The organism is Sphingobacterium sp. B16(2022) (assembly GCF_012030425.1).
Lineage (GTDB): Bacteria > Bacteroidota > Bacteroidia > Sphingobacteriales > Sphingobacteriaceae > Sphingobacterium > Sphingobacterium anhuiense.
This window is the reverse complement of the sequence record NZ_JAAUVN010000001.1, coordinates 1,038,090-1,095,760: the sequence shown is the minus strand read 5'-3', so window position 1 is coordinate 1,095,760 and position 57,671 is coordinate 1,038,090. Positions and strand designations below refer to the sequence as shown.

The 57,671-nt window shown below is 38.6% G+C and carries 43 protein-coding genes (2 of these 43 cut by a window edge); 9 read left to right on the top strand and 34 right to left on the bottom strand.

From position 1 onward, the window contains the following. From HCX49_RS04850 to HCX49_RS04745, 22 genes are all read right to left on the bottom strand, one after another. Window positions 1-267, bottom strand: the beginning of a protein-coding gene (locus tag HCX49_RS04850; RefSeq protein WP_168126353.1) for a CDP-alcohol phosphatidyltransferase family protein. The gene continues 669 nt to the left of window position 1, outside the view; 267 of the gene's 936 nt are visible here — the first part of the coding sequence; its start codon is at window positions 265-267; its stop codon lies beyond the left edge, outside the window. Continuing rightward, a complete protein-coding gene (locus HCX49_RS04845; RefSeq protein WP_132840352.1) occupies window positions 260-1,168 on the bottom strand; it encodes a hypothetical protein in 909 nt (302 codons plus the stop codon). The genes HCX49_RS04850 and HCX49_RS04845 overlap by 8 nt, the downstream gene beginning before the upstream one ends. Beyond that, window positions 1,165-1,878: an NDP-sugar synthase gene (locus HCX49_RS04840; protein ID WP_132840354.1), complete on the bottom strand. Its 714-nt coding sequence runs from the start codon at window positions 1,876-1,878 to the stop codon at window positions 1,165-1,167. The genes HCX49_RS04845 and HCX49_RS04840 overlap by 4 nt, the downstream gene beginning before the upstream one ends. 65 nt (window positions 1,879-1,943) lie before the next feature. Then, window positions 1,944-3,269, bottom strand: coding sequence for an inositol-3-phosphate synthase (locus HCX49_RS04835; RefSeq protein ID WP_168126352.1), 1,326 nt, complete (start codon window positions 3,267-3,269; stop codon window positions 1,944-1,946). 221 nt (window positions 3,270-3,490) lie between these two features. Then, window positions 3,491-4,909, bottom strand: coding sequence for an efflux transporter outer membrane subunit (locus HCX49_RS04830; protein WP_168126351.1), 1,419 nt, complete (start codon window positions 4,907-4,909; stop codon window positions 3,491-3,493). Window positions 4,910-4,941: 32 nt separating this feature from the next. Next, entirely contained in the window at window positions 4,942-8,106 is a 3,165-nt protein-coding gene (locus HCX49_RS04825) for an efflux RND transporter permease subunit (protein WP_168126350.1), read from the bottom strand. 22 nt (window positions 8,107-8,128) lie between these two features. Further along, the gene (locus HCX49_RS04820) at window positions 8,129-9,286 is read right to left on the bottom strand and encodes an efflux RND transporter periplasmic adaptor subunit (protein WP_168126349.1); all 1,158 of its coding nucleotides are present in this window, start codon (window positions 9,284-9,286) and stop codon (window positions 8,129-8,131) included. A gap of 192 nt (window positions 9,287-9,478) precedes the next feature. Next, window positions 9,479-10,378, bottom strand: coding sequence for a helix-turn-helix domain-containing protein (locus HCX49_RS04815; protein ID WP_168126348.1), 900 nt, complete (start codon window positions 10,376-10,378; stop codon window positions 9,479-9,481). Window positions 10,379-10,577: 199 nt separating this feature from the next. Continuing rightward, the gene (locus tag HCX49_RS04810) at window positions 10,578-11,348 is read right to left on the bottom strand and encodes a hypothetical protein (protein ID WP_168126347.1); all 771 of its coding nucleotides are present in this window, start codon (window positions 11,346-11,348) and stop codon (window positions 10,578-10,580) included. A 169-nt stretch (window positions 11,349-11,517) separates the two neighbouring features. Further along, window positions 11,518-11,979, bottom strand: a complete 462-nt coding sequence (locus HCX49_RS04805) for a hypothetical protein (protein WP_168126346.1) — start codon at window positions 11,977-11,979, stop codon at window positions 11,518-11,520. A gap of 130 nt (window positions 11,980-12,109) precedes the next feature. Further along, window positions 12,110-14,362 carry a glycosyl hydrolase family 95 catalytic domain-containing protein gene (locus HCX49_RS04800; RefSeq protein ID WP_168126345.1) on the bottom strand — a complete coding sequence of 751 codons (2,253 nt, stop codon included), beginning with the start codon at window positions 14,360-14,362 and terminating at the stop codon, window positions 12,110-12,112. Window positions 14,363-14,373: 11 nt separating this feature from the next. Beyond that, window positions 14,374-15,969 carry a solute:sodium symporter family transporter gene (locus HCX49_RS04795; protein ID WP_168126344.1) on the bottom strand — a complete coding sequence of 532 codons (1,596 nt, stop codon included), beginning with the start codon at window positions 15,967-15,969 and terminating at the stop codon, window positions 14,374-14,376. A gap of 22 nt (window positions 15,970-15,991) precedes the next feature. Continuing rightward, window positions 15,992-17,032, bottom strand: a complete 1,041-nt coding sequence (locus HCX49_RS04790) for a GntR family transcriptional regulator (RefSeq protein ID WP_132840368.1) — start codon at window positions 17,030-17,032, stop codon at window positions 15,992-15,994. Between the two features lie 20 nt (window positions 17,033-17,052). Next, a complete protein-coding gene (locus HCX49_RS04785) occupies window positions 17,053-19,074 on the bottom strand; it encodes an alpha-galactosidase (RefSeq protein ID WP_168126343.1) in 2,022 nt (673 codons plus the stop codon). Window positions 19,075-19,089: 15 nt separating this feature from the next. Further along, complete coding sequence (locus tag HCX49_RS04780; protein ID WP_168126342.1) at window positions 19,090-20,265, bottom strand: DUF4998 domain-containing protein; 1,176 nt, start codon at window positions 20,263-20,265, stop codon at window positions 19,090-19,092. A gap of 21 nt (window positions 20,266-20,286) precedes the next feature. Next, entirely contained in the window at window positions 20,287-21,474 is a 1,188-nt protein-coding gene (locus HCX49_RS04775) for a DUF5000 domain-containing lipoprotein (RefSeq protein WP_168126341.1), read from the bottom strand. A 24-nt stretch (window positions 21,475-21,498) separates the two neighbouring features. Beyond that, the gene (locus tag HCX49_RS04770) at window positions 21,499-23,397 is read right to left on the bottom strand and encodes a RagB/SusD family nutrient uptake outer membrane protein (protein ID WP_168126340.1); all 1,899 of its coding nucleotides are present in this window, start codon (window positions 23,395-23,397) and stop codon (window positions 21,499-21,501) included. Window positions 23,398-23,411: 14 nt separating this feature from the next. Continuing rightward, entirely contained in the window at window positions 23,412-26,603 is a 3,192-nt protein-coding gene (locus HCX49_RS04765) for a SusC/RagA family TonB-linked outer membrane protein (protein ID WP_132840375.1), read from the bottom strand. 350 nt (window positions 26,604-26,953) lie between these two features. Next, on the bottom strand, window positions 26,954-27,616 hold the full coding sequence (gene pdeM / locus HCX49_RS04760; RefSeq protein ID WP_021191144.1) for a ligase-associated DNA damage response endonuclease PdeM: 663 nt from the start codon (window positions 27,614-27,616) through the stop codon (window positions 26,954-26,956). 1 nt (window position 27,617) lies between these two features. Then, entirely contained in the window at window positions 27,618-30,098 is a 2,481-nt protein-coding gene (locus HCX49_RS04755) for a ligase-associated DNA damage response DEXH box helicase (RefSeq protein WP_168126339.1), read from the bottom strand. Next, a complete protein-coding gene (locus tag HCX49_RS04750; protein ID WP_132767634.1) occupies window positions 30,095-31,693 on the bottom strand; it encodes an ATP-dependent DNA ligase in 1,599 nt (532 codons plus the stop codon). Before HCX49_RS04750 ends, HCX49_RS04755 begins: the two co-directional genes overlap by 4 nt. Further along, window positions 31,690-32,706, bottom strand: coding sequence for a ligase-associated DNA damage response exonuclease (locus HCX49_RS04745; RefSeq protein WP_021191142.1), 1,017 nt, complete (start codon window positions 32,704-32,706; stop codon window positions 31,690-31,692). Before HCX49_RS04745 ends, HCX49_RS04750 begins: the two co-directional genes overlap by 4 nt. 126 nt (window positions 32,707-32,832) lie before the next feature. On the opposite strand from HCX49_RS04745, the gene HCX49_RS04740 reads away from it, so the two are divergent. The 4 genes from HCX49_RS04740 to HCX49_RS25705 all read left to right on the top strand — a co-directional run bounded on the left by HCX49_RS04740 (window position 32,833) and on the right by HCX49_RS25705 (window position 37,581). Beyond that, the gene (locus HCX49_RS04740) at window positions 32,833-33,618 is read left to right on the top strand and encodes an N-formylglutamate amidohydrolase (RefSeq protein WP_021191141.1); all 786 of its coding nucleotides are present in this window, start codon (window positions 32,833-32,835) and stop codon (window positions 33,616-33,618) included. Then, entirely contained in the window at window positions 33,605-35,443 is a 1,839-nt protein-coding gene (locus HCX49_RS04735) for a flavohemoglobin expression-modulating QEGLA motif protein (RefSeq protein WP_168126338.1), read from the top strand. The genes HCX49_RS04740 and HCX49_RS04735 overlap by 14 nt, the downstream gene beginning before the upstream one ends. 14 nt (window positions 35,444-35,457) lie before the next feature. Next, window positions 35,458-36,456 carry an ATP-grasp domain-containing protein gene (locus HCX49_RS04730; protein WP_132840382.1) on the top strand — a complete coding sequence of 333 codons (999 nt, stop codon included), beginning with the start codon at window positions 35,458-35,460 and terminating at the stop codon, window positions 36,454-36,456. Between the two features lie 165 nt (window positions 36,457-36,621). Continuing rightward, complete coding sequence (locus HCX49_RS25705; protein ID WP_206368235.1) at window positions 36,622-37,581, top strand: helix-turn-helix transcriptional regulator; 960 nt, start codon at window positions 36,622-36,624, stop codon at window positions 37,579-37,581. A gap of 53 nt (window positions 37,582-37,634) precedes the next feature. Here the strand turns inward: HCX49_RS25705 and HCX49_RS04720 are convergent, their stop codons facing one another. The 8 genes from HCX49_RS04720 to HCX49_RS04685 form a co-directional block, all read right to left on the bottom strand. Then, window positions 37,635-38,105, bottom strand: coding sequence for a DinB family protein (locus tag HCX49_RS04720; protein ID WP_168126337.1), 471 nt, complete (start codon window positions 38,103-38,105; stop codon window positions 37,635-37,637). Between the two features lie 70 nt (window positions 38,106-38,175). After that, complete coding sequence (locus tag HCX49_RS04715; protein WP_168126336.1) at window positions 38,176-39,714, bottom strand: SulP family inorganic anion transporter; 1,539 nt, start codon at window positions 39,712-39,714, stop codon at window positions 38,176-38,178. Window positions 39,715-39,874: 160 nt separating this feature from the next. Then, window positions 39,875-40,735, bottom strand: coding sequence for a glycerophosphodiester phosphodiesterase family protein (locus tag HCX49_RS04710; RefSeq protein ID WP_168126335.1), 861 nt, complete (start codon window positions 40,733-40,735; stop codon window positions 39,875-39,877). A 1-nt stretch (window position 40,736) separates the two neighbouring features. Next, on the bottom strand, window positions 40,737-41,933 hold the full coding sequence (locus HCX49_RS04705) for a purple acid phosphatase family protein (RefSeq protein WP_237682717.1): 1,197 nt from the start codon (window positions 41,931-41,933) through the stop codon (window positions 40,737-40,739). 31 nt (window positions 41,934-41,964) lie between these two features. Continuing rightward, window positions 41,965-43,617 carry a SusD/RagB family nutrient-binding outer membrane lipoprotein gene (locus tag HCX49_RS04700; protein WP_168126333.1) on the bottom strand — a complete coding sequence of 551 codons (1,653 nt, stop codon included), beginning with the start codon at window positions 43,615-43,617 and terminating at the stop codon, window positions 41,965-41,967. A gap of 13 nt (window positions 43,618-43,630) precedes the next feature. Further along, window positions 43,631-47,278, bottom strand: coding sequence for a SusC/RagA family TonB-linked outer membrane protein (locus HCX49_RS04695; protein ID WP_237682716.1), 3,648 nt, complete (start codon window positions 47,276-47,278; stop codon window positions 43,631-43,633). Between the two features lie 127 nt (window positions 47,279-47,405). Then, window positions 47,406-48,380, bottom strand: a complete 975-nt coding sequence (locus HCX49_RS25505; protein ID WP_021191128.1) for a FecR family protein — start codon at window positions 48,378-48,380, stop codon at window positions 47,406-47,408. Window positions 48,381-48,445: 65 nt separating this feature from the next. Next, complete coding sequence (locus HCX49_RS04685; protein ID WP_021191127.1) at window positions 48,446-49,063, bottom strand: RNA polymerase sigma factor; 618 nt, start codon at window positions 49,061-49,063, stop codon at window positions 48,446-48,448. 537 nt (window positions 49,064-49,600) lie between these two features. On the opposite strand from HCX49_RS04685, the gene HCX49_RS04680 reads away from it, so the two are divergent. Beyond that, complete coding sequence (locus HCX49_RS04680) at window positions 49,601-50,146, top strand: hypothetical protein (protein ID WP_168126332.1); 546 nt, start codon at window positions 49,601-49,603, stop codon at window positions 50,144-50,146. 105 nt (window positions 50,147-50,251) lie between these two features. Beyond that, window positions 50,252-50,524 carry a hypothetical protein gene (locus HCX49_RS04675; RefSeq protein WP_021191125.1) on the top strand — a complete coding sequence of 91 codons (273 nt, stop codon included), beginning with the start codon at window positions 50,252-50,254 and terminating at the stop codon, window positions 50,522-50,524. A 126-nt stretch (window positions 50,525-50,650) separates the two neighbouring features. Here HCX49_RS04675 and HCX49_RS04670 read toward each other — a convergent pair whose 3' ends face one another. Both HCX49_RS04670 and HCX49_RS04665 read right to left on the bottom strand, forming a co-directional pair. Further along, window positions 50,651-51,346, bottom strand: a complete 696-nt coding sequence (locus tag HCX49_RS04670; protein WP_168126331.1) for a hypothetical protein — start codon at window positions 51,344-51,346, stop codon at window positions 50,651-50,653. Between the two features lie 274 nt (window positions 51,347-51,620). Further along, window positions 51,621-52,097 (bottom strand): hypothetical protein, encoded by a 477-nt coding sequence (locus HCX49_RS04665; protein WP_021191123.1) that lies wholly within the window; start codon window positions 52,095-52,097, stop codon window positions 51,621-51,623. Between the two features lie 209 nt (window positions 52,098-52,306). Here HCX49_RS04665 and HCX49_RS04660 point away from each other — a divergent pair, with 209 nt between their 5' ends. From HCX49_RS04660 to HCX49_RS04650, 3 genes are all read left to right on the top strand, one after another. Further along, complete coding sequence (locus tag HCX49_RS04660) at window positions 52,307-52,918, top strand: hypothetical protein (RefSeq protein ID WP_021191122.1); 612 nt, start codon at window positions 52,307-52,309, stop codon at window positions 52,916-52,918. A 141-nt stretch (window positions 52,919-53,059) separates the two neighbouring features. Next, a complete protein-coding gene (locus tag HCX49_RS04655; protein WP_021191120.1) occupies window positions 53,060-53,731 on the top strand; it encodes a DUF6624 domain-containing protein in 672 nt (223 codons plus the stop codon). A gap of 148 nt (window positions 53,732-53,879) precedes the next feature. Continuing rightward, window positions 53,880-55,096 (top strand): IS3 family transposase gene (locus tag HCX49_RS04650; RefSeq protein ID WP_168126330.1). Its coding sequence is split into 2 segments (ribosomal slippage): window positions 53,880-54,213 and window positions 54,213-55,096, totalling 1,218 coding nucleotides; the frame shifts between segments, so codons are not numbered across the junction. Between the two features lie 103 nt (window positions 55,097-55,199). On the opposite strand, the gene HCX49_RS04645 is transcribed toward HCX49_RS04650, so the two are convergent. Then, on the bottom strand, window positions 55,200-55,766 hold the full coding sequence (locus HCX49_RS04645) for an RbsD/FucU domain-containing protein (protein ID WP_168126329.1): 567 nt from the start codon (window positions 55,764-55,766) through the stop codon (window positions 55,200-55,202). Then, window positions 55,763-57,671: the 3' portion of a GH116 family glycosyl hydrolase gene (locus HCX49_RS04640; RefSeq protein WP_206368233.1), read on the bottom strand. It continues 803 nt past the right edge of the window; 1,909 of the gene's 2,712 nt are visible here — the last part of the coding sequence; the start codon falls outside the window, past its right edge — the gene reads right to left on this strand; its stop codon occupies window positions 55,763-55,765. Before HCX49_RS04640 ends, HCX49_RS04645 begins: the two co-directional genes overlap by 4 nt.

The following is a 57,671-nucleotide window of genomic DNA, read 5'->3' as shown; positions in this document are numbered from 1 at the left end:
TCCATCTGCACTGTCTAAAGAATTGGCAAATACCAATAATAGCATGCCGATGATATTGATCCATAAATCACCGTAATAAAACAGAATCCCGGCTCCTACACCAAAAAATATACTGGTGATCGTCACGGCATTGGGTGTCACTCCTATTCGGGCACAAAACTTAGCGATACGGTAACCTATCGGCCTGTAGAACCAAATATCGATTCGCTCTTCTGTGTCATTCGATTTGAGTGACTGTTCAAATAATGTATGTTCTGATTTAGACATAATTCCGATCATCTTTATCTTCTTCATTAAAGATCATCCGATCTATAAATTCAGAAAATTTTCCAAAAATATGAGTGGCTATTGCTTCTGCGGCCTGTTCTCTGCAGGGCGCAAAGCTTGGCCAATCGTTTAAATCTATAATATGAAAACTTCCATCAGCTTGTACGATAGCATCTCCACCATAGATAGTGACTCCCAAAACTTCAGCTGCTCGTTCCGCTGCCTGTTTTAAAGCCTCATTATCAAAAGGGTAATGTGCTGTTGCACCGTTTATTTGCTCATAAGCGGCATATTTATGATGATTTAGATCATAAGGATGAAACCAATAGAAAAAATCGGTCCCAGAGACTGCATAAAACTTTACCAAATCGCCAAATAAATGTTGCGATACGACAGCGTCATCAATACCACGCAAAGCATATTCTGCCAATATATTATTTGCTTCGTCCTTAGTGCTTACAAAACTGACATCTTCCTTATGAACGGCATGAAAATCGCCTCTTTTTATCCATATACCCGGTAAGCCATAATGATCAAACAGATCTCCTATATCATCGTGGGTATTAACAACTACACTCGCTGGATAAGGCACATCATTTTCTAACAGTTTTTCTGTCATAATAGTCCGATAGCAGCTCTGGATTCCAAATGATGAGTTGATAATCAAAACGCCATTACGCTCCAGCTCTTGCAAATAACGCACTAATGCTTTGGATCTTCCCATTGTGATAATGGGTTCTTTTTGATAACCTTTCAGAGAAAGAAAATCATCTTCTGTTACCTGGGTGATATTAACACCTTCTTTTTCCAGTAATCCGATTACTGCTTGAAAAATTGCTGTATCATTATTAACATGATTTGGCGAGAAATCATTTTTCCTTAGTATTGCGTATACTCTCATGATTGGCTCTTTTGCTCCATTAAAAAATATTCAGCCGTCTCCCTGTCATGTAGATGATCCACATCAATAATTTTGGCAAAAGGATACGCTTTGATCATAAATCCTTTATCGATAAGGAATCGCTGATAATTTCGCATGCGCTGATTGCCTGCGGCTAAGGATTCAACAGCAGCCTGCATGGCCTTCTTTCGTAAACAATAAATACCACCCGATACGAATGCTGCCTGCGGATATTTGTTATCTGAAAAACAAACAATTCTATTATCGCTATTTACGGTCACATATAAAGGGCTTTCGTCATCAACAAAAGGAGTAACAGCAAATAATCCGTCCATATCTCCCTGCTGAAATGCCTCTACATATTGGCCAAAGGTATCCGGTTCAAACACCGTGTCTGTCGTTGTAAGACAGCAGGAATCCCAATGGGGAAATGCTTCTTGCAGAGCAACAAAACTATGTAAGGAACTCACGGTATCTTTGATCAACAAATGAATAGGAATTTTAAATTCATGTTTGACCAAAAATTTATGTAATTCTTTATTCTTTCCGTTGATAATAATGAAAACAGATCTGGCCCCCTGCGCTGCAAAAATATTGATCAGTCTCTCGATCATCGGAACACCTAACAAAGGCAACAAAGGCTTTGCTTTCTTAAATCCTTCCTTCTTTAATCGCTGCCCTTCACCGGCAGCTATAATTGCGTACTCCATCTTAATTGATAAAACCCTTAAAGTATTTAAAAATACTTTAAGGGTGTTGTAAATTGTATAATGCGTTACATGCTATCCACTAGCTCTTGATAGTAATCCAGACCTAAGTGTGTAATCAGATCTTCCCCCATCATATGGCGCAACGTGTTTTGCAACTTGATGAGCTGTTTAAAAATATCGTGTTCTGGAGGTAATCCAGGAGCAGTCTGTGGAGATTTTAAATAGAACGATAACCACTCTTGGATACCGAACATACCTGCACGCTGTGCCAGATCTATAAATAACGCTAGATCTAATGCGACAGGCGCGGCCAGAATAGAATCACGGCATAAAAAGTTAATTTTTATCTGCATTTTGTATCCCATCCAGCCAAAAATGTCAATATTATCCCAGCTTTCTTTATTATCGCCATGTGGCGGGTAATAGTTGATACGTACTTTATGATATAGATTACCGTACAACTCTGGGTTTTTCTTAGCATCCAAAATCTCTTCAAGCACACTTAGCTTGGAAACTTCTTTTGTTTTGAAATTTTCCGGATCGTCTAATACAAGTCCATCTCTATTTCCTAAAATATTGGTTGAGAACCAGCCTTCAACTCCTAATGCGCGAGCCTGTAAACCGGGAGCAACAATTGTTTTCATCAAAGTCTGACCTGTTTTAAAATCTTTTCCCGCTATTGCTACTTGCATCAACTGTGCTAACTCCACAATGGCAGGAACGTCACAACTTAAATTTGGTGCGCCATTAACATAAGGTGCGCCCTGCTTTAAAGCTGCATATGCATAAATCATACTAGGTGGAATACGCAGATCATTTTGATCCAAAGCATCTTCAAAATTTTTCAGACTATCAAAAATAGCATTTCCTTCAATATATTTTTCAGTTGAGCCACACCAAAGTACTACGATACGGTCACAGTTATTTTCTTTTTTAAAGTTCTGGATATCAGCTTGTACAGCATCGGCCAAAGCTCTTCGTGTAAGTCCCTCTTTAATATGCTTTCCATCGAGATTCTTAACAAAATTACGATCAAAAACAGCCTTCATAGGTTTAATTTGCTCCAACTCCGCCCGTACTTGCTCCAATTGATAAGGTTCTAAAACACGTGCTTTTGAAGCTGCTTCAAAGACATTATCGGCATATACATCCCATCCTCCAAACACAATATCTTCTAATTTTGCCAAGGGTACGAAGTCCTTAATCAAAGGATTTCTATCTTCTGTACGTTTTCCTAAACGAATGCGGCTCAATTGTGATACTGAACCTATGGGTTTTGAATACCCCTTATTGATACCTGCGACACCTGCGATCAATGTGGTGGCTACTGCACCCAAACCCGGAATTAATATTCCCAGCTTACCTTTTGCTTCATTCACTTGTTGTTTCATTTTGTTGTATTTAAGTGATATTTAAAATTAATGGATTAGAATTCTCGTTATTATTGATTTTCTGGTCTTAAGCTACCAGAGTACATCGTTAAACACTTATTACTTGATTTTGTTGTGTTTAAATAAAATTTAATTATCTTTTCACGGTTAAAAATGTCCTAAGCGCTAGGGCTCAGGACACTCGTTAAACAGATATAATAGACTTACCACGTACTATTCTTTTAATGTCTACCCCCTCCTAAGGCACGGTATAAATTGACTTCGGTGTAGAGCCTTTGACTCTTAATAGCTGCATTATCGAGTTCGGCCTGCAACTTACTCTGCTGCGCTGCTATCACCTCTAAATACGTTGCCATATCATTCTTAAAGAGAATATCTGCATTTTTAATCATCTCCTGATTGCGGGCAACCAGGCCGCGTGATATTTCTTCCTGCTCTTTTAAAGATGCCATACTGGCTAGAATATTGGATACTTCTCCTACTGCCTGTAATACACTTTCTTTAAACTGGATTTCCGCTTGTGCACTTGCTATTTTGGCTTGATTGAAAGCTGTCTTTAGCTGTCGACCTTGTACTATTGGTTGCGTCAGTGAACCCGTTAAGGCTCCAAATAACGAACCTGGGATATTGAACCAATCACTTGCTTTAAAAGCATTTAATCCTCCTTGTGCTGTAATATTTAAACTCGGGTACATGCTTACTTTAGAAACATGCACCTGTGCGAATGACTTTTGGACTTCCAGTTCTGCAGTTCTTACATCCGGACGTAAAGCCAGCATCATAGCAGGAACACCTGTTGCGAGATGATCTTTTGCCTTTAAAGTGACTAAAGAAGTTTTTCTTTCTATATGACCCGGCATGCGACCTGCCAATGCCTGCAAAGCATTTTCCTGAATGATAATCTGCTCGTCCAATACCGGAATAGATTTTAACACAAGATCTCGGTTACCTTCTTGTTGCTGCACTGCTAAAAGTGTCGTGAGTCCCAGAGCATGCTGTACCCGCGTCATCTGTAAAATATTGTCGATTAAACTCAAATTTTTCAAGCTGATATCTTTTTGCAAATCAAGCATCAGCAGGTTATAATATCCCTGTGCGATGGTGCTAACCAAGCGTGTTTGAATTGCCTTACTGGCTTCCTGAGTCTGTAAATAACTGGACAGCGCCATCTCTTTACGTCCCTTGATCTTACCCCAGATATCTGCCTCCCAAGAAATATTTACTGCAGTTGTGTAATCCTCCATGTATTTTTTTCCCATAAATTGACCAGCCATCATACCATTCATACTATTATCAGATGGTCTGGTTACCGTTCCCGTTCCTGCTGACAATCCAATCTGTGGTAAATAACCCCATTTTGCCTGTTTCATAGATTCGGTTGCTATATCAATCTGTTTAATAGCCACCTGTAGATTATTGTTGTTCATAAGCGCGGTATCGATAAGATCTAATAAAATCTGATCACTAAAGAACTCTTTATATGACAGTGATGCAATGGAACTGCTATCACTTTCAATGACTCGATTATCCTGCGTAAATGTTGCAGGTACTGCTACTGGGTTAGGAACATATTTCACTGACTTACAGGCAGCCGTTACCATTAAGGTGAGACACAGGCAAGTCATATTTATTTTATTCATATTTATGTTAATGCTTAACATTTGATTTACTTTTAATGTGAAACTTCTGTTTCTTCATACTCCCAATCGCTTTCTTCCGCAGGCTTTCCACTCATACGTTCCTGCAGGTATTGAAAAACGACGAACAAGACCGGTGTTAAAAACACCCCGAACACAGTTCCTGCAAGCATACCAAATACTGCGGCATAACCGATGGAATGGTTCCCGATCGCCGAAGGCCCTACTGCAAATAACAACGGCATCAAACCAGCTATAAACGCGAGTGAAGTCATCAAAATCGGTCTAAGTCTTGCCTTTGCACCTTCAACAGCGGCGGCTACGATACTCTTTCCTGCGCGTCTGCGCTGAATAGCAAACTCAATAATCAAAATAGAATTTTTGGCCAGTAGTCCGATCAACATAACCAAAGCAACCTGTACATAGATGTTGTTGGATAGACCTGCAAAACCAATTCCTACGAATACGCCCAACAGACCACAGGGGATGCTGATCAAAACTGCCCAAGGCAGAATATAGCTCTCATATTGCGCTGATAACAAGAAGTATATAAAAACAATACATAATCCAAAAATAGCAGCAGTCTGGCCACTGGATGATTTTTCTTCACGGCTCATTCCTTTCCAATCATGCGCAAAACCATTGGGTAAAAAAGTAGCACTAACTTCATCTATAGCTTGCATGGCCTGACCAGTACTATATCCAGGTTTTGGCATCGCGGTAATGTTAATGGCATTAAATAAATTAAAATGCTCTACTGTTTCTGGACCAGATACAGGCTTTAATTGTACCAAACTGTTAATCGGTACCATCTGTCCCAATTGATTTTTAAGCATAATTCCATCCAAAGAAGAAGGATCTGATCTAAACTCAGGAGATGCCTGGATGACAACACGGTAATACTTTCCAAAACGATTAAAATCGGATGCTTGCATACTTCCGTAATATCCTTGCATCAAGGTCATTAAATCGGAGACATTCACGTGAAGCTGTTTGGCCTTCATTTCGTCAACAACCATTTCATATTGTGGATAGGATGCATTAAATGTGGTAAAGGCAAATGCGATCTCAGGTCGTTGCATCAATGCGCCCATATATCCATTGGCCGTTTCACTAAATTTACTTAAACTGCCCGCGGTTTTATCTTGTAGAACAACTTCTAATCCTGAAGTATTACCAAACCCCGATACAGTCGGCATACCCAATACAAAGAAGTTTGCACTTTGATTTCCTTGTAACTGTCCTTGAAGAGCAACTAAAATTTGATTGATATCTTTAACTTCTCCCCTTTCTTTGAGTGGTTTCAAACGGATCATCAATACCCCTGCAGAAGATGAAGTACTAAAACTCATCATATTTAAACCCGAAATACTGATCACCGATTCTACAGAAGGATGCTTCTGAATTTCTAATTCTGCATCGGTTATGGCTTTAGTTGTCCGATCCAAAGATGCACCTGGTGGCGTATTGACCATGGCCATTAAAAAACTCTGATCCTCATCGGGTATAAAACCTGTCGGTGTGGTACGGAACATCCATACAAACAATACCAATAGCACTGCCAGTCCTGAGAATGCCAAAGTTTTACGTTTTATTAAGAAAAGGACAGATTTACCGTAACGAAATGTCAGTTTATTAAAAGCTGCATTAAATCCTGCGAAAAAACGTTCTTTAAAATTTGTTTTCTTCTCCTCATGATGCCCATCGTGCGATTTTAATAATAACGCACATAATGCAGGACTTAAGGTTAGTGCATTAACTGCTGAGATCAGAATCGCCATTGCCAAAGTCAAAGCAAACTGCTGATAAAACACACCTGTAGGGCCTTCCATAAAAGCAACGGGTATAAATACTGCCGACATCACAAGCGTAATCGATATGATAGCGCCTGTGATCTCACTCATTGCAGACATTGTCGCCGCTTTTGCATTTAACTTTTTCTTCTCCATTTTAGCATGTACTGCTTCTACGACAACGATGGCATCATCGACAACGATCCCGATCGCTAGTACGAGTGCAAAAAGGGTCAATAGATTGATCGAGAATCCAAACAGCTGCATAAAGAAAAATGTACCAACAATAGAAACCGGAACTGCAATCGCTGGAATTAATGTCGATCTAAAATCCTGTAAAAAGATAAATACAACAATAAAAACGAGTACAAAAGCTTCTAGCAAGGTGGTGATAACTTGAGCAACAGACTGATCTAAAGATTCCTTAGAAGAGTACGGCGTAGTGTATTTAATACCTGCGGGAAATGACTTTGAAAGCTCCTTTAAACGTTCCTGCATCTCTATCTCTACTGCATTGGCATTTGAACCAGCTGTTTGATAAAGGGCAATCATAATCGCCGGTTTCTTATTATACGCTGTGGCAACCGTATTGGTGTACGACCCAAACTCAACTTTAGCCACATCCTGCAGACGCAACACGGAACCATCAGCATTTGCGCGTATGATAATATTTTCGTAATCGGCTGCTTCAGCCAGCTTTCCTTTATATCGGATTACATATTCTACAGCTTCCTTGGTACTCTCTCCAAATCTTCCTGGAGCAGCTTCAATATTCTGAGTCTGGATCGCAGCAGACACTTCTTGCGGCGTGATATCATAGGAAGCCATCTGAGCAGGATTGAGCCAAACGCGCATCGAGTAATCTTTGTTACCGAATACCTGTGCATCACCGACTCCTGTAATACGCTTTAGCTCTGGAACAATATTAATCTTAGCATAATTCTCTATAAAAAGTTCGTCTGATTTATTATCATCGGAGTATAGCGTAACCATGGCCACCATACTATTCTGTCTTTTTAGTGTGCTTACACCGATCTGATTAACCTCTGCAGGTAACATACTGGTTGCTTGCGATACTCGGTTCTGTACGTTTACTGCGGCCTGATCCGGATCTGTTCCTAATTTAAAAACAACAGTAATCATCAAACTACCGTCATTACTGGATGTAGAAGTAAGAAAGTCCATATTTTCTACACCATTGATGGCATTTTCTAATGGCGGTGCTACTGCCTTAGCAATTACTTCGGCAGAGGCACCTGGGTAAGTCGCCATTACGGTAACACTTGGTGGGGCGATTTCAGGAAATTTGGTAATGGGTAAACCGAGCATAGCCACGACTCCCAGAATAACCAGCAATATGGATATAACTGTAGCCAATACTGGCCTTTTAATTATTTTTTTTAACATAATGACTAAGGATAAATGGTTGTTAAGATTTATTCACGCTATCTTTTACTGTGGTTGCGGATTTCACCTTAACAGGCATACCATTCTGAAGGAAACTAAGTCCATTTGTAATTATCTGATCACCTGCTGTAACACCTGATTTGACGAAGTATTGAGATTCTTGTTTACCGCTTACTTCAATTGGCGTCTGTACCGCCTTTCCTTCTTTACTGATCGTAAATACATAAATTTTATCTTGAATGGCTGTCGTTGCTGTTATCGGAACTACAACAACCTGCTCAATATGTTGATCTAATGCTATTTTCCCTGTGTTACCTGTTCGTAATTGTCCTTGCGGGTTTTCAAATTTTGCCCGAAGACTGATCGAACCTGTATTCTTGTCGAATTGACCTTCAATAGCATCAATTTTCCCTAAATGTGGAAAGTCCTGTCCATTAGCTGTTTTTAAAGTTACAGGAGCGGCTTGCTTCAACTTTTCAGCAACAGAGTTTCCCGGTAATGCTGCCTGAAAATTAACAAAATCGTTTTCACTCATTGAGAAATATGCAAATACGGCATGCGTATCTGATAAGAGCGTTAAGGGCTCGACTGCAGCAGGATTAATGAGACTTCCTAATCGATAAGGAATACGACCTATAGTGCCACTGACCGGAGCTTTGATTGTACAGAATTCAAGGTTAATTTTCGCTGTTTCAAAAACGGCATTTGCCTGCGCTAAAGCCGCTTGCGCACCTTCGTACGTTGCCTGTGCTTGGTCAACCTGTAGATTAGATACGAGTTTATTACTTACTAATTCTTTTTTCCTATCTAAATCTATTTTAACATTGGACAGATTCGCTTTAGCTGCTAAAATAGATGCTTGCGCATTTTTATACTGCTCTTTGTAGGTACGATCATCCACTTGAAATAAAGTCTGCCCAGCCCTGACAAATGCACCTTCATCAACAAAGATCTTAGCCAGATAACCGGAAACTTGTGGACGGATTTCAACATTTACAACTCCTTCAATGCTGCTTGCATAAGTTTTTGTTAATATTCCATTTTCTTCTTGAAGTGTCATCACTGGAACTTCTAAGGCTGCGGGTGCCCCCCCTTCCTGGTTTGGTTTTTGACCACAACTTGTTAGGAATCCTAGGCTTAAGCCAAGCAATGTTGATTGAACAACTAATTTCCGATTCATTTAAAATATATTATGTTCTCGCTATATTTAAAGATTCGAAAAGAAGGGTTAGTCACTAAAATATTGGACTTCAGACCCCATCTTTTCTCCTCATGTACAATTAATACAAATATATATCTGACTAAATCGGTTAAAAAGTCTAAAGGGAGCTTTAACTTGTCAAAAAGACACTAAATTAAGTTCGGGATAAATTTAAGTTAATAATTCTTTACGATACAGAATCGGGGATTGACCTGTATTCTTTTTAAAAAATTTGCTAAAAGTTGGTAAATCACTAAAATTCAATTGTTGCATGATATCTGAGATTGAGTAAAAATTAGACCGTAATTTAGCTGTCACTTCAGCCATCAACGTTTGTTCAATAATCTGCAGCGGGCTTAACCCTGTAACTTCTTTTATAACCCTGCTGAGGTATTTTCGACTCACAAATAAGCAATCGGCATAATGCTGGACTGAACGGTGAACATGAAATTGATCTACCACCAGCGTAATGAAATCCAAACATAATTTCTCTTTTCGGCCACTGAGTACGACCTGACCGATAACATGATCCATAAGTTCGGATTCTATTTCGTAGTTGAGTAGTGCAAAAGTACTTTTAATAATTTCCGCCTGATGTTTAGTTGGTGTAGGACTCAGATTAACTTCTCTTAAATGTTCTAGATAAACTACAAATCGCTTAACTACAGGTTCACGTAAGGAAAATACCTTTAAATAATTGTCAAACAAAAAATCTAAGGACGATCTGCCTTGAAAAAACATGCCTATTTTTTTAGCAAAATCTAAAGAAAACATGAAACTAATCATTTCAAGATCATCACTCCTTTCCAAAAACTCAATAATTGTAGTCGGTGAATGTAAGAATGCCATATTTTCCTGGATTTTCTGTTCAGAAAAACCAATCCGCATACCGAGCGTTCCTTTTAGGATAATACTCATTCCAAAGCTGTCAGTTCGCATAGGCTCATAAGAGCGAATGTCAGTCATATTACTTTTCTGTAAATGACAGATAGTAAATCCCTCATACTGTTGTTTGTTCATCTGCTCGGCAACAAACTCCTTTAAAGTAAAAAATGTAATTCGACGATCCATAATCTTAAACGCTAACAAATAGCATGTCTAAGTTAAAATTTAAAATAATCTTTGTTTTACTCTTTTTGTTTTTTGACAATTTTCTGTCAAAAGTCAAACATACATATTGGTTAGTTGTTATACTACAACGATGAGCATAAAAAAACAGCAATCTTTCATGCAAGGTTGCTGTAATTGTTTGTATTTTAAACTGAAATAATTATCCGCCGTATACAGCTACACCTTTATCCTGTAACACATATCCCTTCCATGCCATGAGGATGTAATTTCCAGAAACCCAGTTTCCTTCACCTTTTTTTTCCAATACTATACCATTATTAGAATTGGGCAAAAAAACTTCAGCTTTAGAATTGTCCGAACTAAAGTACACATAGGCTTGTTTACCTTCCGTTCTTGCCCCATCCTTCAAAGGATTTAAGATTGTTTTTAAAGTGGCTAATGTAATGCACCTTTGTTCCAATTCTGAGTATGATTTTCCATCTTCAAACAGGCAACCTTGTTTTTTTTCAACACAATCTCCTTTTATCAAGGGCATGGTTGAAGTAAAATTCAAGTGCTTTATATCTTTGAAAGCCGTACCTTCAGCATTCATATCACCATATCCTTCAATCAATGTGTCTTTACTTACTTTAAATGCAACCTGCCTAACAGAAGTTACTCCTTCTGACTGGAAAGTATAATCTGCGAGCAGCACATTATCCTTCAGCTGCCCTACGAAAGTTCCAGTATTCTTATCTTTCTCGGCGAAAGCGTACGTAAGGTTTCCTTTAAGAGTTGGTCCTATATCAGTAAATTCCAACGAAATATGATTATTGCCGTCATTGTAAGTATAACATGCCGGTTCTGAGAAAGTAACTGTTTTGCCTGTCATTTCTTCAAAAGCAGCATTACGGTTTTCAGTTTTTGAATCCCTATTTCTACAACTTATCATTGTCAACATAACAAACGATAATGTGATTATTTTTTTCATATTTTCTAGCGTTAAATGGTCATCAATTTTTTTAAAATAATGATACTTCCTAAAAATCACAATTCATAAAAATAGCTACTATTTACTCTGAAAAGCAGTTAGAAACTAATCATTTTAAATTTAAAATAGCATTAATGGATATATACATGCGATCGGTGCTACCTCACTATTATTTAATAACGGTCAAATAAACCTGTTGCTTTCCTGCTCCTAGTTTTACATTTGGGAACTGTTTGTCATAGTCAATCATAATATCTCCTTTTTCTACTTTTCCGTTACCATCCGAATCCCATTTAACAGTAACATAATATTTGACTGCTTCATGTGCGGCTACCGCAGGCTTTATATGCGATTTATGATCTTTTGGTAAAACAAAATCAATTGTGAAAGGAACACCAGACTGTTGAATATTTTTCTCTTCCAACAGTGTTGCTGGTACATCAGCTATATTCTCTGCAACAGCATATAATTGTACTTTACCTTCTGGATTTTTTATATCTAACGGTGCTGAACCAATAAATTCTACCGTTAGTGAATCACCCGTTTTAGTTTTTTCACTCCCCTTGCTACCAGACGTACAACTTGCTAAAATGGACAATGGCAAAACTGCCAAAAAAAATATGCTTTTCATATATCACTTTATTTAAGCACTGCTACTTTCAAATTAATGCTTAAAAGTAGCTGTGTATTCTTTTTTTAAAGCTCTACACCCAAATATTATACCAAATACCTGATATAAGCATAAGGAATATTCTATATTATCAATTTTTAACAGCTTTAGTGAGCTTTAAACTCTGATTTGGTTTCAATTGTATCTGATATATAAACTTACCGTTAACTTCCTTCATCAATTTTGCGTCTTTAAGTACAGTTGCACTCAAAAGTTGAATAGTCTGATGCTCTAAAGATCTTAAAACAACAGATTCAACCTTCTTATTTTTCCATATCAATTCGTGAATCAAAATGTTTCCTCTAGCTTTCAATCCTTTAATTTTACCATCTTTCCAATTATCTGGCAATGCTGGCAATAACTCGATCATATTATTCTGTGATTGTACGATCATTTCACTAACAGCGGCAACATAACCTAAGTTACCATCAATCTGAAATGGTGGATGTGCGCAAAGCAGATTCGCGTATACCCCACCGCCATTATCATAATCGATCCCTTCACCTCCTACGAGATTAATAAAATTTTTCAAGATCTGGTAAGCATGATTACCATCTTGTAACCTAGCCCAAAATGCTACTTTCCAAGCCATAGACCATCCTGTAGATTCATCTCCTCGCGCATTTAGTGTTACTTTTGCCGCATTAGCTAATTCTGGGGTTTCCCATTTAGATATTTGTCGTCCTGGATATAGGCCAAACAAATGGGAAACATGTCTATGCTTATCATTAGGATCATCACGGTCGGTTTCCCACTCTTGCAACTGCCCCCATTTTCCAATTTTTGGTTTTAATAATGCAATGCGAAGTGTTTCGATATGCTTGCCATATGTTTTATCAATTTGTAAAATTTGACAGGCCTCAATATAATTCGTAAAAAGGTCGAAAATGATCTGATGATCGTAACTCACAGCATCTTCGGTAGGTCCGTGTTCAGGTGACCAGCCCATGGGTGCCACTACAGTTCCATCATCACGACGAACAAGTCTATCATCCCAAAATTGACATATTTCCTTTAATATTGGATAAGCAAAATCTCTTAAATACGCTTTGTCAAGATTAAATGCATAGTGTTCCCAAAGTGCCTGCGCATACCATGCACTGCCTGGTGTATTCCAGGAGAAGCTTTCTCCTCCAAAAATATTATTTTCAGTACGAACCGTCCAACCGCGAACTCCTGGAAATTCTTTTTGTGTATTTTCCTTCTTTACTTCGCGCATACTATTGATGTAATCCAGATATGGCCATGCAGATTCGCTTAGATTTGCAACCTCAGCAGGCCAATAGTTCATTTGCACATTGATATTGGAATGGTAATCTGATCGCCATGGAGGGGTATTACTATTATTCCATAATCCCTGTAAATTGGCGGGTAGTCCGCCCTTACGAGAAGAGCTTATAAGCAGGTAGCGCCCATACTGATAGATAAGGGATTCTAGCGCCGGTGATGGCTTTTGCTTATAGTGCTGCAGCAGTTTTTTTGTCGTTAGCTCCTGCGATAAATCTTCAGTCCCCAATTGTAACTGTACTCGAGCAAAAAGTGATTGATAATCTTTTAAGTGTCTGGTAAGTAATTGATCAAAATGATATTTAGCAGCCTCTTGAATATATCTCTTGTTCGCTTCTAATGGCTTTTCATTCGCTTTCCAATTCGTAGACCGCGTATTGGCATAATCTGTCGCCGCACTCAAAAGTATAACGATTTTATCTGCCGATTGAACCTGGATAAATATTTCGCCATCCTCTCCTTTTGTCTCCAAAACCTCTCCCCCTTCCGTTTTCACGTGGAGGCGTGCAGCATATTCCATACCATTGGACAGTACACCACTGAACACCAAATCGCCAGCTATCGATTTTGTTAGTTTGCCGTGACTATCTTTAAGTCTGATGGTTGCATTTAGTGATTTTTTATTTTCATTTGTGTATTCCATTACCATCACCTGGTCCGGATTACTAGCGAAGTATCTGCGGCTTCTTTTTTGATTATCTTGATTGTATGTGATATGGTGCAAGGCCTGATCTAAATCTAATTTTCGGCTATAGTTTGAGAAAGGTTTTGCTCCAACCTGTCCAAATTCAACAAACACCTCCCCAAAAGCCTGATATTCTCCGGTTTCCTGTTCGTTACCGGTCCATAGACTGTTCTCATTAAATTGAATATGTTCCTTATTCACTCCTCCGAATATCATGGCACCAATACGACCATTTCCGATCGGATAAGCTTCAGTCATCCAATCCTTAGCAGGTTGATCATCCCATAGAAAATACTGCTGGCCATAAACAGTCGTTTTTACAAAAAATATCAATACTACAATGAATATATATGCTCTTTGTGATTTTAACATAAAAAATAGATTTATTGGGCTAGGCCCAAGGGTGAAAAAACAATGTAAATCGCTATCATCACTAAAATTAGGATGGTACCGACCAAATGCCTTCCTTTCCAATAGGAAGTACGATCCAATCCTGAAAATTCAAATTGAAAAGTGGATTTATAATGAGGTTGTGTTACCTTACTGCCTATCCAGATAATAATCGCTATAATGACAAATAATAAGGCAAATAAATGCAGATAATGCAGGTCTAGTTTCCAAATAAACACAAGGGTAAAATAGCTGATCATGTATAAAAACAGTCCCAGTTGAGCCATCGCTGGGGTTACCCTTTGGGATAAAATACCCATCACCATGATCGTAAAAATAGGCATATTAAAAAGTCCTGAAACCGTCTGCAAATACGTATAGAAACCATCATGTGCAAAAAGGATAAAAGGTGCAATAAACATGGCTGACAAAGAAATGATGAGTTCAAAATATTTGCCTTTTTTTACGAGCTGGCTTTCCGACACGATGATATTACGTTGCTTCAGATAAGGTTTATAGATATTAAATATAAATAAACTACCGCAACTTTGTAATCCCGCAGTGTATGTAGTCATAGCGGCACCAAAAACAAGTGCGAGTGAAAAACCAACAAGAATATCAGGGAAAATATGAACAATCAGATTAGGAAATACAGATGCCGAGGGCTCAACTTTTGGCAAGAGATGTATGGCCAGAAGTCCTGGAAGATTAATAAGCAAGGGCATCAATAATTTGCCCCCTGCGGCCAGTGTCATTCCTTTCTGTGCTTCCTTTAAATTTTTTGCACTTAAGGTTTGTTGGGCGATGTATGGCTCCATACCCCAGTAGTAGAAATTGATCAGTAACATGCCGGTAAAGAGCGTCGAAAAAGGTACCGCATCGTGTTTATCTCCCACGGCATTCAAGTGCTCTGTTTTATTCAGAAATACTTGCTGAACTCCTTCCCATATGTTTCCACTGCCCAGATACCAAAATGCATATACTGGAATTATCAGAGCAAGTAAAAATAGTCCCAAACCTAAACTGACATCAGATAAAGAAATTAATTTCAATCCACCTAATATGCTATACAGGCTACCAATAATTCCTAAAGCCCAGACAAGTACCCAGATACTCTGCCAATAACTAATCTGAAAATAGGCAGGTACATCAAACATGATTGCCAAACTTAACGCCCCTCCATACAAAACTGGAGGTAATAAATTAACGATGTAGCCAACAAGGATAAGTACGGAAACGATTAACTTGGTCTTCGCATTAAATCTCAGCGATAGAAAATCGGGTATGGTTCGAAAACCATGTTTGAAATAAATCGGTAACAGAAACTCCGAAACGACTAACATGGCGACCACCGAACTCACTCCCCATCCTATAACAGATAAGTTGTTAATGTAAACAGATTCGTTTTCACCAATAAATTGATTTGCACTTAGGTTGGTCAACAGAAGTGCAGATCCAACCATCCAGAAGCTATTACTTTTACCGGCTAGAAAAAAACCGCTTAATGTAGTCGTATAATACGATTTATACTTTAACAGAGACCATAATGCTACTAAAACCGTAAAAAAGCAAAAACTTGCAACTATCATATCAATTTGTCTACCTTATCTGTTAAAGTGATTTTCGATCTACCAGCTCAGTCGGTACAATCATTTTTACAGGGACCCGCTGTGAAACAAATTTTGCAGCTTCTTGACCTATCGTATGAAAACTGGTGGAAAATGTTGTAATCCCCCCGCTTATGATTTCTTTGATGACATCATCATTATGAGAAAGAATCCCCAGGTCCTTTCCTAATCTCCATTTTTTTTGCAAAATATCTTTCAGCATCAGGTACAGTTCTGGATTGTGAATCGTAAAATAAAGCGTATCCTTTTCTAAATTACCGGGCTTATATTGTTTTTCAATATGCCCCTTTATTTGATACTTATCCAAAAATTTCAGAAATGCATTTTTGATTTCATTGGGTTCTGCTGTGTTTTCTCTAAAATAAAAGATAATTTCTCTATACTTTTTTATTTTAGGATACAGCTGTTCAAAAACTTTATAAGTAGAGTTCTCAAATTCTTGAGCTATGTACGAATACTCGTCGCCTAAATCCAATAAACGATCAATAATTAAAAGCTTTGAAGGAGATATGGATCTTAATAGCTGGACCGAAGCTTTATTTTCAATAGGAGCTACAATGTAAACCGTATATTTTCCCTGGATACGATTAAAAATATCTTCAAAAGTCTCCATATTATTATGGTGGAAAAATAAATCGACGGATACTTCTTCTGGAAGATTTGAACGCAATTCCGATACTAACGTATCTTGAAATGTATCATAAGCATACAACACGACAGCCACTTTTTGTTTCATCTGGGTGTTATTACTTACGACAAAATATCCTTTTCTATTTTTAGACTCAACAACTCCATGCGCTATAAGATCCCGGTATGCCTTTGAAAAAGTTTCTCTGGCATATCCGAGGTAATGTATCATATTATTGACTGATGGAAGACTGGAATGCACTTCTAGCTCATTTGCATCGATCGCATCCAGCACTCCTTGAACAATACACTCATGTTTAGAAAGTGTATTTAATGATTCTAACCGTTTTATCCGCGCGATTAAAGTTGCACTATTTTCTTCTTTGGATATTTTCATATATAAATACTAAATAGGAGTTAAAGGGTGATTCTAAAAAGTTTACCGCCTCCTTCATTAAATGCAATTGGCAAATCAGATTTTATGTTCTGCTTTGTTTTGGTAAATAATTCTTCTGCTACATACTGTTGCGCAGGATTCAAACCTAAAGGTGTGAAATCCACAGCAACATGTTGCTTTTCATTGCTAAAATTAAAAATAGCAACATAAAGATACTTACCCGATTTCTTAAAATAGCATTGGTTTGCAGATTTTCCCTCCACAAATCCAGCTGGTCTAAAACTTTTACCATCTGCTATGACCTTTAATATTTCTGAATCTTGAAGATAAACATTCATATTTTTTTGCCAATTTTCTTTCTTCGACAAATCATCACCAAGGATAATCGTACCTGCAACAATACCGGAAAGTAATCTTGCGTTGTTTACATTTTCCGGTTCGTCATGAAAGACCAGGTGATCAGCATCAATAAAATCATACAGATACGTTTGCCACCAACCGTAGCTCACACTGTTCAGTGTATACTCAGTCTGGTCAAGCGTTTTCCATGCATCGCATGCTATGCGTCTCATATGAGCAAATTGATTCGTTGCTAATGATGGAGAGATCGCCGCATAAATGAGCATTTTGCCTTTCAAGACATCTACCAGATGTTTCATTCCAACAGCATAGGCTTGCATTCCCGTAGACGTATTTTTATCATAAAACCCTGTCGACTCAATAGCAGCATGTGACAAGAAGTCTATTTTAATCATCTTGAATCCGCACGCAACCAGTTTGCCCAATATGACATCCATACGTGCCAATGTACCCGGATGCGTAGGATCCAAAGCACGTCCACCATCCAAGTTGTGATAGCCACTTTTCGTTTTGGTCCACATATCACCAAATTTATAAGAACTTCCCTCCGCTGTTCGGTTAGGTCCACTGCCATGTCCCCAATCGGTAAAAGGAGCCCAGTATACACCTGGTTTAAGACCCAAAGAGTCACAATAATGTACAAATTTTTCAAGTTGACTATAATCTCCCGACATACCTCCTGGTGTCATATTGTCCCAAAAAGAATCTAAATCAATAAAAGCATCACCGTCTGCATTGCGAAAATGAGGAATATCTTTTTCAAAATATTGTGCTGTAGCGGTAGCATTCTGAAAATTAATTTTTTCCTGAATCACGCCCCAACTGTTCCAACCAACAGGCGTAGCAGCTGTCCACTGCTGTACATAAGGTGTTTGTAGTTGGCGATGGATCTTTGCATAGTCCTCCATTCCAACACGCCAATCTTTCACATAAGAAATCAAATACTTCGGCGAAATAATACGATTGCCTTTTATAAACCCGTGTCCCATAGAATCTCGGGTAATATTAACATCCGTAAATCCTGTTTTTATTGCAAGAAAATCATAATTATTTTGATTTCCTCCAATGGATATACCCGATTTCCAGACAGACTGGTCTAAGGAACCGATAACCAATCCATGATTACTATTCTTATCATAAACAACACCCACTTCAGCGCTTACTTTATTTGTTTTTGAAAGGGATTCATTTTCATAAGAAATAAAAGTATCATTATCAAAAGGTACTGCAACTTGATATAATGCTTTACCAAGTCCACTTATATTCGCCTGCATATATAAAGGAGACATATCATTACTTGCTATGTTTTTTCCGTTAATTTCCAATTGAACTAAAATAATCGGTTTCTGGTCGTATAGAAAAAAATGTTGCTTCATCTCTATACCGGCTTTAGTTTTTGAAGATACTGTATACTGTTTCCCTTTTCCTAAAGCATCCGCAACAACTTGTTCACTTATTTTTGAAACTCCGTTCAGATTTTCAGAACTGACACGCGTGCCATCTGAAAGAACTGCATAAGAAACAGCATCTTTTATAATCAAATTATTATTTTGGGACACACTATATTTCCCTGTTCCTCGGTCGTATTTAAATACCAGTTCATTTTTTTTTACTTCAAATATTTGAGCCTGTACCTGAAGAGAAGTGGCGAGTATTAAAAATATTCCTAAAATTTTTTTCATAATTTATATCATCTATTATTGTAATGTGATTTGAAAAGCATCAATTTTCATATAATGATCAGGTTGAAAATTAAGCAGCATTCCCATATTAACCGTTACTTTCTCTTTAATATCAAAATAAATTCCATCAGATTTCACTTCTGTATACAATAGTGCATCATTAATCTGTTCCCAATCGGGGATAGTTTTATTCGATTTACTGATTACCAGATATGCAGGAGGTTGATCATAATTTGTTGCTGACAAAGTACAGAAAAATCTGTATTTTCCAGGAAGAAGTGTAACCTGTTGTTCAATTTTACCATTTACAATAGCAGGAGCTCCCCATCCAGCTTCCACATTGACCACTCCCCCATCATCAGAAGCAAAACCACCAAAACCATTGTGATTTTTCATACTTGAATTTGTTATCCAATCATTCAGCGTACCCCATCGGTTTCCATCATAAGCAACAGATGTAAAAGGTTTCTTAAAGTTTTTTAAATACCAGGCCGTAATATCTCCCTTGGGTATTAACTTCGTCGGCTGTACCACGAAAGTATCGATCGCATTACTATCCGGTCTAAAAATAGTCTGATAAGACAGTTCACTATAAAGTGCGTAATGAGAAAGAAGTATTTGTGCATTCTGGGATTTTGTTTTCACTAAAGTATCGATCATCTTTCCATCATCTTTTTTGTACTTGATACGCATAGCGTCAGCTCCCATAGTAGTGGCAACATCCTGTGTTACCAATTGCAACTGCTGACCTGCAACAAAATTTTGTTGCACTACAGAACGCTGAAATAATCCTTCGCGATATCGCTCGCCATAGATTGATCCCACCAGATTTGTTGGTATCGATAATCTTCCTTGAGGATCTAATGTTCTGACTTCAAAATTCATCGGTCCTTCAGGCAGGTTTTCGATCAAGCAACGAACGGTATCATTTGCGTTCTTCAGCTGAACCGGAAATCGCATGGAGTCTTGTTTACTGTTCCAATAGACACGGATTTCGGAGATTCCTGTACTCACCCGGAAAACACCCTCAATCTGTACCCTATATTTACCTGATCGGACTTTAATGGAATCTAATTTCGCAGGATAAATTTGCTCTTGGCCATTTGTGTACTTGGTAAAATCATCCATTTTAGAACAGGATGCCAACATCCAAGCACCAAATAAGGATAGTACGAATATATATAGTTTCATATTCTTTATTTTTTTAAATTATCAATAAACACCCCAGACCTGTACTTGAGCGATCTGCATAAAATAACTGCCTCTCCAATTGCGAAGATTTCTAATCCTTAAATATTTATATTTAGGTGCATCTTCTGGAAGGTCAAATGACCAGCCCGCTATACCATAGACTTCGTCTGCATTGGTATTTGTGCCTGATGGTGTTCCAGAAGGTTTTCGAACTGTGCAAGTTGCCAATTTGGTCCAAAACTCCCAAGAACCATCTAAATTTGGATTATTACTTGCCCAAACTTCAAAATCACGGAGATTCCCCTTATCATAGAATCCGTTCTCTCTCCTCGGGAACACGACAATCCGACTCATCTTTGCTTCTTTTCCGACCGAGAAAGTTAAAGACTGCGGAGTACCGGCACTTTCTACTGTATAAAGAGAAGGCCATCTTGAAGGATTCATATTACCATCCCACATACTTTCAACTGTACCATATAAAACTTGAGCATCACCCGGCAAGCGCAATGAACTGAACTGCTGACGATCAAAAAGATTTTCTTCCAGCGGTTTCAACGTTTTATAGAGCGTATCTGATGTATTGAGCCATCGGTCACGAATGTAAAATGCGAATTTCATTTCCTTCGATTTTAATCCGCGTATATTGTAAAGTATTACTGAATCTTGACTATAATAATTATCCAAAGGAAGGAACTCCCCATTATTTAGAGAATCCACCATAGGAACAATAACAATATTTCCTTTTTCCTTATTGATAGAAGTGATGCGAACACCACCAAAAGTTTCGACAACCTTTAACTGACCGTATACGAGATCAAAAATTGGCGTTTTTGGTTCAACGGTAACGTCAACGGGGTCAGATGCAATTTCAGCTTTACTGACAGCATATAGTTTAACAACATGCTTCTGTGTATCGGGAAATCCATCAATAAGAATTTCATTTTTGTACTGCGATGATTTAACGACGCGGTTTTCGCCATTGGCCATTTGATAAGTTGCCTTGACATAAAGCAAATTATCGCTTTCTGGTAAAGAATAACGAATCGTGGCATTACCAAAACCGTTGGTCACGGATACGTTTGTGATAACACCCGGTTTAGCTTGATCATCTTCCAGCAGGTTCCAACCTTTTTCCTCTTTACAGCCACTTACAGCAAATAGTAAGGCTATCAAGAGCACTATATTTTTGACATATATTAAATTTTTCATAATTTCTTCAGATTTAAGATCATACTACCATCCTGGATTTTGTACTAAATTGGGATTAACAAGCAGGTTATTTTCGCGGATTGGCCAGAAATAATCACGCGGTGCCACAAAACGCTGCTGAAAGAAAGTAAGTTCTTTATAGAACAATTCGGGATGGTCCTTATCTTGGTTTCTATCCCAGCCGGTTATATTCTTATTGAGTTCCTGCGCCGCGAGCTTCCATCTTTTTAAATCCCAATATCTTGAGCCTTCAAAGCTCATCTCTATATTTCGTTCGCGTTGGATGATCAGTCGCAAACCGTCTTTTGTATTTGGTTTATTACTATTAAATGAATATTGACTCCAAGATTCTTTAACACCTTTCAATCCCGCTCTAGCTCGAATTTTATCCAAATACAAAAAAACATCTTCAGCAGGACCCTGACTTTCATTCAAAGCCTCTGCATACATCAGATAAAGGTCTGCCAGTCTTAATATTGGCCAAGGGTATTCCTCTATATGGGAGCTGTTGCCATCCTTAAAAGCAAATTTCCAGTTAACAAGTTTCTTTGGGTAGTATGTCGTGATGGGGATGGAAATCCCACTTCCGAATAACCCTAAGCGTAGTTGAGTTGTCCATGTATTTTCGTCACTACGGCTCGGACTGTTTTCCATAAACCATACGCCTCCATCAAATCCAACATTTGCATAAAAGCGATTTTCACGGTCAAAGTGCAGACGTGCCGTCTGGTAATTTTCAATATTATTGAAACGTTCACTATGGTTACCTCTCCGAAGCTGATTTTTATTAGAAAAATCTAAGGTTTTATCCTCTTCTATAGGCACACCATTACTCGTATAAAACTGTTCAATTATTTTTATTGTAGGTGCTAAAGTACCATGAACACTATTATTTCCAGAATTATTAGGATCAATATGTGCCATTGAAGAATACTGCATCTGCCAAGCACGAGAAGTTGGATTAGCCCAAATGGTTTCTTTATTCCATTTTTCAGTCACAGCATTTCTGATGCTCATCTGCGTTATTGTGGTATCTGACAAAGGGAATACCGTTCCTGGAAATTTATACAAACCAATTCCTAAACTCTCACAGGCTACAATTGCTTCTTTTGCAGCCTGCGCGGCCTTTTGCCATTTCTCGATTTGAAAACTCTGATTAAAAAATAGACTGCCATCGACATTTCTAAAATTGGCAAAATCTTTATTACCGTTAAATAAAGGGCTAGCCGCATACAAAAGTACCTTGGCTTTTATTCCCATAGCAATAGGTTTGGTAATACGACCTAAATCAGTAACAGGCGATTGTACGGTATTGGGAAGCTTGACTATAGCATTATCCAATACTTTAACAATATAATCAACAACTTCATCGATCGATTGACGTTTGACTTTAGCAGCTTCTATAGACGTGTTTACATCTAAGTTGACATCCATAATCGGAAATGGGCCATAATGGCGCATCAACATAAAATGATAATAAGCTTTTAGGAACAAGACCTCTCCCTCCCAGGTAGTTCTTTCATCTTGGGTTAAGTCCCGTACCTTTTCCGGATTGCGTATGTTTTCCAAAAAAATATTACAGTCACGAATCCCATTAAACATTGCGCCATCCCAATAATTGACATAGGGGTTCGTGACATTCTGGTTACCTCTGGCAATATTCCAGTTCGTCCCATCAATACTGAGCGTCGGATAGTCTAGCCAAAACTCATCTCCAGCCATATAAGCCGGGTTACGCGTCGGATCACCATCCTGAGGCAAATAAGAATAACAGGTTGCTAAATATTTAATTGCCTCACTTCGCATCGTAAAAGCATTATCAATAGTTGCAACGTTGTCGGGTACAACATCTAAATAACTACAAGCTTGAAGAAACAATACCCCTGACACAATCACTGATTTTAATATAGTTAACTTTTTCATGATACATTTCTTTTTTAAAATCCAATATTAATACCCACATTATAAACTGCTTGCACTGGGTATCCTAAGCCCTCACCACCCATTTCAGGATCCCACATTTTAAATTTGCTCCATACTGCGAGATTCATCGCATTGACATAAAAGCGAACATTTGACATCTTTAGTCTGGTCAGAAACTTATCCGATACATTATAACCCAGCTCAACAGATTTTAGGCGCAGAAAAGCACCATTGCGCATCCACCATGTTGAAAACTGATTGTTGTTATTATTAAAACCATCCGTCAACCGAGGCCAGAATGCACGAGTATCTTGATTGTCCTCGGACCAATAACTGTTCGCCACTTCTTGTAACAGTCCATTTTGATAAGGTCCATTTATAGCAAATGGTGTTATGTTACCCGGATCAATAAAAAATGAAGACCGTGCAGAACCCTGTAAAAATGCACTTACATCAAATCCTTTAAAACCAACTGAAAATCCCATACCATAGATGATTTCCGGATCGGTAGGATAACCAATTGGCACTTTATCCAGATCTGTTATTTTACCATCGCCATTTACATCTCTGTATTTGATATCACCTCCCATTGTTCTAAAAGCACCACCAAAGTTTTGCAATGGCGAATTTTCGGCTTCCATATCGTCAACAAATAGTCTTTCTGCAATTAATCCATATCCCTGCTTTATCGGAAGTCCTAAATGTGTGAGGTAACTGAGATTATCAGGATAATTAGGCTCTTCATTGACCAATAATTTGTTAGTGGCATACGTCATATTTCCCCTTAACTGTGTCCACCACGTGTTTTCAAAAGATTTATTGTAATCTAATGCTAGATCAAATCCCCTACTTTGCACTTTACCTAAGTTGGCATGGATATTTGCCTGAAAACCAGTAGTCGAAGGAATATTAGAACGCACCATTAAGATATTAGTCCGTTTTGAATCATAATAATCAAACACGACACCTAAACCGTTTTTTAAGTTCAGATCAAATCCGGCATCAAATGTTGTTGCTTTTTCCCAGGTAATATCACGATTCTCGTAACGCGATATAGAATAGCCTGGTCTAGAATAATCCCAGTTGTTTCCCCATGAAAATCCCTTACCGCTATTGTTTGGATTGACCTGAGACAGGTAAAAGAACCGGTCATTTTCATCTCCAATCTGATCATTACCAACCAAACCATATGTGGCCCTAAATTTCAATCTCGAGACAGAAGAAGTCATAAAATCAAACATTTTTTCTTCATGCAGATTCCAACCTACACCAAATGATGGAAAAAATCCAAACCGATGATCTTTGGAAAAACGCTCCGATCCGTTATAACCGAAATTAAACTCGAAAAGGTATTTATTCTTAAAGGCGTATGTACCACGTCCCGATACGCCAAGGTTTCGTGCGGGCAAAGAAGCTTGCAGATCTCCTCCATTTGCTGTTTGATAATTCCGAATAATACCTATCAACATCCCGGTTAGATCATGATCTTCACCTATCGTACGGTTATAGTTAAGAGCAAACTCTCCATAGGTAGTCGTATTCAATATTTTATTACCTTGATTATAATCTAAATATTCTGTCCCTTCATTTTCATTCAGCAGACTTAATATCGAATTATCAGTTCCCGGTATCTTGACTAAATTATAGTAAAACGGTTTGAAACTTCTCATAACGGAGAAATAAGAGTAGCGTTGCGTGTAAGCCATTAATCTCGCGGACAAACCTTTTGTCAGAAAGTCAAAGTTTTGCTTTAGTTCAAGTTGTACATTAACAGTTGAACTATTGTACTCCTGAAAACCATTTACCATATTAGCATATGGGTTATTATACAAGGTCTTAGTTGTTGGAATATAATTATTACCAAATAACGGATGTGTCGAATAAGGCAAATAAGACGACGGATAGATGGCTGGAAACATCACCGGATTAGACCAAATCGCTTCGCGAAAGACACGTTGACCGCCGTTGATCAAATTACCCCATTTATCATATCCACCTAATGGACCGGTATAATCATCAAATTGAGCAGATGTACGAATAATCCCTGTCGTTGTAGGCGTAATATTAAGCGTGATATTTGAACGTAGCGAGTAATTCTTTAAATTAATATTATTATCAAAACTATTCCCTTGTTCCGTTTTTAAAATCCCTTTATCACTATTTAAAGTACCTGCAACATAGTATTGCGCTAAATTTCCACCACCAGACACGTTAAAATTAAAACGTTGATTATTGGTGTGATCTTTTATTAATTGATCTATCCAATTATTGTTCGGATATAGAAGTGGATCGTCACCATTTTCAGTATGGTCAATTTTATTTTGACTATAAGGAAGTGTACCTCTAGGATCGCGCGTTAAGACAGCCTCATTGGCCATCTTCATGTAAGTAATATTATCTGCAAATTTAAAATTACGCGTGTTGGTCGAGATTGAATTTTCAAATCGTGCATTAAATTTAGCCTTTCCTACGATACCACTTTTTGTATTGACAAGCACAACCCCATTTGCACCTCTAGCTCCATATAATGCTGAAGCTGCGGCATCTTTCAAAACTGAAAACCCGGCAATATCATCTGGTTGCAACCTTGCTAATGCTGTTGTATTAGATTCCATTCCGTCAATCAGGATCAGTGGATCCTTTTTTCCTGCTCCAAATGATCCAACACCTCTGATGAAAAAAGATGCATTGTCATTACCGGGCTCACCACTTCGCTGGTAAGCGATCAAACCGGCAACACGCCCCGCCAACATAGAAGTCAAATTGGAAGTGGGACCTTTAATTTCTTTGGGATTGATCGAAGTGATCGAAGCAACCATACTGGTTTTCTTTTGCGTGCCATAGGCAACAACAGTCACTTCATCCAAACTAGAACTCGAAGATGCGAGATAAATGGTTAACCTAGTTTGATTTTCAACTTTAACGGATTTACTTTCAAATCCGACCGAAGTAAATTGCAAAACATCGCCAATATGCGCTTCTTTAATTAAAAATTGCCCTTGCGAATCTGTGGATACTAATGCTTTTTTTCCTTTTATTGCAATGGTAACATTTGAAATTGGCAATTGACTCACACTATCCAGTACGATACCTTTTAATTCAAATGATGGTGATTGACCCCATGCAAGGTTAGAAATGAGTAAGAAAAAAAAGACAATACCTAATCTGTGCCATTTACAGAATTGATGATACAAATAATCGTTCATAATTAGTTATTATTTTATAGTTGGTTTATGAGATAAAGTAGCACATTAGTCTATACTATTCTATCCTACTACAATAGTATAAACAAATTTTCATATCTCCAAACATTTTTATTTCTTATTACTCTTCGAAAAGGATTTAATTGACTTAAAATGCGGCAGGTTTTGGTTGCTATTTTTTATAGGGACATAAAAAACACAGGTATTGAGAAGTAAATAATATTATAAATAATTTACATCGAATCAGAAATACGATCTATTATTTTGATAAGGGTTAATTTGATTTACCCTTATTTTAAGTGAGATCATTGCTCAGAAATAGAATAGCAATAAGATTAGTGAGGTCAGTTTATTCAAATTTCAGCTCTGCGTGTTCCCATTGGGAGTACCCGTTGAGCTGTTATCGCAAAAACTTCCTTTTCTTTAGTAAGTTCGATTAGAGACAATCCTGTAAACAAACTAAAAGCAGGTAAAAGTGCCGCCGTATCATCAAAGACAAAACAAGGTAATTTTATCCGTTGTCGGGCCTTCCCTTTTAACAAGATACCTGGATGTATATGTCCTGAAAATATAAACTTCCCCCGATCTGGTGCATCTTTTCTATTATGAACAAAACAAAACTCACCCAGTTCATAGTAATCTGAAAACAGTTTTATAGCGAGTTCCTCATAGAATAGAACGGATAATCTTTCATGATTTCCCTTCACTAGAATAATCTCTAATGATGCATACTTCTTTCTCCATTCACGAAATGTTTCCAGATCCAGATTATGATCGTGATGAAACATATCACCTGTTACCAATAAGGTTTTGGGATTATAAACTTCCAATAGTTTATCCAGGCGCAGCATATCGGTATCGGACACCTGTTTAGGAATCTGTAATCCCTCCTTCCTAAAATGTCCGGATTTACCTAAATGAATATCACTGATGACCAGCATGTGATATTCCGGTATATAGAGAGCCCGGTCTTTATCCAGGATGATCGTTTTTCCTCTTTTTATAATTCTGTACATCTTAATCCAAGTTTTTAAACACTGCGGCCTTCATCTTTTCAATTCGTGCTTCGAGTTCTTCAGAACTCATGCTCTCCCGCATACTATCCACTTTGATCGGGAAAGAAAATGGAGTAAAACGCTTTGCCCACTTTAAAACGATGGTACTTTGCTGTATTCTATTCAGCGCATGCAACAAACGTGGCTCTTCGAGCTGATAATGAAAGTTTTCATCATAAGCCTGACGCAATAAGAGATTTTTGGGATCATAGGATTCAAAAACATCAAAGAACAAAGCGGAAGAAGATTGAATCTGCTTATTCTTTAAATATTTACCGGGATAACCCTGAAATACCAGTCCCGAAATACAGGCAATATCTCTAAACTTTCTCTTTGCCATCTCCGTGGCATTGATACTGGCACTGATATCTGCGCTTAGGTTATCGGGAGAAAAAACGTCATAGACAATAGCATCATCCATCGGTATTTCTTGATCACTCAGCAATTCAAAACCATAATCATTCATCGCTATTGAAAAAGTAATAGGTATCAATCTTGAAATTCGGTAGGCTATAAGTGCCGCCATAACCTCGTGTACCAATCGCCCTTCAAATGGATAAGCAAAAAGATGATATCCTTCTTTCGTATGTATTAATTCTACTAGAAACTCATCCGCCCTAGGTACATGTGTAATCGATTCCTGCAATTCGAATAAGGGTTTCATCACCTTAAGCTCTTCCTCTTCATGTTCTCCGACCAATACCTGACTGTATTTCTGACGCAGGATAGCACCTAAATTAGAACTCAAGGGCAATCTACCCCCCAGCCAGCTTGGTGTTATGGTTTTTTTATGCTGACTTCTTTTAACAAGCACAAGCATATCTCTGACCATTACAAACTCCAAACTTCTACCTGCGAGATTAAAACGGTCACCCGGTTTTAGTTTTGACACAAAATACTCTTCAACCATACCCACATAACCTCCGGTCATAAATTTAACCTTCAGCATAGCATCGCTCACAATAGTACCTATATGCAAGCGGTGACGCATTGCGATCTGCCTATTGGTTACTTTCCATAAGCCATCTGTTTCGTCGAACACCACTTTGTGAAATTCAGGATAAGCCTGCAGACTTGAGCCTCCTTGTGTAATAAACTGCATACACCAGTCAAACTCTTCAGCCAGCAATTCAGAAAAGGCATAGGTATTCTTAACCTCCTCAAAAATTATTTTATTATCAAATCCATTTCCTACAGCTAAAGTTACCAAGTATTGCAACAAAACATCAAAAGGCAAGATAAAAGGTTCTCTACTTTCAATCTGCTGTGTTTTAGCCGCTGTTTTAATCGCGGCGACTTCTAGCAGTTCGAGCGCATGGGTCGGCATAAAATAGATCTTTGACGTTTCAAAGGGTGAGTGTCCACTTCTTCCGGCACGTTGTAAAAAACGTGCTACACCCTTTGGTGACCCTACTTGCACCACAGTATCAACCGGTTTAAAATCCACGCCCAAATCAAGAGATGAGGTACAGATCACAACTTTCAATACTCCCGTATGCAATGCTTCTTCAATCCAGTTGCGTAATTCATAATCTATCGAACCATGATGTATCGCCATCTGACCCGCAAAATCGGGATGGATCTTCAGTAAATGCTGAAACCAGATCTCTGCCTGACTTCGGGTGTTCGTGAAAACCAAGGTCGTTTTGCTCTTTTTGATAACAGGAACTAATTTATCGGCCAATTTTATCCCCAGATGCCCGGCCCAAGGTAACATTTCGATGGTATCAGGGATAATCGATTGAATCTGGATCTTCTTTTCAGTTGCCGCTTTTACAATTATTTTCAACACTTGATGATCAGGTTGCAAAACCGCTAAAGCCTCTTCGAGGTTACCGATTGTCGCCGAAATTCCCCAGATGCGAAGCGTCCTGTTTTCCCTAAAACTTACCATACCTTTGATTCGGGATAGCGCCAGCTCAACCATGACACCTCTTTTAGTGCCTAATAATTCATGCCATTCATCTGCAACTATGCAGGTTAGATCATCAAAGATATTATCGTTATTTTTCTGAGCCAGAAGTAAATGTAAGCTTTCTGGTGTGATCAATAATACTTGTGGCATGGCTCGTTTTTGTTTCTGCTTTTCAGATACTGAAGTATCGCCGTTCCGCACGCCGACCCTCCAGTCAACATCAAGCTGAAATAAAGCTTCTTCCATCGCACGTGCCAGATCTTTTGCCAATGAACGTAATGGTGTGATCCAGATTACACGCAAGCCCAATTTCCCTTTTCTTTTACTTCCATTGCCCTCCTCATTCAGATAAGCAATGATGGGTGCCAGAAAGACAGAATAGGTTTTACCAAATCCGGTAGGTGCGTTGACTAAACCACTATATCCCTCCAAGTAAGATGCCCATGTCTCTTCTTGAAAGGGGAATGGTTTTCTTTTTCGGGTTTTCAACCATTTCACAACTTTTTGATAGCCTACCGTTTTTTTCATCTTTCACTATCCCTCATAGTTGATTCTAATAGTATCTGCAGATCTTCCAGCGTATTGATGTCATCTACTTTTTTATCTCTTCTCCAGCGCACAATTCGGGGGAAACGTAGCGCAAGCCCTGCTTTATGACGCTTACTAACTGCTATTCCTTCAAAAGCAATCTCAAATACCAGTTCTGGTTTTACAGTCCGTACAGGGCCAAATTTCTCTATGGCATTTTTGACCACAAAACTATTGACCTCTTTAATCTCTTTATCCGTCAAACCTGAATAAGCTTTCGCGATCGTAATAAACTGATCTCCGTCGCGTACTGCAAAAGTATAGTCTGTAAAAAAATTAGCTCTTCTCCCGCTTCCTTTTTGCGCATAAATCATCACCACATCTATGGTAAAAGGTTCTATTTTCCATTTCCACCAATCTCCTCTCTTTCTACCGCTATGATACAAAGAATCCTGACGTTTCAGCATAATGCCTTCACTATTCAGTTCGCGAGACTTTTTCCGTTCTACAACTAAATTTTCCCAAGAATCAAAAGGAACAATCGGAGCCGTCAAAATTGTCTCCGCTATTGGCAATAACTTTTCGAGCACAGCTCTTCTTTTATGGAGCGGTTCAGCTCTATAATCCATACCGCCATATTCCAATACATCATAGGCATAGAAGGCGACAGGAGCCTCATCCAGTTGTTTTTTATTGATTGTTTTTCTATTGAGCCGTTGCTGTAAAGTACTAAACGATAATACTTCGCCTTCACGTACAGCCAATATTTCACCATCGATTACGGTACCGTTTGGCAGACCAGATAAAGCAACGTGCAATTCTGGAAACTGGTCTGTTACCAGTTCTTCCCCACGTGACCAGATAAATAATTCATCATTCCGCTTAATAATCTGCCCTCTGATTCCATCCCATTTCCACTCTGCCTGCCAATTATCCACCGATCCTAACTCATGGACAGGCACATCGATCGGATATGCCAGACAAAAAGGATAAGGCCAGGAACTATCAGTATTAACATGCAAACCACCTATCAAGTCACCAAAAGAAATTTTCTCAGGATCCCATTTTCCCATAATGCTATGCGTGATGTGATTGGTATCCAGACCTGATAATTTTGCGAGCGCGTGAATTAAATTTTTAGATGAGATACCGATACGAAAATTACCTGATATCAGCTTATTAAACACAAATCTTTCTTGCGTACTCAGCTTTTCCCAAGCGTTGAAAACAAATTCCTTTTTATCTTCATTGCTACTGTCCGACAAGTTCTTCAACGCCAATATCCATTGATGCAATGGAATATCGGATGTGGATGTAGAAGGAGGCAAAAGCAAAGCAATCGTTTCACTCAAGTCGCCAACATTGTGATAACTTTCTACAAACAACCAGGTGGGTAATCCAGTGATTTCGGTGATCCACTCTTTCAACAAGTTGGTACTGATCGTTCTTTTAGGCTTCTTCCCCGTAAACAAAGCAATAACCCAAATTTTATCGGCATCCTCCGCTTCAGAAAAATAGTCAACCAAAGCAGTTAATTTATCATTAGTTTTATTACTCTGTTCGAGTCTGGAAATTAAACGGCTAAACTTTCTCAAAGATCACCCCCTTTCTCCGCTACCGCTTCTTCATCCTCAATGCCAAATTGTGTTGTCACTGCTTCAGCAGGTATTCCCTGCTCGGTCAAATAACGGGAAAAGACCGATGTAAAACCATGCGTTACATAAACCTTTTCAGCTTCAGTTGCTTTTATGGCCGTGATCAATCCATTCCAATCGGCATGATCGCTCAGTGCAAATCCCGCATCAGCGCTCTGCCATCTTCGATGCGAACGCACCTGCATCCATCCTGAACAGATACCAACAGCAGCACCCTGCAAACTTTTGATCCACTTGCTATCTCGCATGACCGGTGGAACAATTAAAATACCCCCTTGTAGCTCATCCCTGCTCATATCCGCTGTTATTGTTTTGTAGGGAGGCAATGTAACTCCGGCCTGTTCAATAGCTACATTGAGTCGACCAATACTATTATGCACGTAGATCGGCAGATATCCTGCTAGGTTATGCAATAAACGCTGCGCTTTCCCCAAGCTGTAAGCAATAAGCACGGTCGTTTTATTATTTTCTTTATTTTGTGCTGCCCAATGCTTGATATCGTCAAATAGGACATCTTGAGGCAACCAGTTGTATACAGGAAGTCCAAATGTACTTTCAGAAACAAACGTATGGCATTTAATCGGTTCAAAAGCCGTACTAATGCCATCAAATTCTACTTTATAATCTCCAGAAATTACACAGATTTCACCTTTATATTCAAGACGAACCTGAGCAGAGCCAATCACATGTCCAGCAGGATGAAAAGAAATCTGAACACCATTTCTAACAACTTTCTCCCCATATGCCATTGATTCGACAACTAGATCCTCGCTTATACGACATTTGATAATCGCCTTTGTCAAATGGTGGCACAGATAGTATTTATTGCCCCAGCGCACGTGGTCTGCATGTCCATGCGTGGTTACAGCATAATCTACCGGCAACCAGGGGTCCACGTAAAAATCACCTTGTTTACAATAAATACCGCGATTAGTAAAAGTTATCAATCCCATATATTTCTAATAACAAGCATGCCGCGAATTAGTTTACATCGCATATTGATGAGCAACTATTCAAACTATTTGTCCACGAAATTGTTTACTAGATATACGATCTACTTAATTTAAGCAAAGAATAATATGGAAATAGAATATGTATTGGAAGAAAAAGGTGGACCAGTTCTAGCGTTAGCTATACATGATGGACATCAGATTGCCCCACAACTATCACCTATCATGAGTCTTTCAGAATCCGAACGATTACGAGAGGAGGATCCTTACACGGGTATGCTGACAGATCTAGACACTAATCGGCTGATTATTAAAACCTCCAGATTCCAAGTAGACCTTAATAGACCTATTCAAGATTCCGTATATCTACGCCCTGATCAGGCATGGGGGCTTAATGTATGGAAGCAACCTCCTACTAAGACAATCTTAGCACAACTCAAACAATCTTATCATTATATTCAAAAAGTTCTTTCGGGAATGATTGAAAAAAGCATTCAGCAAAATGGGTATTTTATCATTTATGATATCCATAGTTACAATGCTAAACGATCGGGTCCTGATGAAACAGTCGACACCTACGCAAATCCAGAGATAAATATTGGAACGATCAACAATAAAGGTATTTGGAGGCCTTTGATCGACTCATTTGTAAAATACTTGAAAGAACACAATATAAATGAAAACCAGATCGACGTACGTGAGAACGTCAAATTTTCAGGTGGTTATCTTTCCAAATGGGTCACCAGTAAATATGGTCAGAAAGGATGTGTACTTTCTATTGAGTTTCGTAAAGACTTTATGAATGAATGGACAGGAACTCCTAATCTTGATCATATCGAGTCATTAAAAAAACTATTACGATCTTCTGTATCGTATATCAAAAACAGCTACCAAAGTCACTATGGATCAAAGTAAAGCGATTACGAAAGCAGTTACATCCATCATACAAAAAGAGCCCGTTCATATACAGTTTTCGAAAGATAGTAAACTTGTTCTCAAACGCATCATTCCGCTACTTTTGGTTTACCGGATCCCTGTGGAAGGCAAAGATCAGATGATATCCACTTTGGTTAAATCGGAATCTTGTTCTTTAGTAGGCAAATCATCAGATCTGGATTTCAATGCGGTGATCACGCCAATAATAAGACAGCTTATAGATGAATTTGGTGCATGTCAATTGATCGAAATCTGGCAGGATAAAGAGATGGATACAGACGTCGCCATCCATATTTCACAGAAATCAGCACTTCCTATTGCTCAAAAATTTATCAAAGATTTAGAATCGGATGAACAGAATATGTTCTTGTCTACTGCTATAAAAAAAGAGACAAAGTCACCAAAAAATAGAGATATAATTCCTATTATCAACCCATTGGCAGAGGAATTTAAACAATTACTTTACATGGGTATTGCACTGAAACCGCATTATAATGATGTCACGACTGGAAAGGTCTATCCGCTCATTCTGCGCAATTATCGGGAAATATTTACAAAAAGTTTACGCAAGAGTTTTCTTGAATTTATCAGACTATATACATCATTAAAGGTATCACAGTTCAGGATGCTCAAGACAACTGAACTGCAACCCCTTATTATGGAAATCGATCAGAATTTAGCTTCTGAAAGTCAGAAATTCGACTTTTTGCTCTTAGTCAGTCCTTTAAATACCCGTGAAGCATGGTTACAATTTAAGAAAGATAAATTTTTAAAATCGCCAAAATTTAGATATAGACCCATGCCAATAGATCCGGAGCTGGTGAAACGCAATCTTTATAATCTACGTATTGAAGATATTGATGATCCGACTATCGCTTATCTTTTTAGGGATAAACGTAAGGAACTTGATGCTATGATGACCATGCTGATTGATCGTGGCAATGAAGGCTTTATGCACGGCAGCCTCCAAGTATTCGGAAATGTCAATGACAATTTACTGGAAACCGCAAAGGCTATACTACTGGTATACGAACAACACAGCAAGAAGCCGGTGCCTCCAAAAAAAATGATCAATGCAACCGAATTCGCCAAATTGGCAAAGGAAGAGCTTCATTATCTCAGACAACAATTTCCTTCACTGGAGACCGGCGTCCGGATCCGCGAAGATATCACAGGCATCATGGTCAACCGAGGTGTATTGAACATCAGCAAATATTATGAGGTTGAAGCGAGCAGAGCCATTGCCCTCATACAGCATGAAGTAGGTACCCACATTGTTACCTATTTCAATGGCAAGTCGCAGCCATTTAAACTGTTCAGCCTGGGTGTACCCGGCTATGAGCAGTTGCAGGAAGGACTTGCTGTGTTCTCCGAATACATGGTCAACGAGCTTAGCGGAGACCGTCTACGGATTATAGCTGCACGTGTAGTGGCAGTACACCATATGCTAGCAGGGCATAATTTCAGCGATACCTTCTTCTTATTGGTAGATCATTATCATTTCACAGAAGAAATAGCCTTTCATATCTGCACCAGAGTATACCGCGGTGGTGGCTTAACAAAAGATGCTCTCTATCTAAAAGGCCTCATGAGCATCATTACCTATATCCGTGAGGGAAGAGAGCTCTCTCCTTTGCTCATTGGTAAAATCAGGGAAGACTATATCCCCATTGTTGAAGAATTAACACAAAGAGGATTATTAAACAATCCGATCCTAAAACCACGCTATCTGGCAGAACCTTATTTACAGAACTTAGAAAAAATCAAATCAGGAGACAATATTTTCAACCTTTCAAATCATTAAAAGCACTTTCCTATATGAAAATCGCATTCATCATCAATCAGACACACAAAGAAAAGGCTAGCTTCACAACAACATTGTTAGCCTACAAAGCGCTCCTACGTGGCCACTCCGTCTATTATATCGGTCTTGCTGATTTTGTTTACCTAGATCAGGATAAAATAGCCGCTCATGCCCGTGCAGTACATCAGATCGATGGTATAGCAGATACCGATCAATTGATTGATAAATTACGGTCTACCGCCAAGGAAAAAATATCGTTACGGGAGCTAGATATTATTTGGCTGCGATTTGACCCCGTTCTTGACATGATCAATAGGCCTTGGGCAGCATCTATGGGATTACAGTTTGCTCAGCTCGCACAAAATCTTGGTGTACGCGTTCTTAATAATCCACGCGCTCTCGTTGATGCGGAAAATAAACTTTACCTCGAAAACTTTCCCGAAGAAATCCGTCCCCACACGATCGTGACACGAAATTACGATGACGTGAAGCGGTTTTTTGAAGAGCAAAACAATAAAATTATCCTGAAACCTTTAAAGGGTTCGGGGGGAAAAAATGTCTTTCTAGTCAATGAGCAGGAAAGTAAAAACCTCAAACAGATTGTTGAGGTGATCTGTCGCGACGGTTATTTAATCGCTCAGGAATATTTGCCCGATGCACAATATGGCGATATCCGTTTTTTCCTTCTCAATGGGAAGCCACTGCTCGTTAATGGAAAATACGCTAGTGTGCACAGAGTACAATCAGCGGGAGAATTGAGGAGCAATATCCACCAGGGAGCCAAAGCCCAAGTTGCTGAGATCAGTCCCGCACTACTGCAAATGGTACAGAAAGTGGCCGACAAACTGATGCAGGACGGGATGTATTTCGTAGGACTGGATATTATCGGTGACAAAATAATGGAAATCAACGTTTTTAGTCCTGGCGCACTGCTACAGGCATCAGAACTTAATGGTGAAGATTATGCTACTGCTATCATCAAGGATCTGGAAGAAACAACAATCAAAAAATAAGGTAGCACAGCATTCCTATTGAAACAAGGCATCACACGTGATGCCTTGTTTCAATAGGATGTGTACCAAAAGGTTCGAATAAATTTATCTCTTTCAATCGTTGTCTTCAAAAATTATTCTATATCTTAAACCCATATTTAATAGCATTCAGAAGAAAACATCACAGTGGAACAGCTCAATCGATTTGATCGCATATTAGCAATATTAATTCAACTTCAATCCAAAAAAACGGTCAAAGCACAAGAACTAGCAAGCCGTTTTGAAGTCAGTTTACGGACCATATACCGTGACGTTAGAAGCCTGACTGCGGCAGGCATTCCAATCATTGGTGAAGCAGGATTAGGTTACGAACTGGTTGAGGGTTATAAGATTCCTCCAATGATGTTCACAAAAGCAGAAATCACGAGTTTTGTAGCCGCTGAGAAGCTGGTGTTTAAATTTATCGATAAGGAAATGAAAGATCATTTCTCTTCGGCCATCTATAAGCTGAAGGCGATTATACGGAGTTCCGATAAGGATTGGATGGAAACTATTGATAAACATGTGGTCATGAAATCTATTTCGCATAATCAGCTGAGCTCAGCACTTCCCAATACTTTGACGACTCTATTTCAATGCATCGCCCAGAAAAATGTATTGGAAATTAGCTATCAGGCTACCTATCAGCAAGAACCTAGCGTACGTGACATAGAACCCATCGGTGTGTTTCATGAAAGTAATTATTGGTACATTTATGCTTTCTGTTTGGTAAGAAACGACTATAGACAGTTCCGTACAGATCGCATCTCTAACATTAGAATATTGGATCAATTACAATTTAAACAACATCCTGATCTTGAACAATATCTCGCAGAACGAGAAAAGGAAGCCAATTTTACGCGCGTAGTACTTCATGTCGATCCACAATTTGCGCATTATCTACATTGGGAACGTAAATATTTTGGCTTTAAAAAAGAAAGCCTGAATGATGGTATGGTCGAAATGGTATTTGATGTCAAAAATGCTGACATGGGATTCGCACGCTGGTATATGATGTTCGGTGACCGTGCAGACATTATTAGCCCCCAATCTTTAAAAGACACGGTAAGGTCCTTACTGAAATCTCAGGCAGAACGACTGGCATAAAAAATACCTCCAGAGAGCAGCTTACTCCCTGGAGGTATTAAGTTTTAGCGGTATTAACGCTCCCAAAAGAATGGAGGCTCAATCCCCAAAATTCTCAGATAAACATATCCTTGCGCTCGGTGATGAATCTCATTATCGATAAAATATAAAATATTTTCAATGACAGGAAACTCATATTGACCGAACAAATTAAATCTCTCGTGAAAATTTTCTTCTTTAAGTTGCGCCCATAATTGCTTAAGCTCTTCCGTATGCTGATCCCACACTTCTAAAATGGCGGCCTTGCTTGTATACTTATTTGCTTCAGCATATGCTTCCACCTGTCTATTGACTATACCCGTTAAACCGGGAACAGCAATCGATATCAGTTCATTTGCCAATTCACCAAATGTACGCATACCAGGCACAGCATAAGTGAAAAGCTCTGCTTCAGGAAACTTCTCGATCGTTCTTCTAGTCAGGTTTCTATGACCTAACCAATGTTTCAATAATTCTTCTTTGGTAATAACTGCTACTGTATTCATATCGCTTTATTTTTAATTGATAAATCAAAATTACAAGCAATAGTGACAGCCTATTGTCAGCAGTAAAAAATTATTTTGGCATTACTTTATAAGTCGGATCATTTTCAGAAGCCTCAATCTCTACCGGACTGTTTGCTTTCCTCATGATGGCTTTACAATCGGCACTCAAATGGCGTAAGCGAAGTGTTTTAGATTGACTTTTGTATTTGTATCCAAGTTTATTAACGGCATCTATAGCGCTCATATCTGTAATCTTACTTTCCTTAAAATCAACGATTACAAGATCAGGGTCTTCATTGACTTCAAATTTCTCTAAAAACCCAGCTACTGATCCAAAGAATAGCGGACCATATATTTCATACACCTTATTTCCGGCTTCATCAATCGTTTTTCGCGCTCGAATACGTTTTGCATTATCCCAAGCAAATACAAGTGCCGAAATCACCACCCCGACCAGTACAGCCAAAGCCAAATTCTTCAGTACAATAGTAATCAACGCGACAAGCATACCGACAATTATATCAGACTTGGGCATTTTAGTGATGATACGGAAAGAAATCCACTGAAAAGTTCCAATAGCCACCACCATCATTACCCCCACTAAAGCAGCCATCGGTATCTGTTCAATAAATGGAGAAGCAATCAGGATGATCGTCAAGATTGTCAAGGCTCCGATAATACCGGAAAGTCGTGAACGAGAACCTGCATTAATATTGACCAGCGTTTGTGCCACCATAGCACAGCCTCCCATCCCTCCAAAAAATCCATTTACCAGATTCGCCGTTCCCTGCGCCATAGCTTCTTTATTAGCGTTTCCTTTCGTATTTGTCAGTTCATCGACCATTGATAGGGTCAAAAGCGACTCAATCATCCCCACAGAGCCCATAATCAGCGCAAATGGAAAGATAATGGTTAGTGTCTCCCAAGTAAAGGGTACAGAAGGAATATGAAATGCCGGTAAGTTTCCTTTAACAGAAGCGATATCTCCCACTGTTTTGGTATCGATCTTAAAAATATACACGAGCAAGAAGGTGGCCAATATGGCTACTAATGATGCTGGAATCGCTTTAGAAATCTTAGGGAATAGATAGACCACTAATGCTGCAAATAGCGTAAGCCCTAACATAATATAGGCTGTAGCACCCGATAACCAATGTGTTACTCCTGAAGAATCTACAATCTTAAACTGCTCTACCTGAGACATAAAGATAATTACAGCTAAACCATTAAGAAAGCCATACATCACGGGTTGCGGAATCAGTCGGACGAACTTCCCAAATTTGAAAGCTCCTACCATAAACTGCAAAATACCTGCCAGTACAACAGTAGCAAACAAATATTCAACACCATGCATGCTGATCAACGCAATGAGTGTGACGACAGTTGCTCCTGCACCGCCAGAAATCATTCCCGGTCTCCCACCCAAAATAGCCGTGACCAAGCCCATTATAAACGCGGCATAGAGACCCGTCAAAGGAGAAAGACCAGCTAGTATAGCAAATGACAATGATTCTGGAATCATGGTCATCGCCACAGTCAACCCTGCTAAAATTTCTACTCTATAGTTTATTTTACCATGTGGATTTAGATATCGAAGTATTGCGCTCATTAAACTTTTTTTTTGCAAAAATACACAAGCATCCGCAGATCCTTGTGTATTTTATATTCTTTTTGGTTAGCATTGAAAATGCAACAAGAGCACTACTCAATTGAATCGACAAAATAATAGCGCAAATGATTAGCTGTTAAATCGCATCCTACGAAAATCTTTACTGACGATGCATTCCCGAAAGCATATTTTTCCAGAGAGATGGATTATCCGTCTGTATAATCCTAACATAAGGGTGTTTTTTAAGGAACATGTCGTAAACAGCGCTTCCTTCACGAAGAGCTTGTTCATCGGTATCGCCCAAACTATTCATCCACAAAATAACACCCTGATCTTTAAGCTTTACTAATTCATTATAATTATCGAAAGACTCATCAATATGAACAATGGAAGTCCGTTTGGATTTTAGTATCTCATGCAGATCCTTCATACTCCGTGCACGAGGAAAAAGAGTGATACGAGGATTGAGCCTATAAAACTTTTCGATAAGTCGGTGGTCGTATAAAAAGAAAAGAACTTCATCTTCCATATTTTCTGCAGCAATCAATTCAAAAGTTTTTGCCACATACTTTTCGTCTTCTTCCTTAAAGTCAATATCCAAGATAATTTTGCCCTTACATAAACGCAACACTTCTTTCAACGTTGGAACACGATCGTTAGAGGCTGCACCTGCAGGTGTATCCCGTAAATACATGTCTTGTATTTCAGCATAGCTCAGGTTACTGACTTTCCCCTTACCAGTCGTTGTGCGGTCTACCGTGCCATCATGCATCAAGATCAGCACGCCATCTTTGGTACTGCGAATATCGATTTCTACAACCGAAACCCCTAATTCGATCGCCTCCACAATGGAGGCTATCGAATTCTCAGGACATTGTTTATGTGCTCCACGGTGAGCAGCAATATGCTGTTCTTTATGCGCTAGCTTTGTCAACAAGCGTTCAGATTGACCATAAGCAACTGAAAACAAAATGCTTGAACCAAGCAACAGAACACGCACAGCAGTTAATACATGTATCATGTTATTTCTTAACGAGTTCAAATGAATCAAACAATTGCCCATTCAGTTTATAACTTGAAAAGTATAGTTTACTATCTGTAACCCGAATAACTTGGTAGAGCTGCGTCTGCGCACCTGACACTTCCATCCAACGTTCCGAATCAGAACCATACATCTTTGGTCCTGCTACAGAAAGGAGATATACCGGACGAACTTTACCAGCTGTTCCTCGTGCATAGGTATGATCATGTCCCTGCAAAACCAAGTCTACGCCATATTTTTCAAAAATAGGTCTAAAACGTTCTCGAAGAATGGTATTGTCTCTATTCTTTGCTGTTGAATAAACCGGATGGTGCATAACCACAATATTCCATTTGGCTTTTGAAGATGCCAAAACCTCCGTTAACCATTGTTCCTGTTTTTTAGCAGCAATAGAATCTAGCATGATCAATTGCGAATTTAAAGAGATCATGCGCACATCTTGATAATCTAAATAATACACCGCATCTTGCATTCCCACTGGTCCATTTTTAGGAAGATTAAAATGCTTTTTCCAATGCGGATCTAAGACCAGCTGCTCCAAAGAGTCTCTGCGGTATTCGTGATTGCCTGGTGTGGGTACAGCAGGTATCATCTGATGGATAAATCCAGCTCCTTCATGCCATTCCCCCCATTCGCTATCGTTGTTTGAACGGTTTATCAAATCGCCAGCATGGACAATAAAACGTGCATTAGGCTCCTGTTGAAAAGCTTTTCTAATAGATCGGGACCATTTCGAGCGTAAATCATTCTGCGCATCGCCCAGGTAAATAAATGAAAAATCACCCTTTACATCAGCCGTACGAAACTGATTCCACGCACTCCAATTCGTGCCATCCCCTACGCGATAGGTGTAGATTGTACCAGGCTTTAGGCCTTGAAACGAAACCTGTCCATAGTTATCCGCAGTCTGACCTTCAATTTTCAATGGACTCGTTACACCTAATACTGTCTGTGCAGATTTCTCTAGATCAGGGCTGCTCTGCTCCTCTACAACCTGCCCCACAGCTTTAGTCGCATAACCATTTATCCGCCAACTTACAGATTGTGTCGTTGATGGTTGATCTGACCAAGTCAACGTGATACGATCAGGATATAGGCCTCGGTCGTTCGTTTGTGCTGTTCCTGTATATAGGGCACAGCACAGACTCAAGGATAAAATTAAATTCTTTAAAATCATTTTCATCAATATTAATGGTGTACATATAAAATTACCATGGCTTGTTCGTTCCTTGTAACGACCAAGATTTAGACCATGCACTATTTTCATTATCTGCTTGTGAGTAGGCCGTTTTTTCAATTCTAGCCAATGCTTCTGTTGCATTTTTTTGATTCACACTCATTTCATTCTGCATGTATGGAATACGTAATGGTAATTGAGAACGAATCGCAGCAGGCCCAGCTTTCAATTGCGGATAGCCCGTCCTTCTGTAGTCAAACCAAGCCTGCGTTGCTGTTGACCAGTTAGAAATCCATTTCTGCTCCATAATCTGTGCTTGGGTGTTATTAAAGGCGACACCAGGCTGTTGGATATATACATTATACGCATCTTCTTTGCCCCAGGTAGCGAGCGAATTGCGTACACCCTGCTCATAATAGGCCTTTGCAGACTCTGGCAATGCCCATCCCTTCCATGCCGCTTCAGCTAATATAAAACTCACTTCAGATGCCGCCAGTAGTCGAGCTTTCAGTATTCCCCCCTTAGCTGCTTTATAGCTATCATTGAGGTAAGAAACATGCGGATTCACCGACGTTTGTCCAGGACTCGGATTGAGATTATAAGCCGATGGATTTTTAGAACCACTGGGTGGTAGCCCTACATATTGAGCATCCACATCCACCGCAATACCTTTCACCACATCGGGTGAAACAATGCGTACACCGTTCACAATTTTATCCGTTCCACTTGGTTCAGTCGTACGAACCTCAATCGGGATTTCCACCCTTTTTGCCCAAACTGCAATGCGTGGATCATGAAGAGCTTGCAAGCGATCAACAAGTGTTGCACACATTTTCATCCGGCGAAAATTACTCCCACTTGCATCATAAACGGTATTCGAAGGCCAAGAATCTGATGCATTATTTCCCATAAAACTCATCAAAACCTCATCTTCTGCAGATGTAATTATGGGAAAATCAGCCGGATGAGCCAGCATATTTTCTATTCCTTGCTTAGCAAATGTATTTTCTTTTTCAGCGATTCGCATGTAGTAACGCAACGCCAATGAATTCGCAAAACGGCGCCATTTTGCGACGTTACCCCCAAAATAGATATCTGCACTTGCCAAAACGTCATAACGGCCATTTGGTTTTGAAAATAGGGTATTTGCCTGTTTCAGCTCTTCAATTATTCCTTTGTAGATCACGTCTTGTCGATCAAACTTTGGGAAGTTGTACTGCACTCCGCCCTGTTCAGCTTTCAACGCATCGGTATAAGGGGCATCGCCCCACAAATCTGTGATCAAGCCAAACAGATAAGCGCGCATGACCAGTGAAACTCCATGATGAAAATCAAGCCCCAGTTCTTCAGACCGGCGACGCATCAATTCATTATCGCGTAAGAATCCATAATAAGCATCCCAACTTAATATCCCCCCAGTCCACTCATAATCATTGTGCGAATCAAACCAGGCATCCAGTTGGGTGTATTGAACTACACCACCTAGATCTGTAAAACTGAGATCATTATATTTACTTCCTGCACCAGCAAGTATCGTAGGTAAAAGTAAATTTGGATTTGCGTCTTCCTCACTAACACCATTGGGATTGATATTGATTTCCGTGAGATCTTTACAGCTCCACAAGCAAAAACTTATGGCGGATACAAATAATGCTATTTTTATAATTTTAAAATAATTGTTCATTGTTGGCTTTATATTAAAATGTGATATTAACTTTAAATCCGATAGGCATAGCCCAAGGAGTCACGTTGTAACGCTCTATCCCCTGCTTAAAACCGACTCCGACCTCAGATTGAAATGCCATTTCTGGATCAATTCCGACCTTAGCCTTTGTCCATAAAAGTAAATTACGCGTATAGACCCCTACACTTCCACCATCGATGCCCATACGGGTAAGCCATTTTCCTTTCAAATCATAACTGAAGGACAATTCTCTTAATTTGATAAATGATGCGTCAAATGTGGCTGCATTCATAAAATCCCAAGGATAATTGTCTGAATAAGCGATATACTTTGTCCCCTCACCTCCGAGATTCTCCTTATATCCTTTGATATTACCCTGAGCATCGTATTCAGCAATAACTCCTGGATTGAATACGCCGAAGTTTCCAACATTTCCACCTACATTGACAGGATAGCCCCCATATTCATCACCAGGCCCACCAACAATAGGATAATGATTGCCTTGTACGCGGACCAGATCATTTTCAATCAAATAATTCCGTAATGACTCTCCTGTCAGTCCATTTGGATTGATCAACTGATCCAAAAACCGTTGTGTAGTCAGGTTCGATTCAAAATATCGGTAAGTTTGAGACATAAATTTACCTCCAAAACGCAGATCAGCGGCAAGGTGCATTGTCCATTTTTTATAACGCAGTGAGGACTGGATACCCATACTGAAATCAGGATTAAAATTGCCGATCTTATTACGGCTATTATTAATACGTACAGCCTGCCAAGAACCATTTTTATCTAAAATAGGATAACCGTTATAGGGAGATGATGGATCTTCAACAGTCACGAGTTTAGAGTCGTACAGATCACCTATTTCTTCCCCTACATAGGTACGTGCTCCACCTCGACCATCTGTCCAGAAAGTATGAAATTCAACACCCTCCGAGAGCTCATTGATTCGTGTGCGATTACGTGACCAGTTAGCACCCAAATCCCAAGTCCAGTTTTCCTTTTCAATGGGACGTCCAGATAATGCCAGCTCTATCCCCTTACTACTCAGTAGTCCGGCATTAATATTTCTCGAACTAAATCCGCTCGAGCTCGGTAATGTCGTAGAAATGATCTGATTTTTATTGTCTAGCGTATAATAGGTCCCTTCAAATTTTAACCTGTTTTTCCAGATTCCGATATCAGCACCAACCTCGTAAGAAGTAGCCTGTTCTGGCTTAAGATTGGGTAAAAGAAGCTTTCCAGAACGTGTGATACGCAACACATCACCCCAGCTTCCGGGATTACTCAGCACATTAAACAAATTGTAGCTTCCGGTATCATTTCCTACACGAGCGATACCACCCCGCAACTTGAAGAGACTCACAGCCGTTGGCAACGTAAAAACACGGTCGGCCAATACGCTCAGGGATGCCGACGGATAGAAGTAAGAACGGTTGGCGGCGGGTAAAGTACTTGACCAATCATTTCGACCTGTCAAATCCAAGTATACCATATCCCGATAACTAAGATTGATCAACCCATAAACGCTATTGACAGCACGCTCTGAAAGACTACTTGCAAAATCCAAGTTCAGCGGACTGATATTGGAAAGACTGTACAAACCAGGAGTGGTTAGGCCAGCACCATTCTTAGAGGCATTTTGTACCGAATTTGATTTAGAATAACGGAGATTACCACCAAGCGATCCTGTTGCATGAAAGTCGCCTACCTTTTTATTATAAGTAGTCAGAAAATCAATATTCTGTTCCATATTCATCAGATTGACAATGCCATAGGCACCTCGTGGTTCATTGGTATAGCTATAGGGTATTTTAGTCTCCCGATTCTCCCAGTATACATCTGTCGCATAGCGCAGCATCATATTCCAATCCTTCCGAATGTTCCAATCCAAGCGCAAATTTCCGAATACACGATCGCGCACAAAACCATTATTGACACCGTAGGCTAAAAAATAAGGGTTATTAAAATTTCCAATTGACTGCGAGCGTTGCTGCAACCCCTCCTGTCCAGGCATCCAATAATCTTTCAGATCCAAGATATTGATGTGAGGTGCGACTTCATATGCCGCCTGCAAAGGATTTGTTCCGCGATTGGTAGCCGGACGATTATTTGAATTGTTTCGACTCGCATCCAGAGACATTCCCAATGAAAGATTATCCCGTAGACGCATCGTTGCATTAATATTTAATGTATTTCTAAACAAATCGGCGTTAGGTACAATACCTCTATTGTTCATATTAGAATAAGAAAAACGATAATCGAGTCGCTCACTGCGATTAGCCAATGAAATGCCATTGGTACTCGTTATTCCAGTCTGTACAAAATTTTTAATATTATTCGGGTAAGACTTTAGTTCTGTCGGGATCTGATTTCCATCGGCATCACGTGGACTATTCCATTGGATGGCCTTATACCCTTTATCCAGAGCAGGCCCCACCATATAACTGGATTCCTCTTCAATCTTCAGATCGCCGGCGAGATCTCCGGGTTTCCAGGGCATGGTACCACTTGCAAATTTGTTATGCAAGTCAATGTAATGATACGGAATATCGAAAACGGTATTGCTGGTCACGTTTATAGTCATTTTCTCCGCATTCTTACCGCTTTTGGTTGTGATCAAAACAACGCCATTACCAGCTCGCGATCCATACAGAGCCGCGGCACTGGGTCCCTTTAAAACAGATATGTTTTCAATATCTTCTGGGTTGATATTGGAGATCGCATTGCCGTAATCGACTTTATTATCATCACCGATTTGGCCGATGTTATTGAGCTGATTCATTATCGGTACGCCATCAACGACAAACAGAGGCTGATTGTCACTACTAAGGGATGAAGCACCACGAATCACCATACTCACCGAAGAACCCGTAGGACCTGTGGCACTGATCGCAACCCCCGGAACTTTTCCTGCCATCGCAATCATAAAATTATCATTGTTCACCCGATTCAGATCTTCCCCCTTCACTGTACCTACAGCATACCCAAGGGAACGGTCCTGCCGTTTGATTCCCAGAGCTGTGACGACCACTTCTCCCAGTTCATTTTTATTTTCTTCTAAAATGACAGACTGTACCCCAGCAGAATTAGCATCTATCTTTAGCGCACTTATTTCCTTGGTTCCATAAGAAATATGGCTAACCAAGATGTTATAAGTACCCGCCGGAACTTTCAATTGAGCATCTCCCTTAGCATTGGTTAGCACACTTTGACCGTTAGATCTAATTTTAATAGATGCTCCAGCAATTGGCTTGCGTGCATTATCGCTGACATGCAGACGCAGATTAAAGGTCTGCTGCACTTCTTCGGTCACCAAAACAACAGCACCGTTTACCTTTTTTGACTGGATATTGGTATTTCTAAAAATATAGCGCAATACTTCTTCAAAACTTGCATTTTGAAAAGTACGCTCTTTTACCAGAACTTTCTCCAATTGTAAAACTTGCTTGTCATAACCGATACCGAGACCAGTTTGCTGCGATAGAAGCATGAGCGCCTGCGAAGCATTACCTGCTTTTAGATGGATATTGATTCCTTCTGATTTAACTTGCCTGCTATGGGCATGAATTGAAGTTGCTGTAACTTCAGAGATAAATACAAATGAGCTGAAAGCTAATGCAGCAGCCAATGTGCTGAGCTTCGTAATTTTATACATATATTTGCATTAATGTTTATCATTTAACATGAATTAAGGGTGCTCACTGGTCGATTTTGCGGTTTGCCAGATGAGCACTTTTCTATTGAGAAACTCCCCCCGTTTCCCAACTTTAACTGTTTTAAGTTTAGTGATGTAGTATTATTTCATTTCCTTCCCTCCTAAAATTAATTTGGTGAATATGACAGATCATATGAAGAAGCTGATCGACCGATTTTACCTGCGGTAAAAGCAGTGAATAGCTAAAACGATCTGTATACAAGCTGTCACTGCGTAAGATCAAGCCATAACGGTTGTAAATAAGTTCCTGCAATTCCTGAAAATTAGCGCCAGACATTAAAATACCTCCACGTGTCCAGATATCGGCATGATCAGCATTAGTATCAAACAGTTTACAGCTCCCCAGATTTTTTTCATATTGTAAACTTTTTCCTGCTGTAAGCACGTGTAATGATGGATTTATCTTGCTCCCGACACGCACACGTCCCGTTTTAACAGCAATGGTAATATTTTTTGATTGCTCGGAATTATTGACATTAAAAGAAGTACCGAGCACAGCAATGGTCAATGCTCCCGTTTCGATAGAAAACGGATGTAGTGTATCGCGCTGCACATTAAAAAAGGCTTCTCCTTGATCCAGATAAATTTTTCGGCTTTGCAGATACTCCTGTTCATGATAGCGAACCTGAGTATTTCCATTTAGCATTATGGTGGAATGATCTGGAAGTTGTAACTCCATTTGTTCACCTGGGCGCGTCGAAATCTGTGTGAACACAATTGAAGCCGCCGTGGTATCTTGACGGAAAGGCTGCGACCTTTGATAGAGTAGCAAACCTGAAACACCGAATATCAAAACTGAAGCTGCAATAGAAATCCAGCGGAGCCGTACCACGCGCGCCTGTTTTTTAGTTGCTTGAATGGCAGGAGGAAATGCCGCGAATATCGCTTCCTTTACTTTGGTTTTATGCTGTTCATCTGTAAAAGGATCTGTTGTACCAGAAGACACCTCATCATACCAGCTATCGACGTTCTTTTTTTCCTCATCAGATAGTTTATCTGCCAGGTAACGCTGTATTATATTTTTAAACTCTTCTAAATTCACTTGTGTGCTGTTGTTTTACTTACTACAGGTGAAGAGGTTCAAAATACTTTAAGAAACTGTTTTCTTTAGGTTAAGAAATTATGAAATAGATAGGTGCTCGCTAAAACGAGTAAAATATCATCGTGGTCGGCGAATCGTTGCGTCAGATCTTGCTTCAATATTTTCTTTGCTTCATACAGATGATTTTTTACCGTCTGCTCGGCAATACTCAGTTTTTGAGCAATCTGTTGAATGGAGTAATTATCATTTCTCAAAAGATATACAGCCTGCATGGTTTTGGGTAACCTGGCTACAGAACGATCTACTATATTTTCTAATTCCTGGTACTGCGCATGTGTATTATCGTTTAGAACAGCAAACTTATCCATCCTATACAACATCTTTTCCATGATGCTTTCGCGTACTTTCTCTGTGGCATAATGATTTAAGATCCTATTCTTGATTGCCTTAAAAAAATAGGGTTTTAACGATTCGTAATCCTCCTTAAGCAGGTGGCGTTTTTCCCAAATCTGAATAAATACTTCCTGAACGATGTCTTTTGAAATCGCTTCATCCTGCAAATGCTGGTAAGCTACTGTATATAACTCTTCCCAGTAAGAATCAAAAAAAAAGGTAAAAGCTCGTGGATCTCCATTTTTAAATCGAGACAAATAAAAGATTTCCTTCTTGGTTTGGGTAGACATGACCTGACAAAGATAGGTCGAAGATATTACGCCAATATTAACTTACCATCAACCTTACGACATGCTTATTGGAATAGCCTCAGGATAATGTAAAACTCCTCAAGACCTATTCCCATAAAAGGATAAGCATGATCACGATGGACGGTCAAAAAACACATATATACCTAAGCCTTTCCAGAAAGGAAGCGAGGAGATACCAACCTGCACAAAAGACACCTATGGTAATAATACGACAAGATATTATTAATAAAGATTTTCCGACATGACGCGATAGATATCAAGTGAGATAAAAACACTAGGATTAAGCGTCAAAATAAGTTTAAATAATTCCGCATAAGATCACTTAAAGTGCTACAACTTTGAACAATCTATTTATGTCCAGTTATAACTGATCGAATTATATCACAAAATAAAAACACTTAGTATGAGCAGTATATCCTAACCATAGGAAATTATGGAATTAGATGGCTCAATTTTTGATTTCTTAGGAGAAATCTATTATTAAAACAGATAATTTTATTACAAAAAAACAATTACATGAAGAACTCCTTTAAATCACTATTTACCAAACTTTGTACACTCCTTCTGATATTTTCTGTCCTACAATCCTGTTCTGAAACTCCAGATAAATTCTTTGGTGTAGCGATTTTAAATACCAATACCATATCAGATTTTGGAACGCCCAGATTAGCAAAACAGCTTAATGACAATACGATTGAGTATCCTGACATCCCCTCAAGTAAAAAGAAAGGCGATGAGGCATCAATTGTTGTTCAGAATAAAATTCTTTACTTGGAAAAAGTCCTTAAAGATCTAAATGCACTGTCAACTAATACTGATGATAGAGAAGAAATCAAAAAACAAGCTATTGCTCTTTATGAATTTGTATTACCGGTATATAAAAATGAGTATACAACCTATGCAAAATTATGCGACACGAAAGCTTCCCAGCAACAAAAAGATGAAATTATAACATCAATTGAGAAAAAATACAACGTTGAGTTTGAAAGGCGTCTCATGTCACTTACAGCGCTAGGAAAAGAATTTGCATCCGAAAATAACCTGAATGTAAAGTGGGATTAAGTTCAGTCAATTCAACTATAATTAATGTGGGGCATCATATTACAAAAGAAATCCAACAGAAGTTACAAACTTCAGAATCTCTACTAATCTTCAAAATCTATCATAATGATTTATAAAGGCTGGGGGTTTATTGCCCTTCTTATTCCTGTATGTGCAATATTGATTGGTATTTACTTTTTTGGAACCAATGGAAATTCAAGTCTGCAACTTTTCCTATACAGTCTACTTGCTTCGACACCGATACTGTTTATTCTTGGTATAAAAATGAATAAGAATGCGCGCCACGAGATGTGGTTCATTCCTGTGCAATATTGGGGAATCATTTGGGCGGTTATAGCGCTTGTATTACTTGCACTAAAAAACACGAACATCATTTAAACACAATAAACCCCGCACTATATCGGGGGGGTACCAAAGAAAGTGCAATCCTGGGATTGCACTTTCTTTCTGAAGAAATCATATTGTCATAAAGAGCCCAGGAAGTACTCTTTATGTATTTTAAAATTAAAATATCATTATAGGATATACATCATTCGCTTTTTTTATCGCATTATATTCTCTAATATAATTGGAGAATAAATCATAGTTCAGCTTTTCTTCATTTTCAAGTTTTGCAGCAAGTTCAGGTTCATCAGCAATCATTTTTGCTAGATTAAGATAACGATTTTTCTTCGACATCTTTCCTATAAGTAAACCTGAAATTTTCAATTCTGCAATTTCACCAGTGGAACGTTTCAATGCGTAATAATAATTACTTGATGTTGAAAAACCATTCATCATCTTACCGTTAGCACCCATTATCATACCGCCACCACTTTGTTTTCTAAAGTTATAAACTATAATATCACCATCATGCAGTATTTCCGTAAAGAGCGGTTTCTTTTTCAATTTAACCTTTTCCTTGATGACATACATTTTTGGGTCAGAATCCCTAATTTTCTCAATCCCCACTTCAATGAATGAAGTTGCATAATGCTTCTCTTTTTTATGATTATAGATACGGTAAAGCTGTGGCGGATAATAAGTTTTCTTTTCACTGTCAACAAGCATTTTGACCTTATTGCTTTTTACTGAGCCAATTTCACCATAAATCGTATCCCCTTTCATCGTAATCACATAATCTTTCAATTCTTGAGCTCTAACTTGGTGCGTCGTTATCATCCCTGCAAATAATGAGAGGAAGAACATTATTTTTTTCATAAATTAATAATAGATAATTAGTCGCAAATGTAATAATAATACTATTTCCCAAAGAAGACTTATTTCAACCATGGAATGCTAGGTTGAAGTTGCAATAGATTTATCAATTGTGGTATTGAAAATAAAGAAACCAATTTAATGTTTATCTAAAAGAAAGAGAATAAAACACCCTAAACCAACCTGATATACTAAAGAATATATTTGAAAATTAGGATCCGCACCTACCGTCCAAATATATTCTTATTAGAAATGATAATGTAATCAAGAACTTAAATTAGAATTTAGGTTTTTTAATGTTGATCCATGTTTTATTCGGTTCTTTAATAAGGTCTCCCGGCAATATTCTATTCAGTATAAAGTCCTCCTCCTTAACAACATATGAAGTGGGGCTTTCAGACTCTGGAACATAAACCATTTTAAAGATTGCATCAGGATCTGAACAACTAATATCAGATTCTACGACTTGGATATCATTGCTAGCCAACCAGGCAGCAAGCTCCTCATTGTCAAATTGTCTGATGTAATTAACTTCTGTATCAAAATTTTTTAATTCGATCGCGGCCAGTTCCGGAAAAAAAGTGGTCAGATAACTCTCATACGCTTTTCTATCATTCTTTCTCAAAGCATAATTTTTGACAATGAGACGATGAGGATTATATTCAAAGTTGAAATCATTCGGATTTTCAACAAACCCATAATGCTTATCATAAGCGATAATACGGGTGTCCATATTTAATTTATCTTCTTCCATAATTATACTTTAAAGTATTAACAATTAAAATCACCATATTGTTCAAGAGAAAACTTTGAAGTTAACGCTTTACTTTAAATACAACTATTGACAAGCTACTGCTTTTAATTCTCCTACAATTACAAACTTAATTTCATGGTCTTGTGATTTTTAAAGAAATCAATTCCTATATTTATATAGCTTATAATACCTAAAATATATCAAATAACATGTTTAGCTATAAGAACCTGCTCTATATTATTTCACTTTTTGTATTCTTTGGTTGTCATGGACATCATGCAATTAACTCTAAAGATCCAGCAGAAATCATAGAGAAAAAAGAACAGTTATCATTAAACAAAGATTATTCAACACTTGGAGACCTGATTTACACGATTGATTTTCAAGTAAAAACAGATAATGTAAATGATTATGAAGATGGTTTCATTCCTTGGATACAATTAGAAAAACCCGATGCTGACATGGCCAATCTTCATAATAAGGATGAAATTGTACTGAACAACTCTTCAGTAGAAATACTTATAGACTATCCCTTGAACAAGGAATATAAGTTCACGATAACATCAGAAAAGGGTTTTACCAGAGAACAATTATTACATGCAATCAGTAAACAATATTACATGCTCTATGAGGAAGAAGAAAATAGTGCTACGGTGAAAACGGTTCCATTAGAGAAAAGAACGACCATGTACAATCGAAATGAAACAGATGGTAAATACGGAATTTGGGGGCATGATATAGCAGATTTAGTTCTTTCCAGCATTTTAGTCTACAGATCAAATAATGGAAAAACAATACTTGCACTTCAGATTGAGTCCTAAATCAGTACTGCGAACTATTGACCTATGGCATAAAAATCATCAATAAAAATATCATTTTTGACAGAAATGCATAAATTGAAACGATCACCATCCCAACATAAATGTAAAAAGCTCATTTGATCAATTAAAATAAACATATATATGGACAAAAAAATAATATTACTTTTAGCAAGTTACATTTTAGGGTTTTCAAATTCATATGCACAGGTGACTTCATTTAACATTGACAGCACCAAATTCAAAAAAGAGGTAACATTGGAATTGGATTCGATCTTCTTTAAAGATCAAGAATATCGAAAACAGTATATACAACTTACTAGAAATGGTGCCGATAAAAATGAATTAGCCATTGCATCCAATAATATTCGAATTGCCGATTCGCTCAATCTGATAACAGTTACAAAAATACTTGACCATGATGGCTGGATGGGACCACAGGACATCGGTATGTTTGCCAGTCAAGGTCTATTTTTAGTTATTCAGCATGCAAATTTAACTATTCAGGAAAAGTATCTACCAATAGTCGAGGAGGCTGAAAAGAACGGTAAAACCTTTTCTAGTAATTTGGCCATCTTAAAAGATAGAATTGCCGTCCGAAAAGGCCAAGAACAGCCGTACGGAAGTCAGGGATTCACCGACAAAAAGACTAAGAAAAATTTTATTTATCCAATTATGGACATTAATAATCTTGACAAAAGAAGAGCTGCTATGGGACTTCCACCCATGGTAGAATATGTACCTGGATGGAATATAGAAAAGTACAATACGGATTTACCTGAGATAAAAGAAGCTATAAAAATAATGAAACAGTAACCACGAAATCCTCAGGTTCATGAAGAACTGCATTTTTCCTAATAAGATTAAGTTCAGTTGAGCACATAAAAGCCTCCTTCAGTAGAAAGAGGCTTTTTTATTTGTATTGTCCCGTCCTGAAATAAGTTGACATCTAACTCAGCTTATTATGAAAAAAGAACTAAAGAACAATTTACGACGGAGTCAGCGAGATTATAGCCTAGCTTTTAAATTATCTGTTGTCTGTCAAGTCGAAAAAGGCGAACTCACCTACAAGCAAGCACAATCTCGTTATGGTATCCAAGGACGGAGTACGGTTTTGGTTTGGTTAAGAAAACTTGGTAACTTAGACTGGAGTTTACCAAAGCAACACGCTATGAATAAGCATATTGACCCTAGTCCAAAACAACGTATTAAGTTGTTAGAAAAGGCTTTGAAAGATAAACAGGATCGCAATCTAGTTTACAAAACTATGCTTGAGATTATGGAAAAAGAATATGGTATGATCGTGCCAAAAAAGTTTTTACCCAAACAGTCGAAAGGCTTCGAGAAAAAGGATTAATAAGCCTTTCCAAAGTCTGTAAACTGTTTGGGATTAGTCGGCAAGGTTACCACCAAAAATTAAACCGTATCCATTCCCGGTTATTAGAGCTGAAACAAATTAAGCAGGAAATTCTGAAAGAACGGATGTACCTTCCCCGTTTAGGAACGCGTAAGCTGTACTTTATGTTGAAAGAACGATTTAATACGCTTCACATCAAAATAGGCAGAGATGCGCTGTTCAATTTCTTACGTTCGGAACATTTATTAATAAAGCCCGCAAGAAGTTATATCAAAACAACCAATTCAAAACATTGGTTGCATAAGTACCCCAATCTTCTAAAAGAGAAAAAAGCTGTCAGAGCAGAAGAAATATGGGTTTCTGACATCACTTATATTCAAACTAAGGAAAAAACTGCCTATTTAAGTTTAGTAACGGATGCTTGGTCTAGAAAAATTCTAGGATTTCATTTACATCATGATTTAAGCACTGATGGTGTCGCTAAAGCATTAAAAATGGCTATTAAATCAAGAACAAGCCATCTTCCTTTGATACATCATTCGGATAGAGGATTACAATATTGTTCAATGCAATATCAAGAAATACATCGTAAAAACAACATTACTTGCTCCATGACTGATGGTCATGATTGTTATCAAAATGCTCTTGCTGAGAGGATAAATGGTATATTGAAAAATGAGTTTATGATTAGCAGGCCTAAAAACATAAAACAAGCAAACACCATGATTAGGCAATCAGTGAAATTATATAATAATAGAAGACCACATACTGCATTAAAATATAAAACACCTAGTCAAGTACATAAACAAAAAATCCTTACTTGAAATAGTCAAGTAAGGATAATTATCGTTAAATTTATATGTCAACCTATTCTAGGACGCTACAAAGTCTTTAGAATTATTAATAGACAAAAAAAAACTTAAATATTTAGCGAATACGTGACCTTAATGAGTCCTCCCGTTTAGCATCCCAGTAGCCACAGTCAAGCTCTATAAATACCGAGGTGTAAGGTTGTAATGATTCCGTCTTAAGAACAATCACTTTAAACAGTTTTGATGCCTCATCTATTTTTTTGAATATCGCTTCGTGTGAAATATCCTGAACAGTATATTTACTCCAGAGGGCTTTAACCTCCTTTTTATACTTATCTACACCTTTTACTAAACCCTCATCCAGATAATTGAGTTCTGCATCCTGATAAATAATCGGTTTGATATGAGCCTGCACCTGAAATATACTGTCCATTTCGCGCAGCACATCCATCATTTCTGCTCCCGTATTGATCATCACAATATCCGAATTATGAGGTGCTGGGTAGGCCTTATCAACAATCAAAATCCAGTTCCGATGTCCCAACAAAGGCAGCTGCTCTTCCAACCTTTGTTGCCAATCCTTATTGTTTACGCTTCCCTTTTGCTGAACATTGGCGGGTTGACAAGCGACTAAAGAAAGTATCAGCAGCAATACCATTATAGTTCTCAATCTTCTTATCATGACCAGCTAATCTGAAGTAAATCCCCCTTGTTCAGTTGCAGTTCCTTCTGAAATGTTACCGTTAATTTATCCGAAGCATCCTCTACTCTCGACAATTTTAGGGGTTTATTATTTAGAACTGCTTTTAGTCGATCCTTTTGCACAGGCTCATTTCTGACCTTACCTATCGAAAACTTCTGCAACTGTAAATTTCCATAAGCGACAGACAGCTGACTTGTCTGTTCAGTATTTTGTTGAATCTGTTCATAACTTCCCCATGCTTCTGCTGTTGTGAAAGGGCATTTAAACTTTTCTGCCAATACCTTCGGTGCAAAAGCCAAGTATTTATTAGGACCATGATACGCATATCCACAAGCATTCACAAATGTACCATAGCTTGCCATGGCACGGGCATAATGATCACTACATTCTATTTCATTAAATGGATTCCGCTTTGCAGCATGGTAACGGTCATGAATGACCCGGGTCAAAACTAAGCTCTCCTCCACCATACCTTCTGCCATCATATGCGCGGCTACCTGATGTTCAAATCCGCTCATACATTCATGAAAATAACCCAATTGCCAGGTTTCATTTTCGCCATAAGCTTTCGCTTCATTTTTAGGGTTGGTATTCATCACCATCCCTCCCTCTCCGGCTAGAGCATAGGGACGACCATTCAAATGCGTTTTGATATAAGGACCTACATCCATTGTAAAGTTGTACTTCCATAAAGCACGTAAAGCCGCCAATGTCTGTTTTTGATCATTGATACGGGGCATCCCCAATTGAAAAGTCCATGCCTGTCCATACACCTGATCAATATGGCAAGTGTTGTAAGAACCCAGATTTTTACGGCCAGATTCTGTATTGGGACGATGAATATAATAATCACCATTAAAGAGTTCTTTATCCATATTCACGGAGCCTTTCTTGACATAATCGTAGCACAATTTTGCAAAACTCCTGTCTCCGATTTCCGTAGCCATTGCCCCTCCAGCTTGTACAGCAGCCAAACAAAGACCTACAATCCATGATATCTCACCTTCCCAAACCGCATCGAGCGTATTTTCCATAGGTGTATCGGTCATACCGTCGCCGTTCTTGTCTTGATCAATGATAAACTGGATCGCTTTTTTTAAATTAGCCCAATTTCTCTTCAAAAAAACATTGTCGCTAGACATCTGATGATCCCGGTAAAAACGAAGTACAACACCTGCCTGCCCATCTATAGCAGGACGGCTTTCATATTCGGCTCTAAAAATAATCGCCCCAGTCTCTGGTTTAAAGGCAATGTCAAGATCCGTGATCTCACGCAGATTACGCTCCAGCTCAGGAAATATACGTCCCATGGCCTGTCCGTACTGCCAGACGTGTGTGCAGGTTCCTGCACAAGCACCGATACCTTCCCAGCCCCAAAAACGGCCCGTTGCGAACCGATACGTATTGGCTGTAGCCAAAGTTCCGATATTAACAAAAGTGCGATCCAGGAACCAGTACGGAAGCGTCGAGTCATTCCACGTATCAGCCCATAATAATGTGTTTTCGTCCAGTTTATTTCTCTCCTGATTATAATACTCCAGTACATGATAAGCATTACTAAACTTTGTTCCGTACCAATAACCGTTTTGAGCATCTTTAATTCTTTCCTTCAGCTTAGGATGAACATTGTTAAAATGCCAACTTATCGCATAAGAGATTTTAATCTTTGTAGAAGCAGGTATCTTTCTTTTAACAGTAAGACTCCCCACCTGCAACTCATTAAAACCGATATTGCTAGCCCCTGCTTCACTGATTAGATCAGCAGGGTTTATAGGCCATTCTTTAATTTGCGCTACAGCAATCGCATCACTGTGCTGGCAGGATATGGCCATAGAGCCATAATCACTGGCTATAAGATCTTTCTCCGGAACCTGTTGACATTCG

What these genes read in the sequence shown, in the direction of transcription:
- HCX49_RS04845 (WP_132840352.1), bottom strand. Translation starts at nt 1,168, where the DNA reads ATGAGAGTATACGCAATACTAAGGAAAAATGATTTCTCGCCAAATCAT.
- HCX49_RS04840 (WP_132840354.1), bottom strand. Translation starts at nt 1,878, where the DNA reads ATGGAGTACGCAATTATAGCTGCCGGTGAAGGGCAGCGATTAAAGAAG.
- HCX49_RS04835 (WP_168126352.1), bottom strand. Translation starts at nt 3,269, where the DNA reads ATGAAACAACAAGTGAATGAAGCAAAAGGTAAGCTGGGAATATTAATT.
- HCX49_RS04830 (WP_168126351.1), bottom strand. Translation starts at nt 4,909, where the DNA reads ATGAATAAAATAAATATGACTTGCCTGTGTCTCACCTTAATGGTAACG.
- HCX49_RS04825 (WP_168126350.1), bottom strand. Translation starts at nt 8,106, where the DNA reads ATGTTAAAAAAAATAATTAAAAGGCCAGTATTGGCTACAGTTATATCC.
- HCX49_RS04820 (WP_168126349.1), bottom strand. Translation starts at nt 9,286, where the DNA reads ATGAATCGGAAATTAGTTGTTCAATCAACATTGCTTGGCTTAAGCCTA.
- HCX49_RS04815 (WP_168126348.1), bottom strand. Translation starts at nt 10,378, where the DNA reads ATGGATCGTCGAATTACATTTTTTACTTTAAAGGAGTTTGTTGCCGAG.
- HCX49_RS04810 (WP_168126347.1), bottom strand. Translation starts at nt 11,348, where the DNA reads ATGAAAAAAATAATCACATTATCGTTTGTTATGTTGACAATGATAAGT.
- HCX49_RS04805 (WP_168126346.1), bottom strand. Translation starts at nt 11,979, where the DNA reads ATGAAAAGCATATTTTTTTTGGCAGTTTTGCCATTGTCCATTTTAGCA.
- HCX49_RS04800 (WP_168126345.1), bottom strand. Translation starts at nt 14,362, where the DNA reads ATGTTAAAATCACAAAGAGCATATATATTCATTGTAGTATTGATATTT.
- HCX49_RS04795 (WP_168126344.1), bottom strand. Translation starts at nt 15,969, where the DNA reads ATGATAGTTGCAAGTTTTTGCTTTTTTACGGTTTTAGTAGCATTATGG.
- HCX49_RS04790 (WP_132840368.1), bottom strand. Translation starts at nt 17,032, where the DNA reads ATGAAAATATCCAAAGAAGAAAATAGTGCAACTTTAATCGCGCGGATA.
- HCX49_RS04785 (WP_168126343.1), bottom strand. Translation starts at nt 19,074, where the DNA reads ATGAAAAAAATTTTAGGAATATTTTTAATACTCGCCACTTCTCTTCAG.
- HCX49_RS04780 (WP_168126342.1), bottom strand. Translation starts at nt 20,265, where the DNA reads ATGAAACTATATATATTCGTACTATCCTTATTTGGTGCTTGGATGTTG.
- HCX49_RS04775 (WP_168126341.1), bottom strand. Translation starts at nt 21,474, where the DNA reads ATGAAAAATTTAATATATGTCAAAAATATAGTGCTCTTGATAGCCTTA.
- HCX49_RS04770 (WP_168126340.1), bottom strand. Translation starts at nt 23,397, where the DNA reads ATGAAAAAGTTAACTATATTAAAATCAGTGATTGTGTCAGGGGTATTG.
- HCX49_RS04765 (WP_132840375.1), bottom strand. Translation starts at nt 26,603, where the DNA reads ATGAACGATTATTTGTATCATCAATTCTGTAAATGGCACAGATTAGGT.
- pdeM (WP_021191144.1), bottom strand. Translation starts at nt 27,616, where the DNA reads ATGTACAGAATTATAAAAAGAGGAAAAACGATCATCCTGGATAAAGAC.
- HCX49_RS04755 (WP_168126339.1), bottom strand. Translation starts at nt 30,098, where the DNA reads ATGAAAAAAACGGTAGGCTATCAAAAAGTTGTGAAATGGTTGAAAACC.
- HCX49_RS04745 (WP_021191142.1), bottom strand. Translation starts at nt 32,706, where the DNA reads ATGGGATTGATAACTTTTACTAATCGCGGTATTTATTGTAAACAAGGT.
- HCX49_RS04740 (WP_021191141.1), top strand. Translation starts at nt 32,833, where the DNA reads ATGGAAATAGAATATGTATTGGAAGAAAAAGGTGGACCAGTTCTAGCG.
- HCX49_RS04735 (WP_168126338.1), top strand. Translation starts at nt 33,605, where the DNA reads ATGGATCAAAGTAAAGCGATTACGAAAGCAGTTACATCCATCATACAA.
- HCX49_RS04730 (WP_132840382.1), top strand. Translation starts at nt 35,458, where the DNA reads ATGAAAATCGCATTCATCATCAATCAGACACACAAAGAAAAGGCTAGC.
- HCX49_RS04720 (WP_168126337.1), bottom strand. Translation starts at nt 38,105, where the DNA reads ATGAATACAGTAGCAGTTATTACCAAAGAAGAATTATTGAAACATTGG.
- HCX49_RS04715 (WP_168126336.1), bottom strand. Translation starts at nt 39,714, where the DNA reads ATGAGCGCAATACTTCGATATCTAAATCCACATGGTAAAATAAACTAT.
- HCX49_RS04710 (WP_168126335.1), bottom strand. Translation starts at nt 40,735, where the DNA reads ATGATACATGTATTAACTGCTGTGCGTGTTCTGTTGCTTGGTTCAAGC.
- HCX49_RS04705 (WP_237682717.1), bottom strand. Translation starts at nt 41,933, where the DNA reads ATGATTTTAAAGAATTTAATTTTATCCTTGAGTCTGTGCTGTGCCCTA.
- HCX49_RS04700 (WP_168126333.1), bottom strand. Translation starts at nt 43,617, where the DNA reads ATGAACAATTATTTTAAAATTATAAAAATAGCATTATTTGTATCCGCC.
- HCX49_RS04695 (WP_237682716.1), bottom strand. Translation starts at nt 47,278, where the DNA reads ATGTATAAAATTACGAAGCTCAGCACATTGGCTGCTGCATTAGCTTTC.
- HCX49_RS04685 (WP_021191127.1), bottom strand. Translation starts at nt 49,063, where the DNA reads ATGTCTACCCAAACCAAGAAGGAAATCTTTTATTTGTCTCGATTTAAA.
- HCX49_RS04680 (WP_168126332.1), top strand. Translation starts at nt 49,601, where the DNA reads ATGAAGAACTCCTTTAAATCACTATTTACCAAACTTTGTACACTCCTT.
- HCX49_RS04675 (WP_021191125.1), top strand. Translation starts at nt 50,252, where the DNA reads ATGATTTATAAAGGCTGGGGGTTTATTGCCCTTCTTATTCCTGTATGT.
- HCX49_RS04670 (WP_168126331.1), bottom strand. Translation starts at nt 51,346, where the DNA reads ATGAAAAAAATAATGTTCTTCCTCTCATTATTTGCAGGGATGATAACG.
- HCX49_RS04665 (WP_021191123.1), bottom strand. Translation starts at nt 52,097, where the DNA reads ATGGAAGAAGATAAATTAAATATGGACACCCGTATTATCGCTTATGAT.
- HCX49_RS04660 (WP_021191122.1), top strand. Translation starts at nt 52,307, where the DNA reads ATGTTTAGCTATAAGAACCTGCTCTATATTATTTCACTTTTTGTATTC.
- HCX49_RS04655 (WP_021191120.1), top strand. Translation starts at nt 53,060, where the DNA reads ATGGACAAAAAAATAATATTACTTTTAGCAAGTTACATTTTAGGGTTT.
- HCX49_RS04645 (WP_168126329.1), bottom strand. Translation starts at nt 55,766, where the DNA reads ATGATAAGAAGATTGAGAACTATAATGGTATTGCTGCTGATACTTTCT.